The sequence below is a fragment of the Pseudomonas graminis genome (assembly GCF_004364335.1).
GTDB classification, from domain to species: Bacteria; Pseudomonadota; Gammaproteobacteria; order Pseudomonadales; family Pseudomonadaceae; genus Aquipseudomonas; species Aquipseudomonas graminis_D.
The window spans coordinates 285,476-343,146 of the sequence record NZ_SOCR01000005.1; the positions used below are offsets into that span (position 1 = coordinate 285,476).

Below are 57,671 nucleotides of genomic sequence, written 5' to 3' on the forward strand. Positions count from 1 at the left end.
GCCAGCGCCTGCAGCGGGTGATCGGTGCTGGCGATGGACAGGCGCAGAATGCCGCTGTCGTGAGTGTTGTGTACCAACGGATAGAAGCGGGTCTCGCCATCGCGGGCACGCACAGCGATCAGCGAGACTTCGCCAGTGAACGGCACGAAGCCCTCCAGCAGGCACGGCACGCTGCCCAGTTCGGCGAAAGTGCCGCTCACATCTTCAGGAGTGCGCAGGACTTTCTGGCCCTTGCCGTCGTAACCCAGCGTGCGGGTTTTCAGCACGGCCGGCAGACCAATGCTGGCCACCGCAGCGTCCAGATCCGCCTGGGACTGGATGTCGGCGAACGCCGGCGTCGGAATGCCGAGGTCTTTGAACATGCTTTTTTCAAACCAGCGATCGCGGGCGATGCGCAGTGCTTCGGCACTCGGGTAAACCGGCACGAACTGCGACAGGAAGGCAACGGTTTCAGCCGGCACGCTTTCGAATTCGAAGGTGACCAGATCAACATCATTGGCCAGCTGGCGCAGCTGTTCCTGATCGCCGTAATCGGCGAGCAGGTGCTCGCCAAGCGCAGCGGCGCAGGCGTCCGGCGCGGGGTCAAGGAAGGCGAAGCTCATGCCCAGCGGGGTGCCCGCCAGTGCCAACATGCGACCCAACTGGCCGCCACCGATTACGCCGATCTTCATGAAAACCTCAGGCCTCGCGTGGGTCTGGATTGTCCAGAACGCTGTCTGTCTGCTCAGCGCGGAATGTCTTCAGCACTGCATGGAAGTGTGGGTGCTTGGCGCCCAGGATACTGGCCGACAACAGCGCGGCGTTGATCGCGCCTGCTTTGCCGATGGCCAGGGTCGCGACCGGAATGCCGGCAGGCATCTGCACAATGGAGAGCAATGAATCGACGCCCGACAGCATGGAAGACTGAACCGGGACACCCAGAACGGGCAGATGAGTCTTGGCAGCGCACATCCCAGGCAGGTGAGCAGCGCCACCGGCGCCGGCGATGATCACCTCGATGCCACGGCCTTCGGCTTCTTCGGCGTACTTGAACAGCAGATCGGGCGTGCGGTGCGCCGAAACCACTTTGACTTCGTACGGAATGCCGAGCTTTTCAAGCATGTCGGCGGTGTGGCTAAGGGTGGACCAATCGGACTTGGAGCCCATGATCACGCCAACCAGTGCGCTCATCGTCGTGCCTCTCATCGGGCGCCCGCAGGCGCGGCTAAAAACAACAAGCCACGCGGGAGGACCGGCGTGGCTCGTCGTACAAATAATGACCAGTCGAACCGGCCGAAGGCCGCGGAGTATACCGCAAAGATTCTCGTTTGACAGACTGCCGGCGACCTCCCGTCAGCCAACCAAACCGGCCCATGGAGGCCCGAATTTGCTGACTTCCAGGTCAGGCAGCTGGCGAGGTGCCGCCCGCTTCCAGCTTGCGCCACAATAGCCGGACATTGGCCTTGCGAACCAACGCGCAGCGGTACAGCCGAATCTCCAGCGGGACGTGCCACTGAGTGCCGCCGCAGATGACCAATTCGCCTCGCTCGAGCTCCGCCGTCACGCTGAGCCTCGGCACCCATGCGATTCCCAACCCCTGCAACGCCATGCCCTTGAGGCTGTCAGCCATCGCCGTTTCGTAAATCGTCGTGAAGCGCACGCTGCGCTGGCGCAACAGCAGGTTCACCGAGCGACCCAGAAACGCACCCGCGCTGTACGCCAGCAATGGCACGCTCTGCTCCCCTTCCAGGTCGAACAGCGGCCGTCCCTCTTCGTCAGTCGAGCAAACTGGCAGCATTTCGGTCACGCCCAGATGCAGCGACGGGAAGATCTCGGCGTCCATTTGCAGCGCGGCGTCGGGGTCGTAGAACGCCAGCATCAGATCGCAGCCGCCTTCACGCAGCGCGTGTACCGCGTCTCCAACGTTGGTAGCGACCAGCCGCGTGGCGATGTTGAGCCCTTCGTTGCGCAGTTGCGCGATCCAGCGCGGGAAGAAGCTCAGCGCCAACGAGTGCGCAGCGGCGATCTGCATGACCTCGCCCTGCCCGCTTTCCAGATGGTGCAAATGACGCAGCACTTCGCCCAGCTGGTCGACCACCGTTCGGGCGGTGACGAGGAATAATTGCCCCGCCGCCGTCAGCTCGATCGGCGTGCGCGAGCGATTGACCAGCGTCAGCCCAAGCGCCGCTTCAAGGCTGCGAATGCGCCGACTGAAGGCCGGTTGCGTGACGAACCGACGCTCCGCTGCCTGGGAAAAACTGCGGGTCGCGGCCAGCGCACTGAAGTCTTCCAGCCATTTGCTTTCCAGGTTCATCGTTTTCTCCAGCCTCAGAAATTGCGCATTCGCGGGTGCGGACGGGAGCCTCATACACTGATTCACACGTTCGTAACAATCCCCGCGTCACTGCGGCATTATGCCGATTGTGCATAGGGCAGCGTTTTACAGCATTGGTCCAGAATAGCCCACAGGCCTAGTATCAAGGGCGTTCCGGCTTAGTCCGTGCCCATCTTGAGCCTTTCTCTATCATGTCCTCCGCTGCATCATTTCGCATCGAAAAAGACTTGCTTGGCGTTCTCGAAGTACCCGCTGAAGCGTATTACGGCATCCAGACCCTGCGCGCAGTGCACAACTTCCGCCTCTCCGGCGTTCCGCTTTCGCACTACCCGAAGCTGGTCGTAGCGCTGGCGATGGTCAAGCAGGCGGCAGCGGATGCAAACCATCAGCTGGGCCATTTGAGCAACGAGAAGCATGCAGGCATCAGCGAAGCCTGTGCACGACTGATCCGCGGTGATTTCCACGATCAGTTTGTCGTCGACATGATTCAGGGCGGCGCCGGTACCTCCACCAACATGAACGCCAACGAAGTCATCGCCAACATCGCGCTCGAAGCGATGGGCCATGCCAAAGGCGAATATAAACACCTGCACCCGAACAACGACGTGAACATGGCGCAGTCCACCAACGACGCGTACCCAACGGCCATTCGCCTGGGTTTGCTGTTGGGCCACGACGCGCTGCTTGCCAGCCTCGACAGCCTGATCCAGGCGTTTGCGGCCAAAGGTCACGAGTTCAACCACGTGTTGAAAATGGGCCGTACCCAACTGCAAGACGCAGTGCCCATGACCCTGGGTCAGGAATTCCGCGCCTTCGCCACCACCTTGACTGAAGACCTCAATCGCCTGCGCAGTCTGGCGCCCGAGCTGCTGACCGAAGTCAATTTGGGCGGCACCGCTATCGGCACCGGCATCAACGCCGACCCGGGGTATCAGCATCTGGCCGTTCAGCGTCTGGCGACCATCAGCGGCCAGCCGCTGGTGCCGGCTGCAGACTTGATCGAAGCCACCTCCGACATGGGAGCTTTCGTGCTGTTCTCCGGCATGCTCAAGCGCACCGCGGTCAAGCTGTCGAAGATATGCAACGACCTGCGCCTGCTCTCCAGCGGCCCGCGCACCGGCATCAACGAAATCAATCTTCCGGCGCGTCAGCCAGGCAGTTCGATCATGCCGGGCAAGGTCAATCCGGTGATTCCGGAGGCGGTGAACATGTGCGCCTTCGAAATCATGGGCAACGACCTGGCGCTGACCATCGCGGCCGAAGGCGGTCAATTGCAGCTGAACGTGATGGAGCCGTTGATCGCCTACAAAATCTTCGACTCGATTCGCCTGCTTCAGCGCGCCATGGACATGCTGCGCGAGCACTGCATCGTCGGCATCACCGCCAACGAAGTGCGCTGCCGTGAACTGGTCGAGCACTCGATCGGCCTCGTCACTGCGCTGAACCCGTACATCGGTTACGAAAACGCCACCCGTATCGCCCGCGTTGCACTGGAAACAGGCCGTGGCGTGCTGGAGTTGGTGCGTGAAGAGGGCTTGCTGGACGACGTCATGCTGGCGGACATCCTGCGCCCCGAGAACATGATTGCGCCGCGACTCGTGCCCTTGAAGGCTTGATTTTCCGGCTCTGCAGCACTTGCAACACGATCACCAGGCTGAGGGTCTAGACACCCCTCACCCTTTTGAGGGCCGGAAGCAAACGCTTCCAGGCCCTTTTTTTTGCCCAGTGTCATATGGGCTTGATGCAAACCGGATAAAGACTCCAATAACGCGCGCCGGTATAGTGCGCACCCTCTAAGAAAGCGAGGAAACACCAATGCTTGAAGTCATCAACGACTTCCTCTCGGGAAAAGTACTGATCGTGCTCATTGTTGGGCTCGGTGGATATTTCACGATTCGCTCGCGTTTCGTTCAGTTCCGTCACTTCTTTCACATGTTCGCCGTGTTTCGCGACAGCCTGCGCAGCAGCGCGGGCCAGTTGAGTTCATTCCAGGCCCTGATGCTGAGCCTTGCCGGCCGTGTCGGCGCCGGTAACATCGCAGGCGTCGGCATCGCAGTTACCCTCGGCGGACCAGGCGCGGTGTTCTGGATGTGGGTCACTGCCCTTGTCGGCATGGCGAGCAGCTTTTTCGAATGCTCCCTCGGCCAGCTGTACAAACGCTGCGACGCCGAAGGCCAATACCGCGGCGGTCCGTCGTATTACATTCAGCATGGCCTGGGCAAACGCTGGCTGGGCATGATCATGGCGGTGTTGTTGCTGGTGACCTTCGGGTTCGCCTTCAACGGCCTGCAATCCCACGCCGTGACCCACTCGCTCAATGACGCGTTCAAGATCTCGCCAGGCTACGCCGGCGTCGGTCTGGCGATTCTGCTGGGTCTGGTGTTCGTCGGCGGGATCAAGCGCATCGCCAAGGTCGCCGACCTGCTGGTGCCGATCAAGACGCTGGTCTACATCGCGGTCACGCTGTATGTCATCGGCGTGCAGTTCGAACACGTTCCGCACATGCTGATGACCATCGTCAAAAGCGCGTTCGGCATGGATGAAGTGTTTGGTGGCCTGATCGGCAGCGCCATTGTCATGGGCGTCAAACGTGGTGTCTTCGCCAACGAAGCCGGGCTGGGCAGTGCACCCAACGTGGCCGCAGTGGCTCAAGTCGAGCACCCGGTGGCGCAAGGTGTGGTTCAGGCGTTCAGCGTGTTTCTGGATACTTTCGTCATCTGCACCTGTACCGCGCTGCTGATCCTGCTGTCGGGTTTCTACACTCCGGGCTTCGAAGGCGATGGTATTGCCCTGACGCAGAACTCTCTCGCCGCCGTCGTCGGTGACTGGGGCAGGCTGTTCATCAGCGTCGCGCTGGCGCTGTTCGTGTTCACCTCCATCCTCTACAACTACTACCTGGGCGAAAACAGCCTGCGCTTCCTGCTGGGTGAGAACCGCAAGGCGATCTTCTTCTATCGCGTGTTGGTTCTGGCGCTGATTCTGTGGGGCGCCGTTGAGGATCTGGGCACGGTGTTCGCCTTCGCCGACATCACCATGACGCTGCTGGCCTTCGTCAACCTGATTGCGCTGGCGATGCTGTTCAAAATCGCGCTGCGGGTGTTGAACGACTACGATGCCCAGCGTAAAGCCGGCATCAAGACGCCAGTCTTCGACTCCAGCCAGTTCCCCGATCTGGACCTGGACCTGAAAGCATGGCCAAAGCCTGATGCCGCTCAGCCAGCGGCGCACACGCAAGCGACCGGCAGCAAACCCGTCGCGGACGCGCGTTGATCATTTGAACATCAATCCAGGGAGACAGGCATGAATCGCGAAAACCACGCAGCCCGCCAGGTGATGGTGCTGTATACCGGTGGAACCATCGGCATGCAGGCCAGCGAGAACGGGCTGGCACCTGCTTCCGGGTTTGAAGCGCGCATGGCTGAGCAACTGGCTGCACTGCCCGACAGGGTGGTGCCGCAGTGGTCGTTCCGCGAAATGTCTCCCCTGATCGACAGCGCCAACATGACCCCTGCCTACTGGCAGCGCCTGCGTGAAGCAGTGGTCGACGCGGTTGAAGCGCAGGGTTGCGATGCCGTGCTGATCCTGCACGGCACCGACACCCTGGCCTACAGCGCCGCGGCCATGAGCTTTCAGCTGTTGGGCCTGAATGCCCCTGTGGTGTTCACCGGGTCCATGTTGCCAGCGGGCGTTCCCGACAGCGACGCCTGGGAAAACGTAAACGGCGCCTTGCAGGCCTTGGGTCAAGGGCTTGCTGCGGGAGTGCATCTGTACTTCCACGGCGAGCTGCTGGAACCGACTCGTTGCGCGAAGATTCGCAGCTTCGGCCGTAACCCTTTCGCGGCACTCAATCGCTCTCGGGGCGGTGAGGCCGCATCGGCATTGCCGGCGGCACTGGATTATCGTCAGCCCAGGAAACTGGCGGATGTTGCCGTGCTGCCGCTGTTTCCCGGCATCGGCGCTGCCCAGCTCGACGGTCTGATCGACAGCGGCATTCAAGGTCTTGTGCTGGAATGCTTCGGCAACGGCACAGGCCCCAGCGATAACGCCGACTTCCTTGTCAGCCTGCAGCGTGCTCACCAGAAAGGCGTCGTCGTCGTGGCGATTACCCAATGCCACGAAGGCGGCGTCGAACTGGATGTGTATGAGGCCGGCAGCCGGCTGCGAGGCGTCGGCGTACTGTCCGGCGGCGGCATGACCCGCGAAGCCGCGTTCGGCAAGCTGCATGCGCTGCTGGGGGCTGGACTGGATGGGGATGAAGTGCGGCGGCTGGTTGAGCTGGATATGTGTGGCGAGTTGCGTTGAGGCGTGTAGTGCCAGTCAGCACGATCGCGATGGCTAACTCAATTCCGCTGTAGGAGCCGGCTTGCTGGCGAACCGGATTAATCGTTCACCAACAATGTGTCTGTATCATCGCTTTCGCCAGCAAGCCGGCTCCTACAGATCTTTCGAAATCAGGCTATACCCGCGCCGCATTTCGGGACCAAGGGGGGAGTTTTAGGGGCAACCCACCCTATCAATGTTTGGCACTCTCCCAAGCGTTGGTCAACGCTCCCTTGAAACAACGGCATTACCTTATCGCGGATAAGCCACCTCAACCGGCCGTTTATCCATCGCATCCTGCAGCATCGAATTCAGATTTCCGGAGATGTTTTCGCACAGCGCTTTCATCTGGATCTCGTGCTCGGAGGCTTTGAACGGGCTTTGCAGGTCGGTGCCGATTTTCTCGATTGCCAGCAGCATGAAGCCGACCACGGTGGACGCCAGCGGCGTAAACCATCCCAGCGTTTCCACCAGACCGATGGGCACGATGATGCAAAACAACGTGATGAACAGGCGCGGGAACGTCACGTACGGGTAAGGCAACGGGGTATTGGCGATGCGTTCCATGCCGCCCTGGTTGTTGGAGATTTCCACCAGCGTCGCTTCGAGCCGCTCAAGACGAATGCTGTCCAGGCGGCCGGCTTTGTATTCCTGGGCGATGATCGCCGCGGACTCATTGATAATCGCGTTGGGGAAGTTGTTGGTGCGCGTGCGGCGCTCGTACTCTTCCCGTGAAATCATCGCGGTTACGTGTTCGCCGCAATCGCTGCCTTTCAAATGGGCCGACAGGCATTCGACGTAAGCGACGTGCCGGCGTAACAGCGTGGCCTTGACCGGATTCAGACCTTCGTCGTCATCAATGAACGTCAGCACCTGCCGGGCGAAGCTGCGGGAGTTATTGACCAGCGCGCCCCATAACGTGCGCGCCTCCCACCAGCGGTTATATGCACTGGTGTTGCGGAAACTGGTCAGCACCACCAGCGCAGAACCCAACAGGGTCAGGGGCATCGATGGCAAGGTGATCTTGCGATCGAGAAACAGCATGAAGTCGACGGTGACGACAACATCCCATATCAGCAGCCAGAACAAGGACCAACCGATGTAGGTAAACGTCCGGATCATGGCCCGGTACTTCTTGACGATAAATTCCTGCAAAAGCCACCTCCGTCGCAATACGTTGAATCAGTCGGCAAAGGCTCGACCCAAGGCTTCGAATACGTGAGAACAACTTCGTTCGTCGCGCCCCGAGGGTATATGTAACCAAATACGAGCGGAAAGCTGAATCGCTTCTCCACCGAGTCGGCTAACAGATTGTTCATGGAACGATCTGAGCGTTCAGGGGCTCAACACCTATCTGGATGCTTCCGCTACCCGTCACGAGGAGAACGTTAATGAGCTCGTCTGCCAACTCTCACTCCACCGAACGATCAGGCGCAGTGCGCGCGTTTACGCCGCACAACGACCGCGACCAATTGACCATCAATACCATCCGCACCCTGGCCATGGACGCCGTGCAGAAGGCCAATTCCGGGCACCCCGGCACGCCGATGGCGCTGGCACCTGTCGGCTACACGCTGTGGAAAGATTTCCTGCGCTACCACCCGGAACATCCTGACTGGCCAAACCGCGACCGCTTTGTGCTATCGGTCGGCCACGCCTCGATGCTGCTTTATTCACTGCTGCATCTGGCCGGTGTGATCGAGATCGATGAGCACGGCAAACCGTCGGGCAAACCCGCGGTGAGCCTTGAGGACATCAAGCAGTTTCGCCAGATGGACTCCAAAACCCCTGGCCACCCCGAATACCGCATGACCACTGGCGTGGAAACCACCACCGGCCCGCTGGGCCAGGGCTGCGCCAACAGCGTGGGCATGGCGATGGGCGAGCGCTGGCTCGGCGAGCACTTCAACAAGCCGGGCGCGACGCTGTTCGATTACAACGTTTATGTACTCTGCGGCGACGGCGACATGATGGAAGGCGTGACGGCCGAGGCGGCTTCAATCGCCGGGCACCTCAAGCTGTCGAACCTGTGCTGGATCTACGACAACAACACCATCAGTATCGAAGGCCATACCGAGCTGGCCTACAGCGACGATGTGCAGAAGCGTTTCGAGGGCTACGGCTGGAAAACCCTGCACGTCAAAGACGCCAACGACGCCAGCGCGCTGGCAAAGGCGCTTCAAACTTTTCAGCAAACCAGCGATGCACCGACCCTGATCGTGGTCGACAGCATCATCGGCTTCGGCTCGCCCAACAAACACAACACCTCTGCCGCACACGGCGAACCGTTGGGCGATGACGAAATCAAGCTGACCAAAAAAGCCTACGGCTGGGATGAAAACAGCAGCTTCCTGGTGCCGGAAGATGCTCGCCATTACCTGCGTGATGCTCTGCTGGAACGTAGCGGCAGCGATTACGACGCATGGCTCGCAACCTTCAACCAGTTCGAAAAGGACCAGCCGGAGCTCGCCGATCAGCTCAAGCGCATGCGTGCAGGTGAGATGCCCGAAGGCTGGCAAGACAAGCAGATGAGTTTTGAAGCGGACGCCAAAGGCATTGCTTCCCGCGCTTCTGGTGGCAAGGTGCTGAACGCGTTTGCCGAGCAGATCCCATGGCTTATCGGCGGCTCGGCAGACCTTTCGCCGTCGACCAAAACCAACCTGACCTTTGACGGTGCGGGCAGCTTCGAGGCCGGCAATTACAGCGGCCGAAATCTGCACTTCGGCGTGCGCGAACACGCCATGGGCTCGATTGCGAATGGTTTGGCGCTGTCTTACATCCGCCCGTATACCTCAACCTTTCTGGTGTTCAGCGATTACATGAAGCCGCCGATTCGTCTGGCGTCGATCATGGAGTTGCCGGTGGTGTTCGTCTTCACCCACGACTCCATTGGCGTCGGCGAAGACGGCCCGACGCACCAGCCCATTGAGCAATTGACTCAGCTGCGGGCAACGCCGGGTGTGCTGACGATTCGTCCGGGCGATGCCAACGAAACGGCCCAAGCCTGGAAAATCGCGCTGGCGCAAACCAGCAGACCGTCGTGCCTGGTGCTGTCCCGCCAGCCGCTGCCAACCCTTGATCGCTCGAAATACGCCAGCGCCGAGGGCCTGACCAAAGGCGCCTATGTGCTGGCCGATGCGGTGGAAGGCAAAGTAGACGTCATCCTGATCGCCACCGGCAGCGAGGTCGGCATGACCGTTGCGGCGTTCGAGACGCTTAAAGCTCAAGGCGTTGCGGCGCGGGTGGTGTCGATGCCGAGCTGGGAGCTGTTCGAAGATCAGGACAAGGCCTATCGCGACGGCGTGCTACCGCCGGACGTTAAAGCACGTGTGGTGGTGGAACAGGCCGGGCCGGTGGGCTGGGATCGGTACGTCGGTCAGACCGGCGCCAAGATCGTGATGAACACCTTTGGTGCGTCGGCTCCCATCGAGAAGCTCCAGGCCAAGTACGGATTCACGGCGGAAAACATCGCCAAGCTGGCGAAGGAGCAGATCGCCGGTTAAACCCGGTGGATCAGCGCGCTTGCTCGCAAACCGCGTGCAAGCGCGCTCCTTTTCCCTTGGCTCACTCGTTCAGCATCCGGTCAAAACAGCGGGCCGACGTTCGCCTTCGAAGAAGACCGGCCGAATCCGCACCCCCACCGCGTTGCCCGCAAAGGCAGCGACCAGCCATAGCCAGCCGTGCAGGCTGCCTGAGGCGATGCCGCTAAAGTACGCGCCGATATTGCAGCCGTACGCCAGGCGCGACCCGTAACCCAACAACAGTCCGCCAATCACCGCAGCGATCAGCGAGCGTGCCGGGATTTTCAGACTCGGGGCGAATCGTCCTGCCAGGCCCGCCGCCACTGCGGCACCCAGCATGATGCCGATGTCCATCACGGTGGTGATGTCTTCCCACACCGGCGCGGCCAACGCCTTGGCATTCGCTGGCATCTGCCAGAACGGCCAACTGCCCACATCCACACCCAAGCCACCGGCGACTTTCGCCCCCCATAGCGCAAAGGCCGAGGTGATGCCCCAAGGGCGACCTGCCAATGCCAGTGTGGCGTAGTTGAGCAGCGCCAGGCCTACCGCCCCCCACACCAGCGGCCAGGGACCGCGGAGGAAGCGGCGCAAGCCAACGTGCTCACTGGTGACGGCCGCTTCCAGCTCTCCGTGCCGACGCTTTTCCAGTTTGACGGTGACAAAAGCAATGACTGCGAACAGCGCCAGGCTCATGAGCAGCGCAGGGATCACGCCGAAGCTTTTGACAATGGAGGTGGCGGGGAACGACGGCAGCGAGAACCACCAATCGACGTGATGGGTGGCGATCAGCGAGCCAATGATGAAGAACAGCAAGGTCACGAGCATCCGTGCATTGCCGCCGCCGACGGTGAACAGCGTGCCGGACGCACAACCGCCGCCCATTTGCATGCCGATGCCGAAGATGAAAGCGCCGAAGACAACGGACACACCGGCCGGGGCCACGAGGCCGGTCACCGGCGTGCCGAACAGCGTGCCGGCACCCAGCGCGGGGAAGAACAGCACCACCGCGACGGCCAGCATCACCATCTGCGCACGCAAACCGGCGCCGCGTCGCTCGTTGATGAATACCCGCCAGGCCGAGGTGAAGCCGAAAGCGGCGTGATACAGCGTGAGGCCCAGTGCGGCGCCAACGATCAGTAACAGCACTTGCCTGCCGCCAACGGCGGATTGCAGGAAAAGAGCGCCGACCACCAACAAAAGGAAGGCGATCAACGGCGCGCCGAGCTTGCGCTGCGGCGCCACAGAGAGAGGAAGACTCATGGGCGTATCTCGGAGAAGGATTGCGATGGGCGCGAGTATACGCCGGTGCCTGCTTGGTGACGCGCCAACGCCCCTGTCGGCTTGATCAAACCCGCCATGCACCCCGTAACCGCGCCAGCGCCGAGGCAATGTCGGCCTCGGGCACCGCCGCAAATCCCAGTACCAGCCCTGCCCTATCATCCACCGGCGTCTCTGACTCCGGCAGCCAATATTCACTCAACGGCGCGATCTCGACGCCAACACTTTCCGCTTTGGTGACCAGTTCCGTTTCGCGCTTCAGGGTGTCCACCGCGACGGTGACATGCAGGCCTGCAGCCGGCTTGATCATCGGGCTGCAACCCTCAAGCTCCTTGGGCCAGCCGGCCAGTAATGCATTGCGTCGACTCAACGCAGCCCGGCGCATGCGGCGGATGTGCCGCTGAAAGTGGCCCGCCGCGATGAACTGGGCCATGACCATTTGCGTGCCTACCTCGGAATGGCGCATGTCTACAGCCCGGCGCCGGCTGAACGGCTCCACCAGGTTGCCCGGCAACACCAGATAACCCAGACGCAGGGCCGGAAATGCGACCTTGCCGAAGGTCCCGACATACAGCACACGACCGCTACGATCCAGCGCCGCCAACGGCGCCAGTGGGGCGCCGCTGTAGCGGTATTCGCCGTCGTAATCGTCTTCGACGATCCAGCCTTGATTGCGCTCGGCCCACGCGAGCAGCTCCAGCCGCCGCGCGAGACTCATCGTCACGCCCAGCGGGTATTGATGAGAGGGCGTCACGTACGCCAACTTGCAGCCTGAGTCATCCAGAGCCGGGGCGCGCATGCCCTCGGCGTCAACTGCCATGCCCTGCAACTTAGCGCCAGCCACCCCAAAGGCATGACCGGCCGCGCGGTACCCCGGATTTTCGATGGCTACCACGTCGCCCTGCTCAAGCAGCAGCTGTGCACAAAGGGTAATCGCCTGCTGTGCGCCATTGGTGATCACAATTTGCTCAGGTACGCAGCGCAGGTCGCGGGATGTCCTCAAATAAGCAGCGATCAGCTCTCGCAGTCGCCATTCGCCGGCCGGGTCGCCGTAGCCCAGATGTTGCAGGCCCGGTTTACGCCAGAAAGCCGCGTGCAGCTTGCCCCACGTGTCGAAAGGGAACAGATCGAATGCCGGAACACCGCTTCGAAAGGCCTTCGGTAGGCCGCTTTTCGGCGGCCGCAAATGATGCTGATCAAGCGTATGCATCGCTGTGCTGTGGATAAGATTGTTGGACAGCTCAGCGCTCAGAAACGGGAGTTTTGTGGGTAAACCTGTTGATAAGCCTGGTGATAACCCTGTGGACAGGTGTGTGGATAGTTTTTTTGCAGCGGACGGTTGCTCCCTCAACAATGCGACGTAAGTGCCATCGCCAACACGGCTTTCGGTAAAGCCTTCCGCGTAGAGCTGGTCATAAGCGCGCATCACACTGTTGCGGGAAATGCCGAGGGACAACGCCAGATCCCGGCTCGCCGGCAAGCGCGTGCCTCCCGACACGCGACCGTCGAGGATGCGCTCGCGCAGGGTCTGGTAGAGCTGGCGGCTAAGACCATGGCGGCGGTTCAACTCGATGCCGGTGAAATCGAACGTGAGCGCAGGCGTGGGTGCGTGCATGGCATTGGCTCTATGAGATAGACCATTAATGGCTCTTACAACGAACCAATAGGCTGCCTAGGATTGGCTCAGCCGCCAAGGAAAATCTCATGTACACGCCCAGCTATTTCAAAGATGAAGACATTGCCAGCCTGCACGGGCAGATAGAAGCCACGCGCCTTGCGACACTGGTTACGTTTGACGAGACCGGTCTGCAAGCGAGTCATATCCCCCTGCTGCTCGAACCCACTCAAGGCTCGCAAGGCACGCTGTATGGGCATCTCGCCAAAGCCAATCCGCAGTGGAAGGCTCTGGAGACGGGCGCCGAAGCACTGCTGATTTTCCTGGGGGCAGACGCCTACATCAGCCCCTCTTTTTATGCGGCCAAGGCCGAACACGGCAAAGTGGTGCCGACGTGGAATTATCTGGCGGTGCACGCGTATGGCCGTGCCGATGTGTTCACTGACCCCGGGCAGCTGCTGCAGGTTGTCACCGGCCTGACCAACAAGCACGAAGCCAGCCGCGCCGAGCCTTGGGCTGTCAGCGACGCACCCGCCGATTACATCGAGAAGATGCTCAACGGCATCGTCGGCTTCGCGATCCCCATCGAGCGGCTTGAAGGCAAGCGCAAGCTCAACCAGAACCGCAGCGCCAAAGACATCGCTGGCGTCAGCAAGGGCCTGGCACTCAGCCAAGACCCATCCGATCAGAAAATCGCTCAATTGATGAGCCAGGGAGAATCGCGTGTCTGACCTCCACATCCGCCCCGTCACTGCCCAAGATCACGACGCCTGGTTGCCGTTGTGGCACGCCTATCTGACCTTCTACAAAACCACGCTGGCCGATGCGGTCACACAGAGCACCTGGCAGCGCCTGCTAGATGCGAACGAGCCGACCAATGCCGCCCTTGCCTGGCAGGACGGCAAGGCGGTAGGCATGGTGCATTTCATTTATCACCGCTCGAACTGGAGCATCAACAATGCCTGCTACTTGCAGGACTTGCTGGTGGTGCCTGAACACCGCGGCACGGGCGTTGGCCGCCAGTTGATCGAGTACGTCTACGCGACCGCCAAGCTGGACGGCGCCGACAAAGTCCATTGGCTCACCCACGAAACCAACGCCACCGCCATTCAGCTCTACGAGCACATCGCAGAGCGCCCGGGCTATATCCAATTTCGCAAACCGCTGTAAGACCAGGAACCCTCGATATGTCGGATCTTACACACTGGCAACCGGCCAAGCTGCCGGACACGCGCACGCTGCAAGGACGCTTTATTCGTCTGGAAAAACTCGACGCTGCCCGCCATGGCGATGACCTGTGGGAGGCCCTTGAAGGACCGGCCGCAGACCGCAAACTGTGGGATTACCTGTTCGTGGGCCCGTTTCCCGAGCGCGGCGCATTCGATGACTATCTCGCAGGACTGGAGGGCTCGACCGACCCATGGTTTTACACCGTCATTGATCAACAGACCGGCGCCATCGACGGCTTTCTGGGCTTGATGTCCATCGTCCCGAGCGCGGGCCGCATCGAAATTGGTCATGTGACCTTCGGCGCCTCGATGCAACGCACCCCCAAAGCCACGGAGGCGGTCTACCTGCTGGCGAGGGAATCCTTTGCGCTGGGCAATCGCCGTCTGGAATGGAAATGCAACGCCAACAATGCCCGCTCCAAGCGTGCGGCAGAGCGTTTCGGATTCAGCTTCGAAGGCACATTCCGACAGCATTCCGTGTTCAAGGGGCAGAATCGCGACACCGCCTGGTATTCGATCATCGACAGCGAATGGCCGGCTGTACAGCAAGCGTTTGAAGCATGGCTGGCTGTGGATAACTTTAAAAACGATCAGCAAATCAGAACGCTGGAGCAACTACGCGGCCACTGAGTGCGTCGAAACGAAACAGCCGACGGCGCCTGGCTACAGGCAAAAAAAGAGGAGCCACGAGAGCTCCCCCAGAGGTAACCGTTCAGCCTGCCGCGTCTGTGCGCGGCAGGCGGTCAATTTTGCAGCGGCAGTGTCAGCCCTCGATTTCGACCAAAATCTCGCCCGGGTTCACGCGATCGCCTTTTGCGACATGGATGGCCGCTACCTTGCCGGCCACCGCAGCCTGAACTTCGGTCTCCATCTTCATCGCTTCGGTGATCAGCACTGCCTGACCGGCGCGGACTGTATCGCCCTCCTTCACCAGCACGTCGACGATATTGCCCGGCATCGAAGTGCTGACATGGCCCGGTTTGCTGGCCTGCGCACGCTTGCCGATGCCACTGCCGACGAACTCATTGAGCGGCTCGAACACCACTTCTTCCGGCATACCGTCGATGGACAGATAGAAGTGTCGCTTGCCCTCGGCCTTCACGCCCACGCCGGTGATATCGACGCGGTAGCTTTCGCCGTGAACATCGATGACGAATTCGGTCGGTACGCCCTCGCCACCTGCTTTCGCCACTGCGCCAGGCTCTGGAATCGGCAGCAGCGGCTCTGGCGCCAGCGTGCCCGCCGCACGCTCTTCGAGAAACTTGCGGCCGATGTCCGGGAACATGGCGTAAGTGAGCACGTCTTCTTCGGTCGTCGCCAACGCGCCGATTTCGCCGCGCAGCTTTGTCATTTCCGGCTTGAGCAGGTCGGCCGGACGTACGTCGATCAGCTCTTCGTTGCCGATGGCCTGCCGGCGCAGGGTCTCGTCCACCTGCCCTGGCGCTTTGCCGTAGCCGCCAGTGAGGTAAAGCTTCACTTCATTGGTGATGGTTTTGTAACGCTCGCCGGCCAGCACGTTGAAAAACGCCTGGGTGCCAACGATCTGTGAAGTCGGAGTCACGAGCGGTGGATAGCCCAAGTCTTTGCGCACCCGTGGAATCTCGGCCAGCACTTCGCCCATGCGGTTCAACGCGCCCTGCTCTTTGAGCTGGTTGGCGAGGTTGGAGATCATGCCGCCCGGCACTTGGTTGACCTGCACGCGGGTATCGACCGCCGTGAATTCGCTTTCGAACTGGTGATACTTCTTACGCACCGCGTAGAAATACAGGCCGATTTCCTGCAGCAGTTCCAGGTCCAGGCCGGTGTCGAATTCGCTGCCTTTGAGGGCCGCGACCATCGACTCGGTACCTGGGTGGCTGGTGCCCCAAGCGAAGCTGGAAATCGCGGTGTCGATATGGTCGGCACCGTTTTCGATGGCCTTGAGCTGGCACATCGCGGCCAGGCCGGCGGTGTCATGGGAGTGGATAAACACCGGCAGCGACTGCTCGGCCTTCAGCGCCTTGACCAGTTCACCCGTGGCATACGGGGTCAGCAGACCGGCCATGTCCTTGATCGCGACGGAATCACAGCCCATCGCTTCCATCTCTTTGGCCTGCGCCACAAACGCGCCAATGGTGTGCACCGGGCTGGTGGTGTACGCAATCGTGCCCTGGGCATGTTTACCGGAAGCCTTCACCGCTTCGACCGCCACGCGCAGGTTGCGCACGTCGTTCATGGCGTCAAAGATGCGGAACACGTCGATACCGTTGTCCGCGGCCTTGGCGACGAAGGCTTTGACCACGTCATCGCTGTAGTGGCGATACCCCAGCAGGTTCTGACCGCGAAGCAGCATTTGCAGACGCGTGTTGGGCAGCGCCGCGCGCAATTGGCGCAGACGCTCCCACGGGTCTTCCTTCAGGAAGCGTACGCAGGCGTCGAAGGTCGCACCGCCCCACACTTCCAGCGACCAATAGCCGACTTTGTCGAGCCTGTCGCAGATCGGCAGCATGTCCTCGGTGCGCATGCGGGTCGCCAGCAGAGACTGGTGGGCGTCGCGCAGAATAGTGTCGGTGACGAAGATTTTCTTGGACATGTTCGGATCTCCTTTTAGCGTCAAGCGGCAAGCTACAAGCGGCAAGTAACAGCGGATCGGCTTCAACTTGCGGCTTGCGGCTTAGCGCTTGCAGCTGGCTTTTTTATAAGCCCGCATGGGCAGCAATGGCGGCGGCGATGGCCAGGGCCAGCTCTTCGGGTTTGCGCTTGATCGAGTAATTGGTCAGCTCGGGGTGGCTCTCAACGAAGCTGGTATTGAACTGGCCGCTGCGGAATTCCGGGTTGCGCAGGATTTCCTGGTAATACGCGGCGGTGGTCTTCACCCCTTGCAGACGCATGTCATCCAGCGCACGCAGGCCGCGGTCCATCGCCTCCTCCCAGGTCAGCGCCCAGACGATCAGCTTCAGGCACATGGAGTCGTAATACGGCGGGATGGTGTAGCCGGTGTAGATCGCCGTATCGGTGCGCACGCCGGGACCGCCGGGCGCGTAATAGCGGGTGATCTTGCCAAAGCTCGGCAGGAAGTTGTTTTTCGGGTCTTCCGCGTTGATGCGGAACTGCAACGCGAAACCGCGATGGATGATGTCTTCCTGCTTGACCGACAGCGGCAGCCCCGAGGCGATGCGGATCTGCTCGCGGACGATGTCAATCCCGGTGATTTCCTCGGTGATCGTGTGCTCGACCTGTACGCGAGTGTTCATCTCCATGAAGTACACCTCGCCCTCGGCGAGCAAGAACTCCACGGTACCGGCGTTCTCGTAACCTACGGCCTTGGCGGCGCGCACGGAGAGGTCGCCGATGTAAGCGCGCTGCTCCGGCGTCAGTTGCGGGCTCGGGGCGATTTCAATGAGCTTCTGGTTGCGGCGCTGGATCGAGCAATCACGCTCGAACAGGTGAACGACGTTGCCAAAGCTGTCGCCAAGGATCTGCGCTTCGATGTGCTTTGGGTTGACGATGCACTTTTCGAGAAAGACTTCGGCCTTGCCGAAGGCCTTGGTGGCTTCGGAAATGACCCGAGGAAACGCCTGTTCCAGCTCTTCCCGGCTGTTGCAGCGACGAATGCCGCGACCGCCGCCGCCCGACGTGGCCTTGAGCATGACGGGGTAACCGATGCGATCGCCTTCCACCAATGCTTCGGCGATGTCGGCAACATTGCCTTCCGTGCCGGGCGTCACCGGTACGCCGGCCTTGATCATGCTGCGGCGAGCTTCGGTTTTGTCCCCCATGCGGCGGATCACTTCAGCGGACGGGCCGATGAACTTGATCCCTCGCTCGGCGCAGATATCCGCCAGCTCTGCGTTCTCCGAAAGAAACCCATAGCCGGGGTGCAACGCATCGCAGCCGGTTTCAACGGCGAGGTTCACCAGCTTGCGCGGGTTCAAATAGCCTTCGAGGGGCTCCGAGCCGATGCCATACGCTTCGTCCGCACGCTTCACGTGGAGCGCGTGACGGTCCGCGTCGGAATAGATCGCCACCGAGCGGATGCCCATTTCGGCGCAGGCGCGCACGATCCGGACAGCAATTTCCCCACGGTTAGCGATCAGGATTTTTTTTATCACTGGTATTTCCTCGACCGATTAGCAGACGGACCAGATGGCTGGCCAATACCGCGCGACATTCCGTTACTGCATGTTGCTCGCAGGTGAAGCCACCCTATGACGAATCAGCAATTAACAAAAATGAGTAAATATTGGGTGAACCATAAGCAAAACCTTATAGTTGTTACTATCAGCTAAGCGACCAGGAGTAGATAAATGCGTAAGTCATTGATGCGCATGACGTTGCGTCAATTACGGATCTTTAATGAGGTCTGTGATTTGCGCTCTTACAGTCGCGCAGCTGAAGAAATGTCGCTGACCCAGCCGGCGGTGAGCCTGCAGATTCGTCAGCTGGAAGAGCTGGTCGGCCAGCCGCTATTTGAATACGTGGGTAAAAAGCTCTATCTCACGGAAGCAGCCGAGGCGCTGCAGCTCGCCAGCCGCGACATCTTTGGTCGGCTGGAGAACCTCGACATGCAGCTCTCCGACATGCAGGGCTCGCTGCAGGGGCAGCTCAAACTGGCGATCGAATCCAGCGCCAAGTACTTCGTGCCGCACCTGTTTGCGGCCTTCAAGCGCAAATACCCGGAAGTCATGCTCAACCTCACGGTCGTCAATCGAGCGCAGGTGATTCGGCGACTCTCGGATAACCGCGATGACCTGGTGGTGATGTCGATGGTCCCGCAGGACATGGGCCTGGAGTTCTTGCCCTTTCTGAATAACCCGATCGTTGCCGTGGCGCAGCCGGATCATCCGTTGACGCTGTTGCCCAATCCAATGTTGAAGGATCTGGAGTCGGCAACGCTGGTGGTCCGCGAGCAGGGCTCGGGGACGCGCAAGGCGTGCGAGGAGTATTTCAAGGAGAAGCGCATTCACTTCGAGCACACGCTGGAGGTCTCATCGGCCGAGGCGCAGCGCGAATGCGTGGTCGCGGGGCTTGGCGTCGCACTGCTGACGCGCCATGCGCTGAGCCTGGAACTTGCCACTGGCACGCTGATTGAGCTGCCAGTGGCCGAATTGCCGCTGTACCGAAGCTGGTGCGTCGTACAGGCACGGGACAAACGTCTGTCGCCGGTGGCTCACGCGTTCCTGTCATTCATTCGGACGGAGCGTACACAGATCAGCGAGCTGGTCGCGCGCTTTGATGGCCACCTTCCGAAGCGCTAGCGCTCTGCCAGAAGTGGGCCGTGGCGCCATCCAGATAGTTCGAGAGCTCCTGGTTCAGTCGGCGTTCTTCGGAATGGCTTTCGATCGCGCGCCGGAACGCCATGCGGCGTTGGTCTTCCTGCTGACGGCGGGTCTTGGTGCTGGAGGGGCTGTGCTGCTGCGAGTCATCGTAGTGCCGAGGCATATCCTGTCTCCCATTCGTGTGCGGGAGTACAGAGTGGCGGGACGCGGTGACGATCAGACGTCGGAAGCGTTACAGGTTGGTGAAGGTTTCAGCACTGCGGGGGCTTAGCTCAATCTTCGGATGATTTGATCGACTTCGGCGACAACCGCAGGCTGCGCAAACTACGCTTCACGCTTTTCAGGTGATTGACCAGGCTTGGACCGCGCGCCATTGCGACGCCCATTGCCAGGACATCAATGACCACCAAGTGCGCGATGCGCGAGGTCAACGGCGTATAGATCTCGGTGTCTTCGTGCACATCGATGGCGAGGTTGACCGTGGACAGCTCGGCCAATGGCGTCTGACTCGGGCACAGGGTGATCAGGTTGGCGCCGCTTTCGCGCACCAGATTCGCCGTGATCAGCAAGTCTTTCGAACGACCGGACTGGGAGATACACACCGCGACGTCCGTGGGTTTGAGCGTCACAGCCGACATCGCCTGCATGTGCGGATCGGAGTAGGACGCTGCCGTCAGTAACAGACGGAAGAACTTGTGCTGGGCGTCAGCCGCGACCGCACCCGAGGCGCCGAAACCGTAGAACTCGACACGATGCGCCGCAGCCATGACCGTCACCGCTGCCTGCAAGGCATGGGGGTCGAGCTTTTCGCGCACTTCTATCAGCGTGTGCAGGGTGGTATCGAAAATCTTCAGGCTGTAATCGGCGACGGAATCGTCTTCGTGGATGGCGAACTGCCCGAAGCTCGCGCCAGCGGCGAGGCTTTGGGCCAGCTTTAGTTTCAGGTCCTGAAAACCGGTACAGCCAATGGCGCGACAGAAACGCACGATGGTCGGCTCGCTGATGCCGACCGCATGAGCGAGATCAGCCATGGAGCTGTGCATCACGGCCGCCGGATCAAGCAGCACGTGATCGGCTACTTTCAGCTCCGACTTGCGCAAGAGATGGCGTGACTGGGCGATGTGCTGCAACAGATTCAAAGGGCAGGACTCAAATGAAGGATGGGCCGGGCTGTAGCTTTCTTGTAGTTATACTACATGACCTGCAAACCGCACAGTTAAACGATCTTCCCGTGGTCAACCGATCGGTGTTGAGGGTCAGGTCGCTTTGTAGTGTAGGGCTTTTCGTACAGGACTCCAGGCTTCGGCTTGCCGACTGCGCAGGATGCCGCCCATGACGCTCGCCTCCACTGGCCGACTGATCAGGTAGCCCTGCACCTCATCGCAACCATGCGACCTGAGAAACTCCAGTTGCTCGCAATCTTCAACGCCCTCGGCCACCACCCTGAGGTCAAGACTGTGGGCCATCGCAATAATCGCCTTGGTAATCGCCGCGTCTTCCGCCCCTTCATTCAAACCACGAATAAAGGCCTGGTCGATCTTCACGCAGTGCACCGGAAATCGTTTCAGGTAGCTCAACGAGGAATAGCCGGTGCCAAAGTCGTCGATGGCCAGTTTCACGCCGAGTGCGCGCAGTTGCTGAAACGTGGTGATGATGTGCTCGACGCTCTCCAGCAACTGACTCTCGGTGAGCTCAAGCTCCAGGTATTCCGGCTTGAGCGCGGTCTCTTCGAGTACTTGCCGCACGAGGCTGACCAGCTTGCCCTGACGCATCTGGTGCACCGAAAGATTGACGGACACCCTGATCGGAGCGAGACCCTCCCGCTGCCATTCGCAGGCCTGGTGGCAGGCTTTGCGCAGCACGAACTCCCCGATGTTGGCGATCAGGCCGGTCTCCTCCGCCAGCCCGATGAACTCGCCGGGCGAAATCAGACCGCGCTCGGGATGACGCCAGCGCACCAATGCTTCCGCAGAATTAAGGCGCCCGCTTTCCAGCTCCAGCTTCGGCTGATAAAAAACCTCCAGCTGCCCTTCTGCGATCGCGCGCCGCAGCTGGATTTCCAGCTGCAAACGACCGGGCGTACCTGCCTCTAGACTCTCGCTGTAGAACTGGAAATTGTCGCCGCCCAAGTGCTTGGCGTGCTGCATGGCCATATTTGCCTGGCTGACCAGGGCGGGAATGTCACGGGCAGAGCCCGGCAGCAACGCAATGCCGATCGAGGCACTGATCACCAGCTCATGGCCGGACACCGATATCGGCGAACGCAGTTTCGCCAGCAGGCGCGTCGTGATTCGCGCCATCGTGGTCAGGTTGCCGTGGCTGTCGAACAGCACGGCAAACTCGTCCGCCGACAACCGCGCGACAGTGTCGGCGTCTGCGACGTGGGCATTCAGCCTGCGCGCGACGAGGCGCAGCAGTTGGTCAGCGATGTCGTGACCCAGGCTGTCATTGAGCAATTTGAAGCGATCGAGGTTGATGTGGAGCAAGGCCAGCGTGCGCCCGCCATGACGCGCACGCTGGTTGGCCTCACGCAGCCGCTCGTTGAACAGCGCCCGATTGGCAAGGCCGGTCAGCTCATCGTAATGGGTCAGATAACGCGTACGCTCTTCATACTGGCGCTTCAACTCGCGGTTAAGCTCGTCGCTTTCGGCCTGGGCCTGTTGAAGATGCTCAATGAGCGCCACGTTCTGAAATCGCCGGATCAGGCCCCGCTCAATCAGACGGTTGACCTGCGCAGCCACCACGATCAGCGCCAGCAGCAGGATCAGTCCGAGCCAGCCCCAGCCATGGCATTGCGGGTCGCCGGTCCAGAACAGATAGAAGATGGGCGGCAGCAGGCACGGCAGCGTGAAGGTGAGGAACGCCGTAATGCTCACCGCATAGGCCACACTGGCAGACAGCGTCGCAGCGCCGATCAGACCGAACGCCCAGGCCTGCTGGGCCAGGCTTTGCGCCGGCATCAGCACCAGCGCGGCGCTGGACAGGGTGAAACCGCTGACGCAGGCGCCGGCCAGAAACATGCGATTCCAGATCGGCTGCGATCGACGATCGAGTGATGCCGACCTGAACGCCGCGACTTGCAGCACGCGCAGGCACACCAGCGCTGAAAGCCATCCCAGCCAGACGCCAACCAGCACGTACCGCTCGGGGCTCCAGAGCAGCCACGCGCAGAGCAAACCATTGATGAACATGAACAGGGTCGGCAGCAGAGACCCCTGATAAAGAAGGCGGGTGCGCTCGGCGGCAAGCTGGGTCGCGAACTGCTTGCAGATGACACGACGTGTCGCCACGGAGTCTGCCGGGGCTTCGGAGCTGAAGGTCATGGCGTTTCTTATAATTGGTGGCCTTGAACGTTCGCGGAGGATACACAAGCGTCCGTCGAGACCAAACAGTCATCAATTAAAATCTACAGACGGCAAAAAATCGGAGTGACAACATCACGACCGGCCAGCGTTAGGGTTTGCCCATGCCCTCACGGCGCCCTAGAATGCCCCGATGCGCGATGACCTTTCCCTTCTGCTTAACTCCCTCAACGATGCCCAACGCCAGGCCGTAGCTGCCTCCGTGGGTCGTCAGTTGGTCCTGGCCGGCGCTGGTTCCGGCAAAACCCGTGTGCTGGTGCACCGTATCGCCTGGTTGATCCAGGTCGAGAACGCCTCGCCGCACTCGATCCTGTCGGTGACGTTCACCAACAAGGCTGCAGCCGAGATGCGCCATCGCATCGAGCAGTTGATGGGTATCAACCCGGCCGGCATGTGGGTGGGCACCTTCCACGGCCTGGCGCACCGCCTGCTGCGGGCGCACTGGCAGGAAGCGGGTCTGAACCAGAGCTTCCAGATCCTCGACAGCGATGACCAGCAGCGACTGGTCAAGCGCGTCATGCGCGAGCTGAATCTGGATGAGCAGCGCTGGCCGGCACGGCAAGCGCAGTGGTTCATCAACGGGCAGAAGGACGAAGGCCTGCGCCCCAAACACATTCAGGCCTCGGGCGACCTGTTTCTGACGACCATGAAGTCAGTCTACGAGGCGTACGAAGCGGCCTGTCAGCGCGCCGGCGTCATCGACTTCTCCGAGCTGCTGCTTCGCGCGCTGGATCTGTGGCGCGACAACCCGAGCCTGCTTGCGCACTATCAGCGCCGTTTCCGTCACGTGCTGGTGGACGAATTCCAGGACACCAACGCCGTTCAATACGCCTGGTTGCGCCTGCTTGCCCAGGGCGGCGACAGCCTGATGGTGGTCGGCGACGACGATCAGTCCATCTACGGCTGGCGTGGCGCGAAGATCGAGAATATTCATCAGTATTCCGAAGACTTCCCCGACACCGAGACCATCCGCCTGGAGCAAAACTATCGCTCCACCGCGAGCATCCTCAAGGCCGCCAACGGCTTGATCGTCAATAACACCGGGCGACTGGGCAAAGAGCTGTGGACCGACGTCGGCGATGGCGAACTGATCAATCTGTATGCCGCGTTCAACGAACACGATGAAGCGCGTTATGTGGTCGAGACCATTGAGAGCGCGATCAAGACCGGCCTGGCGCGCAGCGACATCGCCATTCTGTATCGTTCCAACGCCCAGTCCCGGGTCCTCGAAGAGGCATTGCTGCGCGAGCGCATCCCGTACCGTATTTACGGTGGCCAGCGCTTCTTCGAGCGCGCCGAGATCAAGAACGCCATGGCGTATATGCGCCTGCTCGACGGACGCGGTAACGATTCGGCGCTGGAGCGGGTAATCAACGTCCCGCCCCGCGGCATTGGCGAGAAAACCGTCGAAGCGATTCGCGAGCATGCGCGCCATGCCGACGTTTCCATGTGGGAAGCCATGCGCCTGCTGGTCGCCAACAAAGGCCTGACCGGTCGTGCAGCTGGGGCGTTGGGCGCGTTCATCGAACTGATCGAGAACCTCGCCGCCAAGGCCGCGGACATGCCGTTGCATCTGATGACTCAGACGGTCATCGAGCAGTCCGGCCTGATCACGTACCACAAGGAAGAGAAAGGCGAGAAAGGCCAGGCCCGGGTGGAAAACCTTGAGGAACTGGTCAGCGCCGCACGCGCCTTCGAGAACAGCGACGAAGAGGAAGACCTGACGCCGCTGGCTGCATTCCTTGGCCATGCCTCACTGGAGGCAGGCGATACGCAGGCGGATGAGCACGAAGACAGCATTCAGTTGATGACGCTGCACAGCGCCAAAGGTCTGGAATTCCCGTACGTGTTCCTGGTAGGGATGGAAGAAGGCCTGTTTCCGCACAAGATGAGCCTGGAAGAGCCGGGCCGCCTGGAAGAAGAGCGTCGTCTGGCTTATGTGGGCATCACCCGCGCCATGCAGCATCTAGTGATGACCTACGCAGAAACCCGACGCCTCTACGGAAGTGAAACCTACAACAAGGTTTCGCGCTTCGTGCGGGAGGTTCCGCCCAACCTGATTCAGGAAGTGCGGCTGTCCAACAGCGTGACCCGTCCGTTCGGCGGTTCCAAAACCATGGCCCCGAGTCGTCTGTTCGATGGCGAAGCCATTCCGCAGAGCCAGTTCTCCTTGGGCCAGCATGTACAGCACGCGGTGTTTGGCGAAGGCGTGATCCTTAACTTTGAGGGCTCAGGCGCTCAGGCGCGGGTGCAGGTGAATTTTTCGGAAGGCAGCAAGTGGCTGATGCTAGGGTACGCGAAGCTCGAGCCGGTTTGATCGGCAACTGACGATGCGTTGATGCGCCCCTTGTATTCCCACATCCAGCCCCCCATCTTTCCTACAGAACTTTCTTCACCTGCCTACAACCCAAGTAGGGCAGGCAGGTGAAGATTCACGCAAAAGCCGGAAACATATGGCCGCTGGTCATCCCCATTTGTCCTGTGCAACATGGCGCGCGTGCAATCCACAAACGGGAATTCCCTTATGCAACGTTTTCTTAGCATCGCTTTGGCAATGATGATCGGGCTCACCATGAGCCTCGACGTCAATGCTGCGCGTTTCGGTGGTGGCAAGAGCATGGGCTCGGCGCCAAGTCACCAGGCGCGTCAAACAGCTCCTTCTGCTCCTGCCGCAGCACCTAACGCCGCTGGCCGTCCTGCGCCTGCTGCTGGCGGTGCTTCCAAATGGCTGGGCCCATTGGCCGGTCTCGCCGCCGGGGGTCTTCTGGCTTCCATGTTCATGGGTGGTGGCTTTGAGGGCATGCAGTTCTTCGACATCTTGATCATGGCGATCATCGCCTTCGTGATCTTCCGCTTCATCGCGGCCCGTCGACGCAAACAGCAGCCACAGATGGCCCCCGCTGGTGCTCCTTATCAGCGTGAAACCTTCGAACAGCCACAACCGGCACAGAATTCGATCTTCGGCGGTTCCGCTCCTGCAGCGGCAGCCCGTCCGGTGATCAATGCGCCGGCGTGGTTCAACGAAGAACGCTTCCTTGAGGCGGCCCGCAGCCACTTCCAGTCGCTGCAACAGCACTGGGACGCGAACGAGATGGACAAGATCTCCGAGTTCGTGACCCCGCAGATGCTGCAGTTCCTGAAAAAAGAACGCGCGGATCTGGGTGAAGGCTTCCAGTCCACGTTCATCGACAACCTCACTGTGCAACTGGACGGTCTGGATGATCGCGCCGACAAGACCATCGCTACGCTGACATTCAACGGTGTGTCGAAAACGTCGCGCTTTGATCAGGGCGAAGTGTTCAGCGAAAGCTGGAACATGGAACGCGCCCAAGGTGACAACCAGCCTTGGCTGGTGGCAGGTATCCGCCAGAACGGCTAATACCGTTGAGCTGCTGCAAATGAACCCCGGACTTGTTCCGGGGTTCTGCTTTTTATAGAAGCCAAGTTAATTTGGCGATGCCTTTGAGCTACTGTATAACCCGCGCAAATCGTTAGAGGATCCACGTCGTGGAAGAAGTCATCGAACAACTCCGTGAAGCCAATGAACCGGTCCCTGTCCCGCTTGAACTGCCTGATGAAGATCAGCTGGTCGAGGTTGAGGAGCAGCTGTTCATCAATATCCCCTTCGTCTTCAAGGAGTTCTTGCTGACCGTCAGCGACGTGGTCTACGGCAGCCTTGAGCCCGTCACCGTCACTGATCCGGGCTCGCATACGTATCTGCCGGAAGTGGCGGCGACTGCCTGGGACATCGGCGTACCGCGCGAGCTGATCCCGATCTGTCAGGACGGCGAAGATTACTACTGCGTTGAAGAAGACGGCACTGTCGTGCTGTGGTCTGGCGAAGAAGAACTCGTCACCGAAGAAAGCTGGGAATCCGTCTGGCACTGGGCGCGTGACGTGTGGCTGGAAAGCTGAGAATCAAAACCGCTGTCCTCAGTCAGCCTTCAGGCACCAACCTCAAGGCTGACTGAGATCCCAGAGCTCATGGCTCAGGGTGGTTACCGAGGGTTTCGAGCAACGCGATCTGCATGCGCGTGTGGACCCGGATAAACCAGCGCCACAATACGGCAGCCACCACGGCCGCCACGACGACGATCAGCATTAGCCACTCGCGCGTCGGCAGCATGCTGGATGACAGCAATGCGATGAGCAGAAAAATCACCACCAATGACAGCAACGGGATCACTTCGGCGATCACCCGCCGAACGCGCGCTGTGTGCCTGCCCGCCATCTCCGGCTTCACGCTCATCTCCGCCAGCAGCATCGACAGCGCCTTGAGCTTGCGATAAGCAGCGATCAGAAACGGCAGCGACAGCAGCAACGACGCACCCCAGATCCAGGCTTTTTGCTGCCCGACATCGCTGACCCAGTCGCTGAAATAAACGCCAATCCGTTCTGCAAAGAATGCCCCGGTGAAGAAGATGGCGATGACCAGCGCCAGATTGATCCCGACTTGCAGCAGGATCTTCCGGATCATCGCCGCCAGCACCGCGCCCTGTCCCTGCGGCTGAATGCTGCGCAGCCACTCTCCGTACAGTCCGAACACACGTGCCATGCGTGCAGGCACAATGGCGCCCAGCGTGTGGGACAGCGGGTCGGCAGCCCGGATGAGATAAGGGGTGAGGAGCGTCGTGATCGCGGAGACCGCCACGGCGACGGGGTAGAGAAAATCGCTGGTGACCCGCAGCGTCATCCCCAGCGCTGCGATGATGAAGGAGAATTCGCCGATCTGTGACAGCCCCATCCCCACACGCAGCGAGGTCTTGCCGTCGTTGCCGGCGATGAAAGCGCCAAGCCCGCAGGAAATCATCTTGCCCAGCACCACAGCGACCGTGATCACCGCGATGGGCCAGGCGTAATCGAGCAGAATCTTCGGATCAATCATCAAGCCGATCGCGACGAAGAAGATCGCGCTGAACATGTCACGGATGGGCTCGACCAGGTGCTCGATCTTCGCCAACTGCCTGGATTCGGCCATGATCGCGCCGATGAGAAATGCCCCAAGCACCATGCTGTACTCAAGTTTGACCACCAGCAGGCAAAACCCGAAGCACAACCCCAATACCGTGATCAGCAGCATCTCGTTGCTCTCGAACTTCGCGACATAGGCCAGCACTCGCGGCACGACGAGAATGCCGATGACCAGCGCCACGATCATGAACAGCGACAGCTTGCCGACCGTGGAAAACACTTCGCCGGAACTGACTGTGCCGCTCACGGCGATACCTGATAAGAGCGCGATGATGCCAATGCCGAGGATGTCTTCAACGATGAGCACGCCGAAGATCAACTGGGCGAAGCGCTGATTTTTCATCTTCAGGTCGTTAAGCGCTTTGACGATGATGGTGGTGGACGAGATCGCCAGAATGGCACCCAGGAACAGCGAGTCCATGGTGTTCCAGGCGAAGAACTGGCCGATTTCGTAACCAATCCAGATCATCAGCATGATTTCGAGAAACGCGGCAATGAACGCCGTCGCGCCCACCTTGAACAGCTTGCGCAGGCTGAATTCCAGGCCAAGGCAAAACATCAGGAAGATCACGCCGAGTTCGGCGAGGGTCTTGATGGTGTCTTCGTCGTGAATAAGGCCAAAAGGCGGGGTGTGCGGGCCGATGATGAAGCCGGCGACGATATAGCCGAGCACCACGGGTTGCTTGAGCCGGTGAAACACCACCGTTACGACGCCCGCCACGAGCATGAGCACCGCCAGGTCTTGAATGAAACTGATGGCATGCATGGGCGCTGCTCCTGCTGGCAATCGGTGAAATGCGCGTATCCGTCTGAAAGAGAGACGACTGCTGTACGAAAACTCGCCAACGAAGCCTGAATATTCTGACTGAGACGCAGGATTTACCCCATCCAAGGGCTTCCGCAGGTTAACACCGCACAAAAGCGTGGTAAGCCAGTGCAATATATGGAAACAGATGGGTGCAGGGCGTGACGGCGAGGCGGCCGTTGGCGTCCCGGTATCAATGGTTTTGTAGCCAATCTGCATTCGAGCACCTGAGCAAGGTGCGTTCTGACCCTTTTAGACCGTGAGCCCGCTATGGAACCCGGAAACGCCCAGCTGTCGATGACTGTATTGATGACCCCGGACATGGCCAACTTTTCTGGCAATGTGCACGGCGGGACGCTGCTGAAGTACCTCGACGAAGTGGCCTACGCATGTGCAAGCCGTTACGCAGGACGCTATGTGGTGACCCTGTCGGTGGATCAGGTGATTTTCCGTGAGCCGATTCACGTCGGCGAGCTGGTCACGTTCCTGGCATCGGTCAACTACACCGGCAATACGTCGATGGAAGTAGGCATCAAGGTGGTGACCGAAAACATCCGCGAGCGATCGGTTCGTCACACCAACAGCTGCTTCTTCACCATGGTGGCGGTGGATGACCAGCGCAAACCTGCCAGCGTGCCGCCACTAACGCCGGCCAACGGCGAAGACAAGCGCCGTTACGTGCAGGCACAACAACGCCGCCAGATCCGTCAGGAACTGGAGAAGCGTTACCGTGAAATCAAGGATGAGCCGGTTTAAGCCAGAGCCGGGTTCGGCTTACAGCCGGACCGCTTCGAACTTGACGCGCGGGTGAGCGATTCGGTCCTGCGCGCGTACCAGTTCCAGCTCGTAGCTGCCACAGGCCTGGGTTTCCAGGAGCACTTCATGCACCGCTGAGGCCGCGAATTCGAAGGCGCTGCGCAGATCGTCACCCAGCAGAATCCGTGACAGGAACAGCCCGGAAGTCAGGTCGCCCACGCCGACAGGCTGCCGAGGGAATGCCAGCAGCGGTCGGCGCAGGTGCCAGGTTTCGTGTTCGGTCACCAGCAGCATTTCAAAGCCGTCCGCGGGCTTTCCGGGATAGGCAAGGTGCTTGACGACCACCGCCTTCGGGCCTCGGGCCAGCAATGCGCGCGCCATGGCCACGCAGTCGAGCAACGATTCGGGTTTGCGGCCGGAGAAGCTGTCCAGCTCCAGCTGATTCGGGCAAAGAAAGTCAGCGACTGCAGCGGCTTCGTCCAGCAGGAAATCGCTCACTTCCTGCGGCACGATGCAGCCCTTTTCCGGGTGCCCCATCACCGGGTCACACAAATACAGCGCACGTGGATTGGCGCGTTTGATCTGCGCAACGGCGCTCAGAATCGCCCGTCCCTGCGCTGCGCTGCCCAGATAACCCGACAGCACCGCATCGCAATTGCCCAGCTCGCCTATCGCGGCAATCCCCTCGACCAACGCCGGAATCTGCTGCGGCGACAGGACTTCCCCTGCCCAGTGTCCATACTGAGTGTGGTTGGAGAACTGAACGGTATTCAACGGCCAGACATTGATGCCGATACGCTGCATAGGGAACACGGCTGCGCTGTTGCCGGCGTGACCAAACACGACATGCGACTGGATGGCGAGGAGATGGGGCGTACGTTTCATGGCAGGTTCCTGAGACCGGGAAGGCACAGTAGTGGCGATGCCGGACGAAGTGAAGCGAAATTAAACTTTCGGGCTATGGCTGTCTGTCACCCGACGCAGTTAAGCTGCAAGCCTTCTGTTGGAGTTCTTTTCCATGCTGACCCTGGGCAACATTTTCGTCCTCATGCTGCTGGCGACTGCCGGCGCCTGGCTGTGGCACGCCCATGGCCTGCGTGAACGGGCGCTCGAACGCGTCAAACAGCACTGCGCCAAACTCGATCTCGAGTTGCTTGACGGCAACGTGGCGCTGAAGCGACTCGCCTTCAAACGCGACAATGAAGGCCGCAAGCGCCTGGCGCGCGTGTATAACTTCGAGTTCACCGTCACCGGCGAGCATCGGCATCCCGGCACGATCACTATGTTCGGTGCCCACGCGGCGCAAATCGAGCTGGCGCCCTACCCGTTCGAGATCAAAGACCCGAAGCCGACCGCCGAAATCATTCAGCTGAGCCAGTGGCGTCAGGAGCACAATAAGTGGAAGCAGTGATCCGCTGTGGATAACTCGCTTTAGAGCAGACAGGCCGCCAGCGTTCTCTGCAAAGCGGCCTCGTCCTGAGGCCCGTCGAAGATCAGCTCAAGACGCGAGTCCCTGCGCCATTCACTTGACGACCAGTCCAACGCGCCTCCATTGAGCGCGTTGCCCGAGACCCATCCCCTTTCGCTGTGGATTACCAGCTTGGCGCGCAGCCAGCTCAAGGTTCGCAGCCAGGTTTGCACGTTCGCCGCATCAAATACCCGCTCAGGGTGCCAGCGCCAGCCGATGCTCCAGCCTTGCGCCTGTTGCTGGCTCAGGCAGACTGGCGCCATCGGTTCCGCCCACGCTGCATGAAGTTGCGCCAACGACCGCGGGATCGCCGAATTGTCGGAGCCCGCGTGAGCGCTGACGTCGATGCCGGGCAACGAGTCCAGCGACAATGCGCCGTGGTCAGCCCAGCGCAGCGGGCGATCAGGCAGCGCACCGGCAATCGCCTTTCGCGTGGACGGGTCCAGTCCTTCAGATTTGTTCAGCACCAACAGGCCCGCCTGCGCCAGGGCGTCTCGCTGGGTGTCAGGCAGCTCGTTACCTCGGGCGAGTGCCTGGGCGTCGAGCACCATGACACTGGGCTGAATCGACAGCACTCCGGTCCAGGGCGCTTCGTTTAGTTGCTTGATCAACTGAGCCGGATGCCCCAGCCCGGAGGGCTCTATGAGCAAACGGTCCGGTCTGGCCTTGCGTATCAGCCGGCCGAGGCCAATCTGAAAAGGCGCGCCATTGACGCAGCACAGGCAACCGCCAGCCACTTCGCCAAGTGCGATACCATCGTCGCCGGTCGTCAGCAGCGCAGCATCCAGGCCTATCTGGCCGAACTCATTGATCAGCACAGCCCAGCGCTCGTGCGCAGGTTTCTGCTTGAGAAGATGCCTGATCAGGCTCGTCTTGCCGGCACCTAACGGGCCTGCAATGACATGAGTGGGGATGTTCTGCAGCATGTCGGCCATTCTTGAGATCGCTCCTGAAATGAGCGCTGACGGAGGTAATTGATGCGAGCAATGTGGCTGCCCATGGGGCTGGCGTGGGCGCTGTCGGCGATGACGTCGACGCAGGTCTGGGCCGAGTCGTGCGTCGTGCACAGCCAAGGCGAGCGAGTGGACGTCAAAGTCTGTCAGGAAAATCTGAACATCCCGCCAGACCTGTTCCATGACGGTTTCTGCAAACCTCAGCTCAAGGATCAGAAAACAGAGGTTACGTACTCGGACCAATGCCCTGTCGGGTCATTTGGCCAGTGCAGCAACGCGCAGGTGGCCAATATGCCTTATCGGCAGAACATTCACTATTACGGCGTGGCCAGCGACGCAGCGTTTCTCAAACCGTTCTGCGAGCAGCAGAGCAAAGGCATCTGGAAAACGCAGTAAGACCAAGGAGCTTCACGCCGCATCACCGTACCAGTCGCCAAACGGATCAGGCATTGAGCGCCAATCTGCAACGCCGGCCGCCATCTCGGCGTCCGTCAGCAGACATTCATCCAACTCGGTAGCCAGCCGGCCGAAGTCGATGTTCTGCCCGATGAACACCAGTTCCTGACGGCAATCGCCGGTCTCCGACTCCCAGCTGCGCATGATCACCTGCGTGCTTTCGTCGTCCTGCGGCCACTGCGCCTTGGGCACGAAGCGCCACCAACGACCGGCGAAACCATGACGCATCAAGCCGCCGGCCTGGGACCAACTGCCCGCGTCCTCGTGCTTGTTGGCAAGCCAGAAAAAACCCTTCGAGCGCAGCAGCCGCCCGTTTTCCCACGGTGCATTCAGGAAATCGAAAAAGCGTTGGGGGTGAAAAGGCCGACGCGCCCGATAGGCCGTGGACGCAATGCCATAGTCTTCGGTCTCCGGCGTGTGCTCGCCGCGCAACTCCTTGAGCCAGCCCGGCGCCTGAGCCGCGCGTTCGAAGTCGAAACGACCGGTGTCGAGGATCTTGCCGAGGGGTACCGCGCCCATGACCATCGGCAGAATCTCTGCCTGGCTGTTAAGCCGCCGCAAAATCGCCATCAGTTCCCGCCGATCAGTTGAGCTGATCAGGTCGATCTTACTGATCAGTATCACGTCGGCGAACTCGACCTGCTCAATCAGCAGATCAGTGATCGCCCGCTCGTCTTCTTCGCCCAGGGTCTCGCCGCGTGAAGCCAGGCTCTCTGCGGCGTTGAAGTCCTGCAGAAAATTCAGGCCATCGACCACCGTCACCATGGTGTCGAGTCGGGCAACATCGGCCAGGCTCCGGCCCTGTTCATCGCGAAAGGTAAACGTCTCGGCCACGGGAAGCGGTTCGGAAATGCCCGTGGACTCGATCAGCAGATAGTCAAAACGGCCCTCATGGGCCAGCCGACTTACCTCTTCCAGCAAGTCTTCACGCAGGGTGCAGCAAATGCAGCCGTTGCTCATCTCCACCAGTTTTTCTTCCGCCCGATTGAGGCTGACGTCCCGCTGAACTTCGCTCCCGTCGATGTTGATCTCGCTCATGTCGTTGACGATCACGGCGACGCGCAGTTTGTCGCGATTGCGCAGAATGTGGTTCAGCAGCGTGCTTTTGCCAGCGCCAAGAAAGCCGGAGAGGACGGTAACGGGAAGGCGGTTCATGAAGGTTTCACCAGAGTGCGGATGTGTTCGTTTTTTACGTTATAGTATAACGATACATAGGCGCTAATCTTTTTTTAAGGCAGCTTCATGACTCGGTGGTTTTGGTTATTGGCAGGCTACTCGCTGTTGCTGAACACGCAAGCGTTCGCCCTGCCGCCCTCGCCCAGGCTGGACAAGGCGTTGTGCACGCGCACTGCGACGCTGTTGGCCTGCATCGATGCCGACGACAACACGTACAGCGTGGTGCTGGCAGGGAAAACCATGTTTGTGCGCGGCTTCGAAAGTGTGGGCAAGCGCCGCTGGGCGCAGACCAACAGCCGATACGGTTCGCTGACCTTCTTCACCGGGCTGGCATCGGACGGCGAGACCTGGGTGGGGTACACCCGGAAGGTGGGCTGGACGACGATCAGTCGGGTGTCGAGTTCGAGCGGGAGCCGGACCAAAATCACCTGCGACCGAGTGATGGGTTGTCGGTGAGCCGCGCGGCTTGCCCGTCTCCGTAGACAAGCACTCTGCTCTCCGCGGGGCTCGGCATCGTGATCCTCAGACCATTGCCTCATTCGCCTTTTGCTCTTGCCGCCACGCCACGTACGATCCTGCCGGCGGATTGCGCTCGAAGTAGCGCTTCATACCATCAAACAAACCATCGGCCACGGCCTGCTGATGGCGCGCGGTAACAAGACGCTGACTGTCACGGCTGTTGGAGATAAAGCCGGTCTCGACCAGAATCGACGGCACATCCGGTGATTTCAGCACTGCAAACCCGGCCTGTTCCACGCGCTTCTGGTGCAGCGTCGTGATCCCTTCCAGGCTACCCAGTACGGTGTGACCCAAATCCAGACTTGCGGCGATCGTGGCGTTCATCGACATGTCGAGAATCACGCCGGCCAGCATCGGGTCCTTGTCTTTCAGATTCAGCAGGCTGGTCGCACCGATCAGGTCGGCACCGTTTTCACGCTGGGCCATGAACCGCGCTGTCGCCGATGTCGCGCCGTTCTCCGACAAGGCAAACACAGACGCGCCGGAGGCCGTCAACCGAGGGGCGGCGTCGGCGTGGACCGAGATGAACATGTCAGCGTTGTACTTGCGCGCAACGTCTACGCGCTTGCGCAGCGGAACGAAAAAGTCGTCGTTGCGGACCAAGCGCACATCAAAGCCCTTTTCGCGCTTCAAACGCTTGGCAAGCAACTGAGCGATGGACAGCACGACGTCTTTCTCGCGCTCACCCTTCGAGCCGACAGCGCCAGGGTCTTTGCCACCGTGGCCTGCATCGACGACCACCATGATGTCGCGCTTGGAACGGTCTCTTCCCGTGGACTGGGCGGGCGGCTCTTTTGCCAACGGTGCGGCTGCGGCCAGCTGCACCGGTGGACGGGAAAGCACGTCATGCCCCAGATCCAGAACCAGCCGGTTACCCTGGGCACCCTCTGGGCTCAGCAGAAAGCTGTTGATCTGCACGGGGGATGTCAGATCAAGAACGATGCGCGTATCGCTCTGACCGAAATGGCCGGAACGAATGGACTTGATCGGCGTGTTTTCCAGCGCCAGCTGACTGAAGTTGCCCTCCAGGCGCGCGCCGCTGACATCAATGATGATCCGCTCAGGCGCGCTGAGCGTGAAGGTTTTGTACTGCACCGGGCCGCTGAGGTCGAACACGAGACGCAGCTTGCTATCCGAACGCCACAGACGAGCGTTTCGGATCTGCGTAGCGTTGACTGAAAATGGAAGCGCAAAGGCGGCGCTGGCCAAAAGCATGTTGAGCAGCATTTGACGTCGGTGCATGGCACGTTCCGAAGGCGAAGAGCATCCCGGCTCAGAGATAGAGGGTGATAGTTACAATATAACAGCCGGAATATCTGATGAAGATGAAGCTTTTTATAAGGTAGGCGGTATTTTTAACGAGCCTGTTCAACCCCTAAGGTGGAAAAGCTCATGTGAAACAATAAGATGTTCCACGTGGAACACGGCCTTCTATCTGAACAGACAAAAACGCCCTGACAAGTCAGGGCGCTTGATAATCAGGGCGAATCAGGTTCTCGGTTTTACAGTGCCACACTGCTGACCCAGCCAAACAGCGCGCGTGTCCATGCTGCCGTTCTGCTGCTGGCCCGTGGCATTGAAGGAGCCGATGACATGGGTATTGAACTCACGGTCACTGAGGAACTGTGCGGTGCCAGTGCCTTGAGCGCGAGGGCAACTGAACTTGAATTTCCAGGTAGCACCGGTACGTTCAGTGATCTGCTGGGTGCAGCCCGACTTCGGATCGGTCAGCGGGATCTGCTCATTTTTGACCTGCTCTTGGGTCAGGCAAATACGCACGCCCTTCCCGCCAAGGGTAACGCCTTGTTTTTCCAGCATTTGCTCCATGGCCGCGCGCTGCTGCGGCGCCATCATTTGCAATTGCGAAAGCATCACTTGCAAGTCCGGCATTTGCTGGCCGTCCACCTGCATGTTGCTTGAGCTCAGCTCCCACAGTCCCGGCTGCAGCACCTGCGCCTGGGCGAAGGGCGCAGTCAGACAAACCATCAACGCCAGTACGCGCTTTTTCATGAATCGGGTTTCCTTTTTTACTCTTGGGCATCTTGATGCGGCCTGCACGCAAGCCACTGAACGATGACGGTTAGACGGCAGATCGAGTGGCCAGTTGCACCCGCAATAAAATAGCGACAATCCCGGTGCGGTGTGGTCTGTTAGACACCAATAAGCTTCTAGCACAAGGTTGCGCATGGATTACCACAGCCCGTATTTCTTTGGCTATTTGCTGGGTTTCACTCACCTGCTGGGCATTGTCGCAGCAATCCACGCCTTACTTACTGTACGTACTGCTCAGGGCTCGATTGCCTGGGCGATGCCCCTCATCTTCATCCCTTATGTGGCGCTCCTCCCGTATCTGGTTTTCGGGAGGAGTACGTTCGATGCCTACATCAAGGCGCGACGTCAGGCGAACACCGAGATGCGCACAGCGATCGCCGACTTCAACTGGAAGCCATGGATTGAAGAGGCGGTAGCAGCGCGGCGCTCGGATGCATATCGATCCCTGCGCGCCATGCCGAAGCTGGGCCGTATGCCGTGCCTGGCGAACAACGAAGTGAAGCTGTTGATCAACGGGGATGAAACGTTTGGCGCGATCTTCGAAGCCATAAAAAGCGCCAAAGAAGTGGTGTTCGTGCAGTTCTTCATCATCCACGACGACGACCTGGGCCGCCGCCTGCAAGGGCTGTTGCTGGAGAAAGCTGCCGAGGGCGTCGCTATTCATGTGCTTTACGACCGCATCGGCAGCCACGCGCTGCCAGCGCGTTATATCGAAACGCTGCGTGCCGGTGGTGTGCAGATCAAAGCCTTCGCCACCCGAGGCGGCTGGCTGACGCGTTTCCAGATCAACTTCCGCAACCATCGCAAGATCGTGGTAATTGACGGCGTCAAAGGCTTCGTCGGCGGGCACAACGTGGGCGATGAATACCTGGGCCTGAAGCCGCCGCTGGCGCCGTGGCGCGATACCCACGTTAGTGTGGTCGGACCTGTCGTGGCGTGTCTGCAGGAATCGTTCGCCGAGGACTGGTTCTGGGCGACTCGAGAAATCCCGCCGCTGATCCTGCCAGACAGTTACCCCGAAGACGGCGTGCTGTGCCAGTTACTCGCCAGCGGCCCAGCCGATGCGCAGGAAACCTGCTCGCTGTTCTTCGTCGAAGCCATTCACGCGGCTAGCGAGCGAGTGTGGATCACGACACCGTATTTCATTCCCGATGAAGCAGTGTCGGCGGCGCTGAGGCTGGCAGTACTGCGCGGCGTGGATGTGCGCCTGCTGCTGCCGTCGCGTCCTGACCACTACACGGTGTATGCAGCCTCCAGCTTGTTTGCGTTTGAAGCAGTCCGCGCAGGCGTTCGCATCTTTCGCTACAAACCTGGCTTCCTGCACCAGAAGGTGGTGCTGGTGGATAACGCGATCTCGGCGATCGGCAGCGCCAACCTGGACAACCGATCGTTCCGGCTCAACTTCGAACTCATGCTGCTGACCGTGGATGAGGACTTCGCGCGTGAGGTGGAAACCATGTTGATCGACGACTTCGCCCTCTCCCACGAAATCTCAGGCGAAGAGAGCAAAGAGACCCACCATTTGCAGCAGCTGGGAATGCGGGTCGCCAGATTGATTTCGCCCATCCTTTGATTGCGCACTCAGGGCCTGTGGAAGTGAGCTGACTGCCACAGGCTTCAGCCAATCACCTGTACACATCATCCCGCGTCATCGGCAAATTATGGCCGCCGTCCGCACGCGGTTTCACCGCCAGGATCTGGTGCAGGTTGATCCAGCCCTTGGAAAACGCGTAGGCACAGCCAGCCAGATACAATCGAAAGATCCTCAGCGCCTGCTGCGGCACCATCGCCGCGGCGATGTCGAGTTTCTCTTCCAGACGAGCGCTCCAATGCTCGAGGGTCTTGGCGTAGTGCAGGCGCAGACTTTCCACATCGACCACTTCCAGACCGGCCTCGCTGATAAATGCGGAGATCATCGACAGGTGCGGCAGCTCACCGTGGGGAAACACATACCGATCAATAAAGTCACCCGCGCCGCGCCCGACAGGCCGCCCATCGGTGTGCTTGGCGGTGATGCCGTGGTTCATGACCAGACCGCCCTCCTTCACCGCATCGAACAGGCATTTCGCGTAGAGCTCGAGATTGGCGTGGCCGACATGCTCGAACATGCCGACGCTGACGACCTTGTCGAAACGGCCGTCCTTGGGCAAATCCCGGTAGTCGAGCAGCTGCAATTCGACACGGTCCTGCAGACCGTCCGCGCGTACTCGCTCCCGGGCCAGCGCCAGTTGCTCGCGGCTTAACGTGATGCCGAACACCTTGACGCCGTACTCACTGGCGGCAAAGCGGGACAGCCCTCCCCAGCCACAGCCGACGTCGAGCAGGTACTCACCCGGTTTGAGACGCAGCTTGCGGCACAGATGATGAAACTTGTCCTGTTGCGCCTGATCGAGCGTCTCGTTGCCGGTCTTGAAGTACGCGCAGGAGTAGACCATCTCCCGGTCCAGCCACAGCCGGTAGAAGTCATTGGAGAGGTCGTAGTGGTAGGAAATCGACGCGGCGTCGGTGGCCTTGTCGTGCTCGGTGCGCACAGGGACATTGTCGTCGTCCTCATCCACCAGCGCTTTGGTCAGCTCGTCACACACCCGGACCACTTCGCTGATCGAGCCTTCCAGCTCAAGCCGGCCCTCAACGAAGGCGCTGCCAAGAAGGCCCAGACTTGGGTGGGTGAAATCGGAAACGAGGGATGGGTCCTTGACCACGATCGTGACGCGGGGATCACTGCCCAAATCGAGTTCGTTGCCGTCCCAGAGCTTGAGACGCAGCGGCAGATGAAGGTTCTGTAACGCCGGTGGAAGTTGCGCGAGCATATGAAATCCCCCTGATCCAGCTACACGGAAAAGGGTAGTCCATAACCGACTCCAGATCAGGAGCCGTCAGGCGATCGGCTTGTTTTAACGACAACGAATCTACAACGGGTACAACCCTGTGCCCCGGAATTCGAGCCAATGTGACGCCTGCAAATGGAGCACCCCGAACAAGACTGAAGTTAATTTGTAACAGAGTTCTTCAAAGCTCAAGCGAATTTTAATACTTAGTGGAGCCCCTCTAACCCGGCGCTTTCGGCTTAGGCGCCGGGGAATGGGGCTTAGGAGGGATTGTGAAACTTCGCGATGGGCTCGTGAAAACGCAGCAATCGACCAGCATTGCCCAGCACCAGCAGCGTGCTGAGGTTATGCAAGACCGCGGCAATCATGGCGCCGGCCGCACCCAGCACGCCGAAAGCCGCCATGGCGACAATGGCAAGCGTCCAGCCGAGTCCGATGATTACGTTCACCTGTAGGGTGTGGCGGCACTGACGGCTCAGGCGCACACAGGTGCCCAGACGGCGCAGGTCACTGCCGATCAACACGATGTCGGCGGAGGCCAACGCGATGTCCGCCCCGCCCGCCCCCATCGCAACGCCGACCACGCCGGCCTTCAGCGCCAAGGAGTCGTTGATGCCATCGCCGACGACCATCGGACGAAAGCCTTTTTTGATTTCGCTCATGACCCGATTGAGCTTGTCCTCGGGCAACGCCTGAGCGTGGATATCGCTGATGCCGACCTCGTGGCCCAGGCTGTCGGCGACACTCTGGCGATCCCCGGTCAGCAGTAACTGCCGGCCCAGGCCCAGCTCGCGCAGCTCACTCAGCGCCTGCCGGGCCTCGGGCTTGAGGCTGTCGGCCAGCAGCAGCCAGGCCAGAAAGTGCCCATTTACCGCGAGCCCGGCAATCGGGCCATCGTGATCGGGAACCGGCGACGTCGCAATGCCCAGCTGGGCGAACAGCTCAGGCCGCCCTAACGCCGCTTCACCCCGGGCTGTCTGTGCGACGACGCCCAGCCCCTGGCGTTCACGAATGTCGTCCAGAGGGAGCAGATGATCCTTGTCCACCAACGTCGCCAGCGCGCGACTGACCGGATGACTGCTCGCCGAACCCAGGCTTGCCGCCAGCTCGATAACGTCGTCGCCCGCGCCCTCCTCGGCCTGGACCGATTGCAGACGCAAACTGCCGTAGGTCAGCGTGCCGGTCTTGTCGACGACCAGCGAAGTCAGGTCGGCCAGTTCTTCAAGAAAAGCCGAACTGCGGATCAGGATGCCGTGGCGCGCGGCGACGGCAATACCGGCGATGGCTGTCGCCGGCGCTGACAGCACCAGCGCGCAGGGACAGGCGGCGACCAACACCGCCAGCATGGCCTGCGCGTTGTTGGTGATGAACCACGTCACGGCGGCGATCAGCAGCACCAGCACCATGTAGCTGCCGGCGTACTTTTCCAACAGCCGAGTGATGGGCGGTTTGGAGCGTTCGGCGCTTTGCATAAGCGCGATGACCTTGCCCAAGGTCGACTCGTTGCCAATACGCGTCACTTCAATACGCAGCAGGCCGTCGAGGTTGATCGCGCCACCAAACACTTCCATGCCCGCGCGCGCTTCAATCGGGACCGACTCACCGGTGATGGGAGCGGTGTCGAGGCTGGCCTGGCCGGAAATCACCAGGCCATCAGCCGGGACACGGTCGCCAGCGCGCACCTCCACGCGGTCACCCGCCACCAGCGTGCCGTTGTCGACTTCGCGGATGGCGCCATCCTTGTCGATCAACCGCGCATGGCTGCGGGTCAGACGGCCCAGTGCCTGAATGGCTTCCTGGGAGCCAATGACGCTGCGCTCCTCCAGCACATGACCGAAGATCATGATGATGGGCAGCAACGCGGCGGTCATCAGATCGCCCGTGGCCCAGGCGCCCAGCATGGCCAGTGCGATCAGTTGATCGGTAATGCCGTGCAGGCTGGGGTACCGCAGGCTGTGCCAGCCGGCGCTGACCACCGGGATCGCGACCAACAGCGAGGCGGCGCCCAACAGCAATTGGCTGACGCCAACTTGCTCGGGCGAGAAGAATCGCCAGACCAGCCCCAACGCAAGCAAGCCCAGGGCAAGCATCGCCAGGGTCAACTGACGGGCTGCGCTGCGCTGTTCGCGGCCGGTGAGCATGCTGCCGGGCGCGACTGGCGCGGTATGCGTGTGAGAAGAGTCGTGGGAATGGTTATGCACGGCTTCGCCACTCATTTGTCAGCTCCCTGGATGATCAGGCGGGAATCGTCGCGGGGGTCGACCGTAGTCACTGAGCCCGCCTGTTTCAGGATGACAGGCACCCGCTCGCGGTAGATCCGCTGCAGCAATCCGGGATCGCTCTTGTTCTGGATCGACACCGCCAGGCTCGTCACCGCAGCGGTGTCGGTCTGCGCCTTGGCCAGCCGTTCGGACGCTTGGGCATGGGCGACCTGCAACGTGCGGTCAGCCTGCTGATTGGCGGTCTGGTTGAGTTTCTCTGCATCCGTGCGCGCGTTCGCCACCGCCTGATCGGCTTGCTGACTCGCAGTAAGCACCGCGTTGAACGCATTCACCGCAGCCGCTGGCAGACTGGACTGCACGTCGACCCGCACGACTTCAACGCCCAGGCCGACGCCGGTGGCAGCCAGCTCACCAAGCCGCGTGTTGATGCCCTGCACCAGATCGCCACGCAGACGTTCGGGACGCTCGGCAGACTGGCTGTCGGAGCCCACCAGTTCGGGACGCGCCACCAGAATGGTGTCCAGGTCCCGCGCCGCCGTGAGGCTGACGGCGCTCCGATTGACCAGACGATCCAGTGCCGGCAGCACGTGCTCGCCCTGGAGCACGAACGTTCGTGGGTCGGTCACTTTGTAGTACGCCGTCACGTCGAGTTGTACGACACCGGCGTCGCCCGTGAGCAGATAGCCCGAGCCTGCCAGCGCGTCGCTCATCGGCGTCGCAAAACTGGTGATCTTGTCGGCTGCCAACGCAGTGGGTGAACGCAACAGCGTTTCGACATGGCGCTCTATCACGCGGTCAGCAGAAGGCAACAGCACCACCTGCTCGAACGGTTGCGGCCAGGCCAGCAATAAGCCGGCGTTCTGCACGCGGTCCAGCTCGCCAAAGCGAAACACCACGGCGCGGTTTTGTGGATCGATTTCCCGCACATTGGAGACAGCCCAGCCGAGCGCCGCCAGCAGGGTCACGACATACAGCCCCAGAAACGCCAGCCGGCTGGCCTGCAACCACGGGCTGTTCACCACCGGTCGCTCGATGTGCGCCGCGTCTTGCTCATTCATGGCTGCGTTCCAGCCTTGCCATCCAGGGTCGGCGGGCCGTCTACGAGCACACGGAAGGGCGCGGCATCGGTACGCAGAATCAGTTTGGTGCTCGGCCCCACCACGGTGCCCAGGGTGTCCAGCGAGCGCAACAAGTTGTACAGCTGCGGCGAACCGGCATAGGCGCGGCCGTAGATCTGCGCCGCCTCGACGCGGGATTGCGCTTCGATGTCAGCGGCTTTCACGGTTGCGTCGGCCTCGACAATCCGCGCGTCGCGTTCGGCGGCAGAGCGGATCTGCGCCGCCTCGCGCTTGCCGATGGCGGTGCGCTCGGTGGCAATGGTTTCGCGCTCGGCGCGCATGCGGTCGACCGTCGCGTTGAGGGTCACGGAGGGCAGCGTCAGACGTTCGACCCCCACTTGCAGGACGCGGACGCCATAGGTGGTCAGCAGTTGCTTGTCGATCTGCTGACGCAGCTGGTTTTCGAAATCGGCGATGCGCACCTGATTGGCGTCAGTGTTGATCAGGCTCGACAGATCGAAGCTTGCGGCAGTGGTTTCCAGTGCCGAGCCGACAAAGGTGCGGATCTGCCGCGCAGCTTCGTCCGGCTGGTTTTGCACGGCGCGCATGAAGCGCTTCACGTTGTCCGGATCGCCCTGCACCTGCCAGGCCACGTACGCCTGAACAATGATGCGCAGGCCGTCACGGGTACCGACGTCCTGCAAGCCGCTTGAGGTGGTGCGCAGACGCAGATCAACGGGGATTGCTGCTTCGAATGGCGCCGGCCAGCGCCAGCTCAGGCCGGGATCGAGTAGCACCCGGGCAGGGTTACCGAAGCGCGTGATGACTGTCGCCTCGCCGGAGCGCACCTGCACCAGACTCGCCGCCGCGACCGCGAAGGCAATCAGCACCGCAGCCAGTGCAGCACGACGCCATGGAAAAACGGCCGGGCCAGAGGCTTCGCCATGGTGATGGCCGTGATGGTGGCCGCCATGGCCGTGCTCGCTGTGGTCGTGACCGGAATGATCGTGGGAATGAAACAGACTCAAGAGACGACTCCTTATTCAGCCGAGGGCTGTTCAGCTGACGGGGTCGACGCTGCGGGGTCGACCGGGAGGGTAAAGGAACGCAGATCGATGGTCGGCGCGCTGGTGCCGCCGAGCCGATGATCCAGCACCAGCAACTGGGCGTGGGTCAGCCCTTGGGTCAGCTGACTGAAATACTGCTCCAGCAGAAACGCCTGGCCCGCTTTGGCGTAGCCCTGTTGTTCGGCGCTGAAACGCAAATCCGCACCTTGCGCAGTGGCCATCACTTCCCGCGAGGTGGCCGCTGCCTGATCGAGAGCCACGCTGGCGTGTAACTGCGCCACATTGGCCTGATCAGCCGCCGCGCCACGCTCCCGGGCAATCAGTGCCTGGGCGCTGATCTGTGCGGCCTGGACAGCGTGATAGGCGTTCGCCGCCCCTGCGGGCGGATGAATTGACTCGACCACGGTCGCGAGGATTTCTACGCCGCTGTCGAGTTTTTTCAGATCGCGCTGTACGGCGTCGCCGATGTCAGCCGCCAGATCATCGCGCTGCTCACCCAGCAATTCATCGAGTGTGCGCGAGGCGAAGTCGTGCACCAGCACCCGGCTGGCGGTGCTGCGAATAAGACTGGGGATGTCGGCGCTGTTGTACGTCGCGGCCAGTGCGGCTTCGTCCGTCAAACCGATGCGATACACAAAGCGCACGTCCATGTTGACGATCTGGAAGCTCTGCTTATTACCGGAGCCGCTGGCAATCACCTGCGATTTGTCATTGATGTGCGTGGCGTCCCACAGACGGTTGGCGATAGCGGGCGGCGGGCCTTCGGCAGGGTCAAGGGTCTGCTCGACACTCGCTCCTTCCGAGACGCTGGTCGCCAGTTCGTGGACCACACCATTTTCCACCGCCAGTACCGTCCCAAAGGGCCAAGGCAAGCCGGCGTGCAGACCCGGCTCGAGGACTTCAACCGGTTTGCCAAACCGTTCGTAAATGCCACGGCCCTGCATGGGGATTTCGTGAACACCGCTTAGCAACCAGCCCAAGCCGACGATGACTGCCAGCACCGGCAGAAAGGCGCGGCGCATGTAGGTAAACGCCCAGATCTGACGCAGGTCGATGCCGAAGCGGTTATGCAGCTCATTTCGCAGCGCCAACAGCGGACGCGGCGGCCAGCGCAGCAGACCAGCGACGAAGCTGCTGGCGATCAGGCGCGGTTCAAGGCGTTCGTTGTCCGGGCTGAAGACCGACAAGAATGCGCGGATGAGTAACTCGACAGCGACAAGCCCAGGCAACAGCCCAATCAACACCGCGAGCCGGGCGGGCCACAGACGATCAACGGAGGAAAAAAACAGGCAGAACGCCGTGACCAGTAGCGTACCGATGGCGACCTTGGTGATCTGCGCCAGCTGCTCGGCTTCAGGCCAACTGGCCTCGGACTCATTGCTGAATTGCCGCTCCAGCACCAGCAGCGCAAAGCCGATCAACAGCAGCAGGCCGCCGACCATGTTGCCGACCACGCTGACATTGCTGCCCGACAGCGCAAGGTTCCAGATCAGGCCGATGCTGATCAGCGACAGCAACGCCCAGCCTGCGAGCCAGAACACTGGCAATCCTACCTGGCCGACCATTGAGGTGCCGGCACCGCTGATGCGTCCGAGCACGCGGTCGTACCAGCCCCGCTGTTCGTCGTGAAGCAGCGCTTCTTCGTCTGCTCGAATTGACTCAGGTGGTGCGATGACGCCCGCGCGCCACTGGCTGACTACGTGCGCCGACTGCAATGCCGCCGCCAGCACAAGCAGGCTGGCGGCGCTGTTGGTCAGCACCGCCGTCCACAGCGAGTCGGGAGAAAAAAGGTCAACGAAAAGCGACACCACCAGGCCGATAACGCCCATCGCTCCTGTCAGGTACGTCAGCCGTGAAAGACGTCTCGATTGAACAGCCGCCTGCTGAAATCGCGGCAGGCTCGCCGGTGCAACGCCCTCATCATCCAGATCAACCCGCATTGCAGCTCCAAAGCCCGTTTAACGCTGTAATCATCACCCTTCCCGCCCGCCCATTGGCGTTGCGAGACACTGCTTCAAGCCACGCTGACACAGGGCGTTACGATATAACAGAAATCGTGAAATTTTCGTCTGATTATTCATTCGCGCAGCACTGGATGCGGGGTCAGACAGGCAGCAGACAGGTAGACATCGCCTGCCGTGGTATGGGCTGAAACCACCGACCATTTGGACGGCGCCTTCCTGGGTGAAGTCCGTTCTGCGAACCCGGGCTCCATGAGACCGGCTTTAGCCGGAATAGGCACGTTGAAGCCCTGAAGTGTGCGGCCAAAATTGGCCTCCCGAGCAACACGTTGAAGCAAGATCGGTTGTGCCCTGAAACGATTTTTTTCCCTTTGCGCGAACAAGATGCCGAGATTGTTATCTGTTTGTTGGTAATTTGCGTTCAGCAAGGATTGGGAAAGCGCACTTTTTTGTGCAGGAAGGCACAGCATCTTCAGAGGCTTCACCATATGAATCGCAGGAATCTCTTGAAAGCGTCCATGGCGCTGGCAGCCTATAGCGCGCTGCCCGCCTCAGGTCTTTACGCGGCACGCGCGCTGGCTGCGGCGGCCGATGGCGACATCGAACACTTCGACTTCAAGTCCTTGCAGGACAACGCCAAACAGATGGCCGGCAAGCCTTACGTCAGCACCAAGCAGAACCTGCCGCCTACCCTGGCGAACATGACGCCTCAGCAGTTCAACGCGATCAAGTACGACGCCGGTCACTCACTGTGGAACGACGTGAAGGGCCAGCTGGACGTGCATTTCTTCCACGTCGGCGCAGGATTCAAAACGCCGGTGCGCATGTACAGCGTCGACCCGGCGACCCAACAGGCGCGCGAGGTGCATTTCCGCCCTGAGCTGTTCAACTATGAAGCCAGTCGCATCGACCAGAGTCAGCTCAAGGGCGACCTGGGCTTTGCCGGATTCAAGCTGTTCAAAGCTCCCGAGATCGCCATCAACGACATTCTGTCGTTCCTCGGCGCCAGCTATTTCCGCGCCATCGACAGCAACAAGCAATACGGGCTTTCCGCCCGGGGTCTGGCGATCGACACCTACGCCCATAGCCCAGAGGAATTCCCTGACTTCACGCAATTCTGGTTCGAAAAGCCAACCAAAGACGCCACGCGCTTTGTGGTCTATGCGTTGCTGGACTCCCCCAGCGCAACCGGTGCGTACCGCTTTGACATCGACTGCCAGGCTGACCGCGTGGTGATGGACATTGACGCGCACATCAATGCGCGGGCCGACATCGAGCAGTTGGGCATTGCGACCATGACCAGCATGTTCAGCTGCGGCACCCATGAACGTCGCATGTGCGACACCCTTCATCCGGAAATCCACGACTCCGACCGGCTGGCCATGTGGCGCGGCAACGGCGAATGGATCTGCCGTCCGCTCAACAACCCGGCCAAGATCCAGTTCAACGCCTTCGCCGACAAGGACCCGAAAGGCTTTGGCCTGGTGCAGACCGACCACGACTTCAAGACCTACCAGGACACCGTGGACTGGTACCACCGCAGGCCGAGCCTGTGGGTCGAGCCGACGACGGCATGGGGCGAGGGCTCAATCGATCTGCTGGAACTCCCGACCACGGGCGAAACCCTGGATAACATCGTTGCGTTCTGGAACCCGAAAGTGCCAGTCAAGGCCGGCATGTCGATGAACTACGGCTATAAGCTTTACTGGAGCCCGCTGCCCCCGGTCAGCACGCCGCTGGCGCAAGTGCACGCGACGCGTTCAGGCATGGGCGGTTTCATCGAAGGCTGGGCACCGGGCGAGCACTACCCTGAAGTCTGGGCGCGGCGTTTTGCCGTGGACTTCAACGGCGGCGGGCTGGACCGGTTGCCGGAAGGCTCGGGCATCGAGCCGGTGGTCACCGTGTCCCACGGCAAAGTGCAGGATTTCAATGTGCTGGTGCTGCCGGACATCAAGGGGTTCCGCGTGACGTTCGATTGGTACCCGACCAGCGACTCCGTGGAGCCGGTAGAAATGCGCATGTTCATCAAAACCGGCGATCGCACGCTGAGTGAGACCTGGCTGTACCAGTACTTTCCGCCCGCACCGGACAAGCGCCGCTACACCTGAGCTTGATCAGCTGACAGCGTTGCGGGATTCAAGCTCGCTCGCGGGATGGCGTATTCGCCGCTGATTATTCAGCGGCGAATACGCTGCACTTGTAACGAAAATGAGCCATAGAAAGTCGCCAGGCAACCCGGATTTCTCCTCTTTTTACCAGCGTCAATTTTCTATCCGCTATTAAAATCAAAGACTTATGAATTGCGATATTTAGCCATCACTAAATATGTCCGTAAATTTGACTAATTGATTGACAGCCCTGCCATCTGCGGCTGATATACCCCTGTCGCGCCGCTCGCGAGGGGACCGAAACGCCCTTCTCCTCCCTCGCCGTGACCAACCTGAATCATCGCAATTGCACGCCATCTGCGGCCATCGCCGCTCGGGTGGCCGGTAGCTTTTTCTGCATGGCAGTCTGCGCGCGTTAACACTTATCACACGTACAAATGCTCCCGAGGGGCTGCACATGATGTCGACTTCCCCCGTTTACGTTGAAAAACCTTCTTCGCTTTCATTCAATAAATCCACCGCAATCGCGCTGGTTGCGATCAGCCTGATGCTGGTCGAGACCTTCAACGGGGCGCTGCGTTTCTATCTGGATCAGGCAGGGATTTCCGTATTGCTCTACGCACCGAAGATCGCGTGTCTGCTGTTCTTCGCACTTGAACTGCGCAGTTTCAGGGCCGGGCCGGGCGTCTGGCTGAGCCTGCTGGTGCTGTTGCTGTCGGCAGGATGGGCAGCGCTGAATGGCGCCCAGGCCGGGAATTTCGCATTCGCGTTGTACGGGATCAGTCCGCTGCTTTTCGGGATTGCCTGCGGCGACCAGATCATTCGCCACAAGCGCCTGTTCATGTGGGCGATTGCCTTCTGCCTGCTGGCTTCGCTGGGCGGTATCGCCCTCGACCGGTATGTCAGCCTGCCTTGGAAGGGCTACAGCTATACCGTCGGCGGTACCGAGCTGAGCGCCAACACGGCATGGACCTCCGAAGACATGGACCGCCCGGCGGGTTTTGCGCGAATTTCCAGCTCACTGGCCATTATCATCTCGGTTCTCAGCCTGTACCTGATGGCGACTCTGCGCTCGAAATTGCTGGGTTTGACGGTCTGCGTGATCGGCTTCGCCGGGGTGATATTGACCACCAGTAAAGCGCCTGCACTGGCGTTCATCGGCGGAACCGGTCTGCTCTTGATGATGCGGTTTCGCTGGACGGCCCGGGCGACCATCCTTGTCGCGGTCGTACTCGGTATGTCGCTGCCCTTCGTGGCGATGATGACCGACTTCGATCCCAACAAGATCTCGGCCACCAGTTCGCTCGCGTCCATCTACGACCGGCTCATCAACACCTGGCCCAACGTCATTCGGACGCTGATGGACGATGATCGAACGTTCACCGGTGTGGGCTTCGGCCTGGTTGGCAGCGCCGTGGCCGCTTTCCCGGTTCCCGGCGCTGACATCTTCATGGTGTCCGACAGCACCGTGGTTTACCTGTGGGCAACGTTTGGTCTGGCCGGGCTGTTTCTTTACGCCCTGCACATCCCGTTGTTTTTCATCCTGGCCGACAGTGCCAGCCGTTACGGCCAGGCGTTGCTGGTGACAGGTTTCTGCATCTGCATTGTTAGCTGGACGACCGATACGCTGGAAGTTACCCTCGCGAACATGTTCTTGGGCATGGCAATCGGCCATGCGCTGGTCATGAAATCGCGGGGCAAGCTACGGGACCCAAAGCCCCATGAGTTGCCCACGTGGAACGGCCTGCCGGGCCTGAGTTGACCGAGGCAATCCCATGAGCTTTCGCAGCATCGGCTTAAGCGGCCTGGCACTGATGGCCGCCCTGTGCGCAGCCAATGTCGCCGTGGCCGAGCCTTTTATTGTCGGCGCTGCCACCCATTCGATGAATAACACCGGGCAACCGCTGCGCAGCCTTCAGATGGCGAGCGAGGCTGGCGTCACGTCCATTCGCGATGACGCTTTCTGGTCTACTGTCGAACCTGTGCGAGGCCAGATGCAGATCATTGCGCCGTGGCGCGCATGGCTGAGCACCGCCAAGGCACTGAACCTCGCCCCGATGGTTATTCTTGGCTACGGAAGCTCGTATCAGGGCGGCGCGAAGCCGCGCATACCTGCGGTCAAGATTCCGTACCTGAAATACGTGGACTACCTCACCCGCCAGTTGGGCAGTCCGGTCAGGTTCTATGAGGTCTGGAACGAGTGGGACCTGGACGGCCCGACCGATCCGCGCCTGAGCAATGACTACGTCGCGCTAGTCCGTGACGCAGCACCGATCGTTCGCAAGAACAATCCCCAGGCGCTGGTACTCGCTGGCGCCGTAACGACCATGGGCATCAAGAGTGGTTTCGTCGACCGTATCCTGGCTGCAGGGGTGATGAAGTACGCCGATGGCATCTCCCTGCATCCATACGTGCACTGCGAAGGCAGCTACCGCAACACACCGGAAAGCTGGATCGGCTGGATGCGTGATCTAGACCGTCGAATCAGCGCCAAGGTCGGGAGGCCGGTGCCTTTGTATCTGACCGAGATGAGCTGGCCGAGCCACAATGGCAACTGCGGGGTCAGCGCCGAGCGCCAGTCTGCGTACCTGGCGCGTGCGTACTTCCTCATCCGTACGCTGCCGAACGTCAAAGGCATGTGGTGGTATGACCTGATCAACGATGGCACCAACCGCACCGAGCAGGAGCACAACTTCGGCCTGCTCGATGCCGACCTTCGCGCTAAACCGGCCTATTCGGTGCTCAAGGCCATCAGCCCTTACCTGCCTGAGTTCACCTACGAGCCGACCAACAGCTTGCAGTCCGACGGTGTTTTCCAACTGGCATTCAGCAAAGGCCGCGAGCGCATTATGGTGGCGTGGGTCAGCGGTCGCGAACACGAAGTCAGCATCAGCGCCCCCGCCATGAAAAACAAACCGGTGCGCATCCTCGACACGCAAACGCCGGACAAAGGCATGACAGACTCTGCACAGCAGTGGGTGTGCGATGGTCAGCGCTGCTCGGCCCGGCTGACACTGACGGAGTTTCCGAAAATCATTCGTCTAAGTCCTGACGCCTGACCCGCGACGCCTGGCGACCGCACCTGTGCAAGCCCGCCTGACTCTGTCAGCGCGGGTTTTTTTATGTGCTGCGGATACAGATGCTGGCAATACGACATTTACTGGACATGTCTTGCTGCTACTTTACGACCTTGGGCAGACACGCTGCCGGGGGAACGTATGGGGCTTCGAGGAAGATTCATCGTTGGCTGTTTGCTCGGGCTGCTCATGCTGCCAGCAGTGGCTGAGCCGTACGTCGCAGGCGGGGCTCAGTGGAAGCCTTATGCCTACGAGGACAAGAACGGCCACCTGGCGGGGATCTCCATTGAGATCGCACGACGCGTGATGAAGCTGGCCAGCCTGGACGTTACCTTCGTCACCTACCCCGTCAACCGCCTCCAGTCGATGCTGCGCAAGGGCGAGATCGATATCAACTACGCTGACGCGCTGATCTGGAACAGCCCCGAGGAGCAGCGTCGATACGTGTTCTCCAAGCCTTATTCCACGGTCAAGGAGCACCTGTACTTTCTGGCCGACCACCCTGCGCGCCGCCAGACCATCGCACAATTGGAGCACCTGACCATCGGCATGGTTCGGGGCTATAACTACTGGGCCCTGGACCCGGCCATCGAGAAGCGCCGCCTGACCCGACTGGAAACCTCCAGGGACGAAGCGCTGATCAAGCTGCTCCAGAGCAAACGCGTCGACGCCATTGCCATGGTCGACGACATCTTTGATGAGCTGATTTCAAGCAATGACCTTGACCCCGGCCAGTTCGTCCAGGGCGCACGACTCAGCGAAGCGCCGCTGGTGTTCAAGCTGCAGCCGCAATACGCATCGTGGTTGCCGCGCATCAACAGTGCGATCGACAGCCTGACCAAGACGGGCGAGCTGGAGCGCATTCGACGCAAGTATTTGCCGGGGACGCAGGTGGCGAAGTGACAACAGGCGGTTCATTGAGTCAGCAATTTGTAACCGCGGAACAGGAGGCCGCGCGCATCCCGGACCTGGGAAGTACAATGCCGACCTAAAAAAAAACCCCACCGAGAGGTGGGGTTCTTATTACTTCGTCTGTCCTCGGGGGGAGGTGCATGCACCCGCGTATCCCGTGGCTAGTGAAAAAACTATATGGACATAGGTTTATCAAGTCAATGCAAAAAAACTGTCCAGTTTCGACCGCCCTGTCATCGGTCCGGATGGCCACTTATCGAAGTGCGGCTGCTGTGGCCGGGTTCGGCGCTGAAGAGACCTTGGCGCTTTACGCTTGGAACGCTCGCGTATCAGGCGCCCTGCTCACACCCCTACATATATGCGAAGTCGTTGTTCGCAACGCCGTTGCTGACGCATTAGAGCTAATTCACGGACCCTCCTGGCCTTGGAATTCAGGCTTCGAGCGCAGCCTCCCTCGGTGCGCAGGACCCGGCTATGACCCGCTGACAGACCTGCAGCGCCTTAAGTCGAAGCGCAACACTACGGGCCAGATTGTCGCCGAACTGAAATTCATATTCTGGGAGAAAATGTTTACTAGCAGACATGACGATCGAATATGGAACTCGTGCCTTACCCAAGTTTTTCCCAACCTGGAGCCCGCCAATACGACCGCAGAGAACCGCAAGAAGATATTTGAAAATTTGAACAACGTGCGACTGCTCAGAAACCGCATTGCCCACCACGAACCTATTTTCAGTCGAGATCTCCAAGCCGACTTCTGCATCATCATCGGGCTGGTAGAAGCACGGTGCAGAGCATCCGCCTCGTGGATGTTGAAGCAGCAGCATGCTCTAGAGGTCATCGCCACCAAACCTTTCTAGGCGTTTCTCATGCGCGAATGCGGCAGAGCGCCGAAAATAACCTCTAAACCGTCGACTTGACCTCAACATTCAACCCCAACATCTCGCGGGCGATCCGGTCGGCATCGACGAAGGCGCGCGAATAGCTGCCCGAGGACGGGACGTAGTGGTTGTAATAAGTGGAGCCTTCGACAAGAGGGCCGGTTATCCACAGATTGGGTTGCGCTCGGCCTTCGCTGTCGACAAGCACGCCCTCTCCATCGTCATTCAGGCTGTGGATAATTCCGTTTTTCTTGAGCGAGCGGATGATTGCAGGCAGCGACGAAATGTTACAGGCATTGCTGACATGTGCCTTGATGACCCTTTGCAGGGGATTCAAACACGCCGCATGATGATTCATAAGAACCAGTTTGGTCGGCGCGCCGTCAGCCCTGTGGATAACTTGAGAGTGATGCACCCAGTGGACGATTCCCGCATCGGCCAGGGCCAACAGTTCCTGATGACGCTCCTTCTGCGGCCCGGCGACCATTCGATTGACGTGGGGCGCGTATGCTTCGAAGAAGATACGGTTTGAATCAGTGGTTAGTCCCCGGTTATCCACAACGCGGCGGAGCTGTTCACGACAACTTCTCCACACTTCGATCGCAGCTTTGATCGGACTCGAATCAAGCCCCAGTAGACTCTGCTCGATATCGCGGGCGATGAATGCGCGCATGGCCTGAGGATAATCACTAGCGTCCATGGTCGACTTGCGCGGGTTATGCACACCCTCATCCAAAGCCAACACCTGGAAACGCACGGCCATTTCCGCCGCCACGCTCTCAAGCCGGCCCATGTAATGGGCGCGCGCAATCTCTGCTTTGATCTTTAGTGCCGATTCGCCTTTTTGGGACGCAATCATCCCGAAGTATTCCGCGAGCATTTCAGCTTTGATCAACGGAAGGACCTGCTGCTCGAAATCCAGGCCGTCAGGGTTTTCCGCACGCAGACTCGCCACGGCCGGCAATGTGAAAATAAACGCAGCGTTCGAGGTCCGATGGGGCGCGATGTCCGGCCGGGTGCGGTACGGCAGACCACTGCGGGAGAACATATAGATAGTCGGTTCCCTTCCGCCCGGCACATAGCGCAACCCGTCCGCCACTTCGCGAAACTGGCCTCCGCGCCCGACCGTTAGACTCGCGACAACATCCATCGCAGTCAGGCCCAGCCCTTCGATCCCAACCGCTCCTGTGGATAACTCGGTATCGAGCGATTCGTGCTGTGAATACGCGACGGATGTTGGGTGCAGCCATCCGTTCGAACGCTGCACCGGCTGCGCGTGACCAACGGCAATTGCCAGCCAATCCACTGCACAACTCAACTCACCTGTGGACAGAATAAACTGGCCCATGTCGGTGTGTTCAATGTTATCCACAGCGTGAGAATGATGAATGACGCTCACGTTTTTCGGCAAACTGAGCGTCACCTGTTCATAAGTCCACGCCAGATACTCCCCCAGCCAAGGGCGCGGTAGGAACTCATTGGGCTGCACGCTGCGTTCCGCCGATTTAAAACGCAGGCACCATTCGTAAAAGCTTGGCCCTTGCCGTCCCACGTGTCCGTCGAGGGCGGGCGTGTCCGGAAACATCGAAATCTGCGAAGCGACGGTGTTGAGCATCAGGTATTCAGGCTGGTCGACGGCGTGCAAGCCTGGCCCCGGGGATTGGGGGTCGAATACGTTTACTTCAATGCGCCGGGCCGTGTTGACCCCTAGCGCACAGATACGCTCCAGCACCGTCAGCCCGCGTGAGCCACAACCGACAATTCCGATCCTGATAGCGGGTTTTTCCAGACCTGGGGATAACTTTTCGCCCGGCAGTGCTGTGCTCAGTTCCATCTCAGGGTTTCTCCGAAGAACGAGTCAATGGCGATGCCACGGGACTCTGCCAGCGCGGTATCAACGATGAATTTGCTAAGCGCCAGGTCCAGCACGCCCAGGCCGAACGGCGAGAAGATCGAGGGCTTCGCGGGGTCTAGCTCGACCTCGCCACGGATGAGGCCGGCCAGCGTGCCGTTCATGAAAGCGCGGCCGCTAGTTAACTGCTCGGCCAGGTGCGGCGATGTGTTGGCTTTCATGCAGTGCTCAATATCGTCGCAAAGATTGTTGGCCTCCAATAGCAGCTGTGGGGCGATGTCCCGCAACGAGATGTTCAACACGACCTGCCCGGCGCGAAACCCCATTGGCGGTTTGACGTACGGCTCGCCGGCCGTGGTGGCGAAGATCACCAACTCGGCTGCCAGCGCTTGCTCCAGCGAGCCCGTCCGTGCTGTGCATAAGTCAGCGCTTTCGATAAAGACAGTCAAAGCGTCCGCAGACGCATCGTCGAAATCGTGCACGACGGCGTGGCCGATGTCCCATCCCTCGACGCTGAGCATTCGCGCGATGTTGCGGGCAATCACACCTGCGCCGATAAATCCTGCTGACGCAGCTTTACGTGACTGACCCTTGAGCCAGTAAGCCCCTGACACCGCCGAAGCGGCCGTTCTTACTGCGCTGATCTGTGCGCCTTCAAGGCAGGCGTAGGGATAGCCGGTCTCGCAGTCATTGAGGATCACCACTGCCGACGCTCTCGGTTTTTGCTGCGCGACATTGCCGGGAAAACTGGAGATCCACTTGATTCCCGCCACGGCGTCCTCTCCCTCCAGGGCCGCCGGCAGCGCGATGATCCGGTTGGCGGGCTGTTGAGGGAAACGCAGAAAGTAGCTGTCCGGATTGAGGGTCTGGCCGTCATGGTGCTGCAGATACACCTGCTCGATGCGTCGCACCATGTCACGGGCGTGGCTGTCGAGAATGTCTTTGATCACAGCGCCGGGGATCACGTGAAAGTCAGACATTCAGCGCTTCTCCTTCAAAGGTGTGGACGTACTGCTTCAAATACCGGGTGATCGGCTGCGAGCTGAGCGCCGTCAGCTCGGCACGCCCGAACTTCTGCATGACCCACTCGTCGTTGTAGATGGTCTCAAGATAACGCTCGCCGGCGTCCGGCGAGATCGCAACGACAACGGCGTCTTTGGGTATTCCCAGCGAGGGCGCTGCCAACCCGGCCACCACCGTCCCGGTGGAACCGCCGGCCAGCACGCCATTGGACTTCGCCAACCAGCGACACATGGCCACGGTGGCGCGCTCATCCACCACTTGCTGCTTGTGCAAGTGATGGGCACGGAATATCGGCGGCATCTGGCTGGAGCCGAGTCCCGGAATGAACCGCGGGCCGGGGGCCTGACCGAAAGTCACTGAGCCCGCGCTGTCCACCGCGATGATCTTGGTGCGCGGCGAATGCTTGCGGAAATACTGCACGCAGCCCATCAAGGTGCCGGTGGTGCCGGCGCCGACCACCAGATAGTCCAACGCCGGAAAGGCGATATGAATCGACCGCGCCGTGGTGTGTTCATGGGTCTTGGCGTTAGCCGGGTTGCTGTATTGGTTGAGCCATAGATGACGGGGATCACGGGCCACGGCATCGCGGATGTAACGGATGCGCGTGCCGAGATAACCGTCGTTGTCATCGCGCTCGGTGACGATGACGATCTGTGCGCCGAATGCCTCCATCATCTTGATGTTGTGCAGGTTGGTATTGGGGTCAACAACACAGCAGAACTTATAGCCGCGCTCGGCACAAATCATCGCCAGCGCCACCCCGAGATTTCCCGACGAGGACTCGATCAGCACCGTGTCCTTGTGGATAAGTCGACGCTCAGCACAGGAGTCGATCAGGCCGATGGCCGTCTTCATCTTGATCGAGCCCGCAGGGTTGCAGGACTCAAGCTTCAGATGCAGGTTTTCAAAACCCAGCCCTTTTACCCTGACGAAGTTCGAATCGCCGACGATGTGGGAAATAAAATTCATGGCCGTGCCTCGACGGGCGCGGGCCGGGAGTGGCTCGGCAGGGTCACCACCGGCGCACGCTGCCGGGGCTGGGTCGCCAGCAGCGCATGGGTCAGGTGCTGCGCCCGTACGGCAACCATGGAAAACGACTGGGCGTCGCTGATGCCGTGGGTTTTTTCCGACGTGCCGTTAGCCAAAATCTGTACGCCTTCGCTGTGCTGCAGGGCGACGCGGTAATGCCGGTCGACCGCAAGCGTGCCGTCCTCGTCGCGCACCAGCCAGGGCTGCAGCAGGGTCAGCAGCGGCGGCACTGCAAGCTGCTCGTAGCCAGTGCCCAAGACAATGCCGTCGACGTAGAGCACGGTTTCAACACCGGTATTGCTGTCACGTAGCACCACCGAATAGGCATCGCCCACTTTTTCCACCGAGGCCACTTCGGACCACGCATGCAGGTTCAGACGTCGGTGGCCGGTGACCTCGCCTTCGTACAGGAAGGAGTAAAGCGCCTGACTCTCGTCGACGTCGATGCCTGCGTAATTGGTCGAACGGATCTCTTCGAATACGCGATTGCGTCTGCCGGGCTCAAGGTCGTGGAAGTAGTCGATGTGCTCTGGCAGGAAGGCCATGTTGGGAAACTGACCCAACTGCCCCACCTTGAAACCCACACCGCGGTGCACCGAATGCACCTGCGTGGTGGGCGCGGCGCCGAGCAGGTGCGTTACCGCCTCCCCCGCGCTTTGACCCGAGCCCAGCACTAGCCAGCGCTGCGCGATAGGACCACCGCCAAGGTGGATGTTTTTCAGGTACTGAGATGTGTGGAAGACACGGCCGCCGAGATGCGGGCTGAACGCGTTCGGGATCCGGGGCAGGCTGCCGTGGGAAAGCACCAACCGTTTGGTGCGATAAGTGCCCTTCGCAGTAACGACATCAACGCCCTTCAGGATGCCCTTTTCCGCCACCGGCAACACGTCGAGTACGCCTTCGTCGTAGGCAACGTAATCCTTGAGTTGCGCAGCGACCCAGGCGATGTAGTCGGACCATTCCACCCGGCTGGCCGGACGCCCGAGCAACCCGAACGTGTGCAGCCGACCCTTTTCCTTCAGGTACATGGCGAAGGAGAAGCGACTGCGCGGATTACGCGGCGTCACCAAGTCTCGAAAGACATGGTGGTTGATGTCGGTGCCCGCCAAGAGAAACGCGCCATGCCAGGTCGAATCACGCCCTTTTTCGAAGAAGCGAACGCGCTGGAAAGGCTTGCGGCCGTTGTCTTCCGCCTCATCCTCCAGCGCACAGGCCAGTGCGATACCGGCCGGGCCGAAGCCGACAGAGATGACGTCCAGCATTTCACGCACACTTTCGATTTCATACTGAGTCATGGTCTTTCTTCCTGAAAGTTGCAAAAGAGGTGGCAAGCGTTTGGGCAGGCCGCTTCAACACAGCAGACGTCGTTCATGGGCGTGCTCGTCGGTGTAAACCCACAGCGAAACCCGGGCGTGATCGTTCTCCCCGTCGCGGAAACTGACAGGACCGGCCGGGGTGGCAAATTGATCAAAACGCAGCGCGTCCATCAGTCCGCGCTGATCAGCGGCGGCTCGGTCAACCAATCCAAATGCCGCAAGTGTCTCGACGGCATAAACCGGTGCCTGTTCGGCGTAGATCTGTTGATAAATCGCATTAA

49 protein-coding genes (2 of these 49 running past the window's edge) are annotated in these 57,671 nt (G+C 60.4%); 20 read left to right on the plus strand and 29 right to left on the minus strand.

Going from position 1 to position 57,671, the window contains the following annotated elements:
* From EC919_RS11255 to EC919_RS11265, 3 genes are all read right to left on the minus strand, one after another.
* Nucleotides 1–671, minus strand: the 5' portion of a protein-coding gene (locus EC919_RS11255; RefSeq protein WP_133773910.1) for a 5-(carboxyamino)imidazole ribonucleotide synthase. It extends 412 nt beyond the left edge of the window; 671 of the gene's 1,083 nt are visible here — the first part of the coding sequence; the start codon lies at nucleotides 669–671; the stop codon falls past the left edge of the window.
* A gap of 7 nt (nucleotides 672–678) precedes the next feature.
* Complete coding sequence (gene purE, locus EC919_RS11260) at nucleotides 679–1,170, minus strand: 5-(carboxyamino)imidazole ribonucleotide mutase (protein WP_065988179.1); 492 nt, start codon at nucleotides 1,168–1,170, stop codon at nucleotides 679–681.
* 211 nt (nucleotides 1,171–1,381) lie between these two features.
* Entirely contained in the window at nucleotides 1,382–2,293 is a 912-nt protein-coding gene (locus EC919_RS11265; protein WP_133773913.1) for a LysR substrate-binding domain-containing protein, read from the minus strand.
* A gap of 212 nt (nucleotides 2,294–2,505) precedes the next feature.
* Between EC919_RS11265 and EC919_RS11270 the strand changes: the two genes are divergently transcribed.
* From EC919_RS11270 to EC919_RS11280, 3 genes are all read left to right on the plus strand, one after another.
* Complete coding sequence (locus EC919_RS11270; protein WP_133773915.1) at nucleotides 2,506–3,930, plus strand: aspartate ammonia-lyase; 1,425 nt, start codon at nucleotides 2,506–2,508, stop codon at nucleotides 3,928–3,930.
* Nucleotides 3,931–4,129: 199 nt separating this feature from the next.
* On the plus strand, nucleotides 4,130–5,584 hold the full coding sequence (locus tag EC919_RS11275) for an alanine/glycine:cation symporter family protein (RefSeq protein WP_133773917.1): 1,455 nt from the start codon (nucleotides 4,130–4,132) through the stop codon (nucleotides 5,582–5,584).
* Between the two features lie 30 nt (nucleotides 5,585–5,614).
* On the plus strand, nucleotides 5,615–6,616 hold the full coding sequence (locus tag EC919_RS11280) for an asparaginase (protein WP_133773919.1): 1,002 nt from the start codon (nucleotides 5,615–5,617) through the stop codon (nucleotides 6,614–6,616).
* Between the two features lie 270 nt (nucleotides 6,617–6,886).
* Here EC919_RS11280 and EC919_RS11285 read toward each other — a convergent pair whose 3' ends face one another.
* Nucleotides 6,887–7,756, minus strand: a complete 870-nt coding sequence (locus tag EC919_RS11285; RefSeq protein ID WP_432213808.1) for a bestrophin family protein — start codon at nucleotides 7,754–7,756, stop codon at nucleotides 6,887–6,889.
* Nucleotides 7,757–8,025: 269 nt separating this feature from the next.
* Between EC919_RS11285 and tkt the strand changes: the two genes are divergently transcribed.
* The gene (gene tkt / locus EC919_RS11290; RefSeq protein ID WP_133773922.1) at nucleotides 8,026–10,137 is read left to right on the plus strand and encodes a transketolase; all 2,112 of its coding nucleotides are present in this window, start codon (nucleotides 8,026–8,028) and stop codon (nucleotides 10,135–10,137) included.
* A 69-nt stretch (nucleotides 10,138–10,206) separates the two neighbouring features.
* Here the strand turns inward: tkt and EC919_RS11295 are convergent, their stop codons facing one another.
* Both EC919_RS11295 and EC919_RS11300 read right to left on the minus strand, forming a co-directional pair.
* Entirely contained in the window at nucleotides 10,207–11,418 is a 1,212-nt protein-coding gene (locus EC919_RS11295; protein ID WP_133773924.1) for a YeeE/YedE family protein, read from the minus strand.
* Nucleotides 11,419–11,503: 85 nt separating this feature from the next.
* Complete coding sequence (locus EC919_RS11300) at nucleotides 11,504–13,051, minus strand: PLP-dependent aminotransferase family protein (protein WP_133773926.1); 1,548 nt, start codon at nucleotides 13,049–13,051, stop codon at nucleotides 11,504–11,506.
* Between the two features lie 89 nt (nucleotides 13,052–13,140).
* Here EC919_RS11300 and EC919_RS11305 point away from each other — a divergent pair, with 89 nt between their 5' ends.
* Genes EC919_RS11305 through EC919_RS11315 form a run of 3 tightly spaced genes read left to right on the plus strand, consistent with a single transcriptional unit; the run spans nucleotide 13,141 to nucleotide 14,910 of the window.
* On the plus strand, nucleotides 13,141–13,782 hold the full coding sequence (locus EC919_RS11305) for an FMN-binding negative transcriptional regulator (protein ID WP_133773928.1): 642 nt from the start codon (nucleotides 13,141–13,143) through the stop codon (nucleotides 13,780–13,782).
* Nucleotides 13,775–14,221: a GNAT family N-acetyltransferase gene (locus EC919_RS11310; RefSeq protein ID WP_133773930.1), complete on the plus strand. Its 447-nt coding sequence runs from the start codon at nucleotides 13,775–13,777 to the stop codon at nucleotides 14,219–14,221. Before EC919_RS11305 ends, EC919_RS11310 begins: the two co-directional genes overlap by 8 nt.
* A 17-nt stretch (nucleotides 14,222–14,238) precedes the next feature.
* On the plus strand, nucleotides 14,239–14,910 hold the full coding sequence (locus tag EC919_RS11315; RefSeq protein ID WP_133773932.1) for a GNAT family N-acetyltransferase: 672 nt from the start codon (nucleotides 14,239–14,241) through the stop codon (nucleotides 14,908–14,910).
* Nucleotides 14,911–15,043: 133 nt separating this feature from the next.
* On the opposite strand, the gene oadA is transcribed toward EC919_RS11315, so the two are convergent.
* Both oadA and EC919_RS11325 read right to left on the minus strand, forming a co-directional pair.
* Complete coding sequence (gene oadA / locus EC919_RS11320) at nucleotides 15,044–16,852, minus strand: sodium-extruding oxaloacetate decarboxylase subunit alpha (protein WP_133773934.1); 1,809 nt, start codon at nucleotides 16,850–16,852, stop codon at nucleotides 15,044–15,046.
* Nucleotides 16,853–16,955: 103 nt separating this feature from the next.
* On the minus strand, nucleotides 16,956–18,371 hold the full coding sequence (locus EC919_RS11325) for an acetyl-CoA carboxylase biotin carboxylase subunit (RefSeq protein ID WP_074885974.1): 1,416 nt from the start codon (nucleotides 18,369–18,371) through the stop codon (nucleotides 16,956–16,958).
* Nucleotides 18,372–18,566: 195 nt separating this feature from the next.
* On the opposite strand from EC919_RS11325, the gene EC919_RS11330 reads away from it, so the two are divergent.
* Nucleotides 18,567–19,517, plus strand: a complete 951-nt coding sequence (locus EC919_RS11330; protein ID WP_133773936.1) for a LysR family transcriptional regulator — start codon at nucleotides 18,567–18,569, stop codon at nucleotides 19,515–19,517.
* Here EC919_RS11330 and EC919_RS11335 read toward each other — a convergent pair.
* The 3 genes from EC919_RS11335 to EC919_RS11345 all read right to left on the minus strand — a co-directional run bounded on the left by EC919_RS11335 (nucleotide 19,471) and on the right by EC919_RS11345 (nucleotide 22,861).
* Nucleotides 19,471–19,701, minus strand: coding sequence for a PA3496 family putative envelope integrity protein (locus tag EC919_RS11335; protein ID WP_133773938.1), 231 nt, complete (start codon nucleotides 19,699–19,701; stop codon nucleotides 19,471–19,473). The genes EC919_RS11330 and EC919_RS11335 overlap by 47 nt on opposite strands.
* Nucleotides 19,702–19,810: 109 nt before the next feature.
* Entirely contained in the window at nucleotides 19,811–20,677 is an 867-nt protein-coding gene (hexR, locus tag EC919_RS11340) for a transcriptional regulator HexR (RefSeq protein WP_065988147.1), read from the minus strand.
* 117 nt (nucleotides 20,678–20,794) lie between these two features.
* Nucleotides 20,795–22,861 carry a putative bifunctional diguanylate cyclase/phosphodiesterase gene (locus EC919_RS11345; RefSeq protein WP_133773940.1) on the minus strand — a complete coding sequence of 689 codons (2,067 nt, stop codon included), beginning with the start codon at nucleotides 22,859–22,861 and terminating at the stop codon, nucleotides 20,795–20,797.
* Between the two features lie 172 nt (nucleotides 22,862–23,033).
* Here EC919_RS11345 and uvrD point away from each other — a divergent pair, with 172 nt between their 5' ends.
* From uvrD to EC919_RS11360, 3 genes are all read left to right on the plus strand, one after another.
* Nucleotides 23,034–25,217, plus strand: a complete 2,184-nt coding sequence (gene uvrD / locus EC919_RS11350; protein WP_133773942.1) for a DNA helicase II — start codon at nucleotides 23,034–23,036, stop codon at nucleotides 25,215–25,217.
* 207 nt (nucleotides 25,218–25,424) lie between these two features.
* Entirely contained in the window at nucleotides 25,425–26,279 is an 855-nt protein-coding gene (locus EC919_RS11355) for a Tim44 domain-containing protein (protein WP_133773944.1), read from the plus strand.
* A 128-nt stretch (nucleotides 26,280–26,407) separates the two neighbouring features.
* Entirely contained in the window at nucleotides 26,408–26,815 is a 408-nt protein-coding gene (locus EC919_RS11360; RefSeq protein ID WP_065988140.1) for an SMI1/KNR4 family protein, read from the plus strand.
* A gap of 67 nt (nucleotides 26,816–26,882) precedes the next feature.
* Here EC919_RS11360 and EC919_RS11365 read toward each other — a convergent pair whose 3' ends face one another.
* Nucleotides 26,883–28,637 (minus strand): cation:proton antiporter, encoded by a 1,755-nt coding sequence (locus tag EC919_RS11365; protein WP_133773946.1) that lies wholly within the window; start codon nucleotides 28,635–28,637, stop codon nucleotides 26,883–26,885.
* A 309-nt stretch (nucleotides 28,638–28,946) separates the two neighbouring features.
* On the opposite strand from EC919_RS11365, the gene EC919_RS11370 reads away from it, so the two are divergent.
* Nucleotides 28,947–29,432, plus strand: coding sequence for an acyl-CoA thioesterase (locus EC919_RS11370; RefSeq protein ID WP_133773948.1), 486 nt, complete (start codon nucleotides 28,947–28,949; stop codon nucleotides 29,430–29,432).
* Between the two features lie 18 nt (nucleotides 29,433–29,450).
* Here EC919_RS11370 and pdxY read toward each other — a convergent pair whose 3' ends face one another.
* Entirely contained in the window at nucleotides 29,451–30,317 is an 867-nt protein-coding gene (pdxY, locus tag EC919_RS11375) for a pyridoxal kinase PdxY (RefSeq protein ID WP_133773950.1), read from the minus strand.
* A gap of 133 nt (nucleotides 30,318–30,450) precedes the next feature.
* Here pdxY and EC919_RS11380 point away from each other — a divergent pair, with 133 nt between their 5' ends.
* A complete protein-coding gene (locus EC919_RS11380; RefSeq protein ID WP_074886003.1) occupies nucleotides 30,451–30,843 on the plus strand; it encodes a DUF3301 domain-containing protein in 393 nt (130 codons plus the stop codon).
* Between the two features lie 20 nt (nucleotides 30,844–30,863).
* On the opposite strand, the gene EC919_RS11385 is transcribed toward EC919_RS11380, so the two are convergent.
* On the minus strand, nucleotides 30,864–31,826 hold the full coding sequence (locus EC919_RS11385; RefSeq protein ID WP_133774213.1) for a CobW family GTP-binding protein: 963 nt from the start codon (nucleotides 31,824–31,826) through the stop codon (nucleotides 30,864–30,866).
* Between the two features lie 60 nt (nucleotides 31,827–31,886).
* Here EC919_RS11385 and EC919_RS11390 point away from each other — a divergent pair, with 60 nt between their 5' ends.
* On the plus strand, nucleotides 31,887–32,249 hold the full coding sequence (locus tag EC919_RS11390; RefSeq protein ID WP_432213809.1) for an NADH:ubiquinone oxidoreductase: 363 nt from the start codon (nucleotides 31,887–31,889) through the stop codon (nucleotides 32,247–32,249).
* Between the two features lie 12 nt (nucleotides 32,250–32,261).
* Here the strand turns inward: EC919_RS11390 and zigA are convergent, their stop codons facing one another.
* Complete coding sequence (zigA, locus tag EC919_RS11395; protein WP_133773954.1) at nucleotides 32,262–33,464, minus strand: zinc metallochaperone GTPase ZigA; 1,203 nt, start codon at nucleotides 33,462–33,464, stop codon at nucleotides 32,262–32,264.
* Between the two features lie 87 nt (nucleotides 33,465–33,551).
* Between zigA and EC919_RS11400 the strand changes: the two genes are divergently transcribed.
* Nucleotides 33,552–33,941, plus strand: a complete 390-nt coding sequence (locus EC919_RS11400) for a glutamine synthetase (protein ID WP_133773956.1) — start codon at nucleotides 33,552–33,554, stop codon at nucleotides 33,939–33,941.
* A gap of 66 nt (nucleotides 33,942–34,007) precedes the next feature.
* Here the strand turns inward: EC919_RS11400 and EC919_RS11405 are convergent, their stop codons facing one another.
* Both EC919_RS11405 and EC919_RS11410 read right to left on the minus strand, forming a co-directional pair.
* Complete coding sequence (locus EC919_RS11405) at nucleotides 34,008–35,246, minus strand: N-acetylmuramoyl-L-alanine amidase (protein ID WP_133773957.1); 1,239 nt, start codon at nucleotides 35,244–35,246, stop codon at nucleotides 34,008–34,010.
* Nucleotides 35,247–35,492: 246 nt separating this feature from the next.
* Nucleotides 35,493–36,014, minus strand: coding sequence for a DUF3617 domain-containing protein (locus tag EC919_RS11410; RefSeq protein ID WP_065988113.1), 522 nt, complete (start codon nucleotides 36,012–36,014; stop codon nucleotides 35,493–35,495).
* Between the two features lie 175 nt (nucleotides 36,015–36,189).
* On the opposite strand from EC919_RS11410, the gene cls reads away from it, so the two are divergent.
* A complete protein-coding gene (gene cls / locus EC919_RS11415; protein ID WP_133773959.1) occupies nucleotides 36,190–37,629 on the plus strand; it encodes a cardiolipin synthase in 1,440 nt (479 codons plus the stop codon).
* Between the two features lie 52 nt (nucleotides 37,630–37,681).
* Here the strand turns inward: cls and cfaB are convergent, their stop codons facing one another.
* From cfaB to EC919_RS11445, 6 genes are all read right to left on the minus strand, one after another.
* Nucleotides 37,682–38,866 carry a C17 cyclopropane fatty acid synthase CfaB gene (cfaB, locus tag EC919_RS11420; RefSeq protein ID WP_133773961.1) on the minus strand — a complete coding sequence of 395 codons (1,185 nt, stop codon included), beginning with the start codon at nucleotides 38,864–38,866 and terminating at the stop codon, nucleotides 37,682–37,684.
* Between the two features lie 278 nt (nucleotides 38,867–39,144).
* On the minus strand, nucleotides 39,145–41,100 hold the full coding sequence (locus EC919_RS11425) for a cation-translocating P-type ATPase (RefSeq protein ID WP_133773963.1): 1,956 nt from the start codon (nucleotides 41,098–41,100) through the stop codon (nucleotides 39,145–39,147).
* Nucleotides 41,097–42,164: an SPFH domain-containing protein gene (locus EC919_RS11430; protein WP_133773965.1), complete on the minus strand. Its 1,068-nt coding sequence runs from the start codon at nucleotides 42,162–42,164 to the stop codon at nucleotides 41,097–41,099. Before EC919_RS11430 ends, EC919_RS11425 begins: the two co-directional genes overlap by 4 nt.
* Nucleotides 42,161–43,192 (minus strand): protease modulator HflC, encoded by a 1,032-nt coding sequence (hflC, locus tag EC919_RS11435; protein WP_133773967.1) that lies wholly within the window; start codon nucleotides 43,190–43,192, stop codon nucleotides 42,161–42,163. Before hflC ends, EC919_RS11430 begins: the two co-directional genes overlap by 4 nt.
* Nucleotides 43,193–43,203: 11 nt before the next feature.
* Nucleotides 43,204–45,171 carry a protease modulator HflK gene (gene hflK / locus EC919_RS11440; RefSeq protein ID WP_133773969.1) on the minus strand — a complete coding sequence of 656 codons (1,968 nt, stop codon included), beginning with the start codon at nucleotides 45,169–45,171 and terminating at the stop codon, nucleotides 43,204–43,206.
* 137 nt (nucleotides 45,172–45,308) lie between these two features.
* Nucleotides 45,309–45,680: a hypothetical protein gene (locus EC919_RS11445; RefSeq protein WP_133773971.1), complete on the minus strand. Its 372-nt coding sequence runs from the start codon at nucleotides 45,678–45,680 to the stop codon at nucleotides 45,309–45,311.
* On the opposite strand from EC919_RS11445, the gene EC919_RS11450 reads away from it, so the two are divergent.
* From EC919_RS11450 to EC919_RS11465, 4 genes are all read left to right on the plus strand, one after another.
* A complete protein-coding gene (locus tag EC919_RS11450; protein WP_133773973.1) occupies nucleotides 45,681–47,300 on the plus strand; it encodes a glucan biosynthesis protein D in 1,620 nt (539 codons plus the stop codon).
* 457 nt (nucleotides 47,301–47,757) lie between these two features.
* The gene (locus EC919_RS11455) at nucleotides 47,758–49,062 is read left to right on the plus strand and encodes an O-antigen ligase family protein (protein WP_243842239.1); all 1,305 of its coding nucleotides are present in this window, start codon (nucleotides 47,758–47,760) and stop codon (nucleotides 49,060–49,062) included.
* A gap of 13 nt (nucleotides 49,063–49,075) precedes the next feature.
* Nucleotides 49,076–50,359 carry a hypothetical protein gene (locus EC919_RS11460; RefSeq protein ID WP_243842240.1) on the plus strand — a complete coding sequence of 428 codons (1,284 nt, stop codon included), beginning with the start codon at nucleotides 49,076–49,078 and terminating at the stop codon, nucleotides 50,357–50,359.
* Nucleotides 50,360–50,518: 159 nt separating this feature from the next.
* Entirely contained in the window at nucleotides 50,519–51,280 is a 762-nt protein-coding gene (locus EC919_RS11465; RefSeq protein WP_166650526.1) for a substrate-binding periplasmic protein, read from the plus strand.
* A 440-nt stretch (nucleotides 51,281–51,720) separates the two neighbouring features.
* Here the strand turns inward: EC919_RS11465 and EC919_RS27150 are convergent, their stop codons facing one another.
* From EC919_RS27150 to EC919_RS11495, 6 genes are all read right to left on the minus strand, one after another.
* Nucleotides 51,721–52,116, minus strand: a complete 396-nt coding sequence (locus EC919_RS27150) for a hypothetical protein (protein ID WP_166650527.1) — start codon at nucleotides 52,114–52,116, stop codon at nucleotides 51,721–51,723.
* 76 nt (nucleotides 52,117–52,192) lie between these two features.
* Nucleotides 52,193–54,004, minus strand: coding sequence for an FAD/NAD(P)-binding protein (locus tag EC919_RS11475; protein WP_133773978.1), 1,812 nt, complete (start codon nucleotides 54,002–54,004; stop codon nucleotides 52,193–52,195).
* Nucleotides 53,995–55,002 (minus strand): 2,3-diaminopropionate biosynthesis protein SbnB, encoded by a 1,008-nt coding sequence (sbnB, locus tag EC919_RS27650; RefSeq protein ID WP_133773980.1) that lies wholly within the window; start codon nucleotides 55,000–55,002, stop codon nucleotides 53,995–53,997. The genes EC919_RS11475 and sbnB overlap by 10 nt, the downstream gene beginning before the upstream one ends.
* The gene (gene sbnA, locus EC919_RS27655; RefSeq protein WP_133773982.1) at nucleotides 54,995–56,014 is read right to left on the minus strand and encodes a 2,3-diaminopropionate biosynthesis protein SbnA; all 1,020 of its coding nucleotides are present in this window, start codon (nucleotides 56,012–56,014) and stop codon (nucleotides 54,995–54,997) included. Before sbnA ends, sbnB begins: the two co-directional genes overlap by 8 nt.
* On the minus strand, nucleotides 56,011–57,369 hold the full coding sequence (locus tag EC919_RS11490) for a SidA/IucD/PvdA family monooxygenase (RefSeq protein ID WP_243842241.1): 1,359 nt from the start codon (nucleotides 57,367–57,369) through the stop codon (nucleotides 56,011–56,013). Before EC919_RS11490 ends, sbnA begins: the two co-directional genes overlap by 4 nt.
* Before the next feature lie 54 nt (nucleotides 57,370–57,423).
* On the minus strand, nucleotides 57,424–57,671 hold the final stretch of the coding sequence (locus EC919_RS11495; RefSeq protein ID WP_133773984.1) for an ABC transporter substrate-binding protein. The gene runs 700 nt beyond the window's last position; the window shows 248 of its 948 coding nt (coding positions 701–948); its start codon lies off the right edge, out of view — the gene reads right to left on this strand; the stop codon is at nucleotides 57,424–57,426.

Bases quoted from the DNA above. Each gene is read 5' to 3' on its own strand.
- purE (WP_065988179.1), bottom strand. From the start codon at position 1,170: ATGAGCGCACTGGTTGGCGTGATCATGGGCTCCAAGTCCGATTGGTCC.
- EC919_RS11265 (WP_133773913.1), bottom strand. From the start codon at position 2,293: ATGAACCTGGAAAGCAAATGGCTGGAAGACTTCAGTGCGCTGGCCGCG.
- EC919_RS11270 (WP_133773915.1), top strand. From the start codon at position 2,506: ATGTCCTCCGCTGCATCATTTCGCATCGAAAAAGACTTGCTTGGCGTT.
- EC919_RS11275 (WP_133773917.1), top strand. From the start codon at position 4,130: ATGCTTGAAGTCATCAACGACTTCCTCTCGGGAAAAGTACTGATCGTG.
- EC919_RS11280 (WP_133773919.1), top strand. From the start codon at position 5,615: ATGAATCGCGAAAACCACGCAGCCCGCCAGGTGATGGTGCTGTATACC.
- EC919_RS11285 (WP_432213808.1), bottom strand. From the start codon at position 7,756: ATGATCCGGACGTTTACCTACATCGGTTGGTCCTTGTTCTGGCTGCTG.
- tkt (WP_133773922.1), top strand. From the start codon at position 8,026: ATGAGCTCGTCTGCCAACTCTCACTCCACCGAACGATCAGGCGCAGTG.
- EC919_RS11295 (WP_133773924.1), bottom strand. From the start codon at position 11,418: ATGAGTCTTCCTCTCTCTGTGGCGCCGCAGCGCAAGCTCGGCGCGCCG.
- EC919_RS11300 (WP_133773926.1), bottom strand. From the start codon at position 13,051: ATGCACGCACCCACGCCTGCGCTCACGTTCGATTTCACCGGCATCGAG.
- EC919_RS11305 (WP_133773928.1), top strand. From the start codon at position 13,141: ATGTACACGCCCAGCTATTTCAAAGATGAAGACATTGCCAGCCTGCAC.
- EC919_RS11315 (WP_133773932.1), top strand. From the start codon at position 14,239: ATGTCGGATCTTACACACTGGCAACCGGCCAAGCTGCCGGACACGCGC.
- oadA (WP_133773934.1), bottom strand. From the start codon at position 16,852: ATGTCCAAGAAAATCTTCGTCACCGACACTATTCTGCGCGACGCCCAC.
- EC919_RS11330 (WP_133773936.1), top strand. From the start codon at position 18,567: ATGCGTAAGTCATTGATGCGCATGACGTTGCGTCAATTACGGATCTTT.
- EC919_RS11335 (WP_133773938.1), bottom strand. From the start codon at position 19,701: ATGCCTCGGCACTACGATGACTCGCAGCAGCACAGCCCCTCCAGCACC.
- EC919_RS11345 (WP_133773940.1), bottom strand. From the start codon at position 22,861: ATGACCTTCAGCTCCGAAGCCCCGGCAGACTCCGTGGCGACACGTCGT.
- uvrD (WP_133773942.1), top strand. From the start codon at position 23,034: ATGCGCGATGACCTTTCCCTTCTGCTTAACTCCCTCAACGATGCCCAA.
- EC919_RS11355 (WP_133773944.1), top strand. From the start codon at position 25,425: ATGCAACGTTTTCTTAGCATCGCTTTGGCAATGATGATCGGGCTCACC.
- EC919_RS11365 (WP_133773946.1), bottom strand. From the start codon at position 28,637: ATGCATGCCATCAGTTTCATTCAAGACCTGGCGGTGCTCATGCTCGTG.
- EC919_RS11370 (WP_133773948.1), top strand. From the start codon at position 28,947: ATGGAACCCGGAAACGCCCAGCTGTCGATGACTGTATTGATGACCCCG.
- pdxY (WP_133773950.1), bottom strand. From the start codon at position 30,317: ATGAAACGTACGCCCCATCTCCTCGCCATCCAGTCGCATGTCGTGTTT.
- EC919_RS11380 (WP_074886003.1), top strand. From the start codon at position 30,451: ATGCTGACCCTGGGCAACATTTTCGTCCTCATGCTGCTGGCGACTGCC.
- EC919_RS11385 (WP_133774213.1), bottom strand. From the start codon at position 31,826: ATGCTGCAGAACATCCCCACTCATGTCATTGCAGGCCCGTTAGGTGCC.
- EC919_RS11390 (WP_432213809.1), top strand. From the start codon at position 31,887: ATGTGGCTGCCCATGGGGCTGGCGTGGGCGCTGTCGGCGATGACGTCG.
- zigA (WP_133773954.1), bottom strand. From the start codon at position 33,464: ATGAACCGCCTTCCCGTTACCGTCCTCTCCGGCTTTCTTGGCGCTGGC.
- EC919_RS11400 (WP_133773956.1), top strand. From the start codon at position 33,552: ATGACTCGGTGGTTTTGGTTATTGGCAGGCTACTCGCTGTTGCTGAAC.
- EC919_RS11405 (WP_133773957.1), bottom strand. From the start codon at position 35,246: ATGCACCGACGTCAAATGCTGCTCAACATGCTTTTGGCCAGCGCCGCC.
- EC919_RS11410 (WP_065988113.1), bottom strand. From the start codon at position 36,014: ATGAAAAAGCGCGTACTGGCGTTGATGGTTTGTCTGACTGCGCCCTTC.
- cls (WP_133773959.1), top strand. From the start codon at position 36,190: ATGGATTACCACAGCCCGTATTTCTTTGGCTATTTGCTGGGTTTCACT.
- cfaB (WP_133773961.1), bottom strand. From the start codon at position 38,866: ATGCTCGCGCAACTTCCACCGGCGTTACAGAACCTTCATCTGCCGCTG.
- EC919_RS11425 (WP_133773963.1), bottom strand. From the start codon at position 41,100: ATGAGTGGCGAAGCCGTGCATAACCATTCCCACGACTCTTCTCACACG.
- EC919_RS11430 (WP_133773965.1), bottom strand. From the start codon at position 42,164: ATGAATGAGCAAGACGCGGCGCACATCGAGCGACCGGTGGTGAACAGC.
- hflK (WP_133773969.1), bottom strand. From the start codon at position 45,171: ATGCGGGTTGATCTGGATGATGAGGGCGTTGCACCGGCGAGCCTGCCG.
- EC919_RS11445 (WP_133773971.1), bottom strand. From the start codon at position 45,680: ATGGTGAAGCCTCTGAAGATGCTGTGCCTTCCTGCACAAAAAAGTGCG.
- EC919_RS11450 (WP_133773973.1), top strand. From the start codon at position 45,681: ATGAATCGCAGGAATCTCTTGAAAGCGTCCATGGCGCTGGCAGCCTAT.
- EC919_RS11455 (WP_243842239.1), top strand. From the start codon at position 47,758: ATGATGTCGACTTCCCCCGTTTACGTTGAAAAACCTTCTTCGCTTTCA.
- EC919_RS11460 (WP_243842240.1), top strand. From the start codon at position 49,076: ATGAGCTTTCGCAGCATCGGCTTAAGCGGCCTGGCACTGATGGCCGCC.
- EC919_RS11465 (WP_166650526.1), top strand. From the start codon at position 50,519: ATGGGGCTTCGAGGAAGATTCATCGTTGGCTGTTTGCTCGGGCTGCTC.
- EC919_RS27150 (WP_166650527.1), bottom strand. From the start codon at position 52,116: ATGCTGCTGCTTCAACATCCACGAGGCGGATGCTCTGCACCGTGCTTC.
- EC919_RS11475 (WP_133773978.1), bottom strand. From the start codon at position 54,004: ATGGAACTGAGCACAGCACTGCCGGGCGAAAAGTTATCCCCAGGTCTG.
- sbnB (WP_133773980.1), bottom strand. From the start codon at position 55,002: ATGTCTGACTTTCACGTGATCCCCGGCGCTGTGATCAAAGACATTCTC.
- sbnA (WP_133773982.1), bottom strand. From the start codon at position 56,014: ATGAATTTTATTTCCCACATCGTCGGCGATTCGAACTTCGTCAGGGTA.
- EC919_RS11490 (WP_243842241.1), bottom strand. From the start codon at position 57,369: ATGACTCAGTATGAAATCGAAAGTGTGCGTGAAATGCTGGACGTCATC.